The sequence below is a fragment of the Streptomyces sp. NPDC041124 genome, assembly GCF_055592385.1.
Window position 1 is genome coordinate 749,355 of the sequence record NZ_JBVIYR010000001.1, and the last position, 56,601, is coordinate 805,955.

The following is a 56,601-nucleotide window of genomic DNA, read 5'->3' on the forward strand; positions in this document are numbered from 1 at the left end:
CGTCCATGTGCTGGTTGCACTGGTTCAGTAGGGTGCGGCCCCATGACAGACACCTCCGGTCCCCGTCTGCGGCGCACACTCGGCGTCGGTGACGCCGTGGTCATCGGTCTCGGTTCGATGGTGGGGGCCGGGATCTTCGTCGCGCTGGCGCCCGCCGCGCACGCGGCCGGATCCGGTCTGCTCCTCGGGCTGGCGGTCGCCGCGGTGGTCGCCTACTGCAACGCCGCGTCGTCGGCTCGCCTCGCCGCCCGCTACCCGGCGTCGGGCGGCACGTACGTGTACGGCAGGGAGCGGCTCGGGGAGTTCTGGGGTTACCTGGCCGGCTGGGCGTTCGTGGTCGGGAAGACGGCCTCCTGCGCGGCGATGGCGCTGACCGTGGGCGCGTACGTGTGGCCGGACCAGGCGCACGCCGTGGCGGTCGCCTCCGTGGTGCTGCTGACGGCGGTGAACTACGGCGGTGTGCAGAAGTCCGCGTGGCTGACGCGGGCGATCGTGGGTGTGGTGCTGGCGGTCCTCGCTGCCGTGGTGGTCGTGTGTGTGACGTCGGGGGAGGCGGATGCCGGGCGGCTGGACATCGGGGTGTCCGAGGGGGCCGGCGGGGTGCTTCAGGCGGGCGGTCTGCTGTTCTTCGCCTTCGCGGGGTACGCCCGTATCGCGACCCTCGGTGAGGAGGTCCGGGACCCGGCACGCACCATTCCCCGGGCGATTCCACTCGCCCTCGGCATCACGCTGGTCGTGTACGCGGCCGTCGCCGTGGCCGTCCTCTCGGTGCTGGGGCCGAAGGGGCTGGGTGATGCCACCGCGCCGCTCGCCGACGCGGTGCGGGCCGCCGGGGTGCCCGAGCTGGCGCCGGTGGTGCGGGTGGGCGCGGCGGTGGCCGCGCTGGGTTCGCTGCTCGCCCTGATCCTGGGGGTCTCGCGGACGACGCTGGCCATGGCACGGGACCGGCATCTCCCGGGTGCCCTGGCCGCCGTGCACCCGCGGTTCCGGGTGCCGCACCGGGCGGAGCTGGTGGTGGGCGCGGTGGTCGCCGTGCTGGCGGCCACGGTGGACGTGCGGGGTGCGATCGGCTTCTCCTCCTTCGGTGTGCTGACGTACTACGCGGTGGCCAACGCGTCGGCGTGGACGCTCGATGCGCGGCCGGTGGCGCGGGTGGTGCCGGCGGTGGGGCTGGCCGGGTGCCTGGTGCTGGCGTTCTCGCTGCCGTGGGTCTCGGTCGCCGTGGGCGCGGGGGTGCTGGCCGCGGGTGTGGCGGTCTACGGCGCGCGGAGGCCGGCCGGCGGCCGGTGACCGGTCACGGCCGGCTCGGCCGGTGCTCCGGCGTCGGTGCCGGACGTCCGCGGAAGCCGGTCCAGGGCTGCAGGTCCGCTCCCTCGTTCCCCTCCTCGTACCAGCCGGTGCCGCGGATCCAGGAGTGGAGCCACTCCGCGAGGCCGGGGGCGTCGAGGAACCAGGCGTGGTCGGGGTCGCCCGGGTTGGGGTCGAAGAGGAGGACGGTCGCCTCGGGCGAGCGGCAGTCGACACAGGCGTACATGCCGCAGCCCCAGTGGGATATCGGCAGCACTCCCTCGGGCCAGGCCCGATCGGGGTCGTCGCGGCCGCTCTCGCGGTGGGCGTGGTACTGGGTCACGGCGGCCGGCTCGCCGGAGGGTGTGCTGTCCAGGAGGGGCAGCAGACCGTACTCGGGGCCGAAGCCGCCGTCCCCCGTCCGCAGGTACAGCTCCGCGAGCAGCGGGGGCAGGGCGAAGCCCAGGAGGGTTTCGGCGCGTGACAGGGTGGCCGCGTCGATGGGCTCGGGCAGGGACGCCCGGCCCCACGGGCGGGTGGTGCGGGCCTTGTCCGCCACCTGTCGCAGCAACTGCTCGTGCTCGGTCATGGGTTCATCCTGCGGCCTGCCACTGACATTCGTGCGGGCCTGTGGACAACCTCCGGACTGTGGACAACTACGGGACTGTGCGCCCCTGCCGGGCCTGCCTGCCGGGCCGTGCGCACCTCCCGGCTCACGACGGAGCGGCCGGCCTGCCTACCAGCGTGACGTGGACGTGAACGCCTGGTCGCTGCGCACGATCTCGCGGCCCAGCGGGAACAGCGAGACCGGGATCAGCTTGAAGTTGGCGACGCCGAGCGGGATGCCGATGATCGTCACGCACAGGGCGAGGCCGGTGAGGACGTGGCCGAGCGCCAGCCACCAGCCGGCCAGGAGGAGCCACAGCACGTTGACGAGGAAGGACGGGGCTCCCGCGTCCCGGCGTTCGACCGTCGTGTACCCGAAGGGCCACAGGGCGTAGATGCCGATCCGGAACGCGGCGACGCCGAAGGGGATGCCGATGACCGTGATGCAGAGCAGCACGCCCGCGGCCAGGTAGCCGAGGAACAGCCAGAAGCCGCTGAAGACGAGCCATATGACGTTCAGGATGGTCTTCACTGGTGGTGACCTGCCATCTTCTCGAGCCGGGCGATGCGTTCCGCCATCGGCGGGTGGGTGGAGAACATCTTGGTGAGCCCTTGGCCGGGACGGAACGGGTTGGCGATCATCATGTGGCTGGCCGTCTCGATGCGGGGCTCGGGGGGCAGCGGGAGCTGTTTGGTTCCGTGATCCAGTTTGCGCAGGGCGCCGGCCAGGGCAAGGGGGTCGCCGGTGAGCTGGGCGCCGGAGGCGTCGGCCTCGTACTCCCGGGAACGGCTGATGGCCAGCTGGATGACGGACGCGGCGAGCGGGCCCAGGATCATGATCAGCAGCATGCCGAGGAGACCCGGGCCGTCGTCGTCGTTCGAGCGGCCGATCGGGATCAGCCAGGCGAAGTTGACCAGGAACATGATCACGGAGGCGAGGGCGCCGGCGACCGAGGAGATCAGGATGTCGCGGTTGTAGACGTGGCTGAGCTCGTGCCCGATGACGCCGCGCAGCTCACGCTCGTCGAGCAGGCGCAGGATGCCTTCGGTGCAGCACACGGCGGCGTTGCGCGGGTTGCGGCCGGTGGCGAAGGCGTTGGGGGCCTCCGTCGGGGAGATGTACAGGCGGGGCATGGGCTGGCGGGCCTGCGTGGAGAGCTCGCGGACCATGCGGTACAGCCCCGGCGCCTCGAACTCGCTCACCGGGCGGGCCCGCATGGCGCGCAGGGCCAGCTTGTCGCTGTTCCAGTACGCGTAGGCGTTGGTGCCGAGCGCGACCACGACGGCGATGACGAGGCCCGTGCGGCCGAAGAAGCCGCCGATGACGATGATGAGTGCGGACAGTCCCCCGAGGAGGACCGCTGTCCTGAGCCCGTTGTGCCGGCGGTGCACGGTACGCCCTCCAGATCGTGCGACAGGGGGACCCTCGCTTGCTGATCTTCCTTCTGACCTGCACTGTCCACTGCTTCTGTGGTGTCACGTCCAGTGGACCCTCCCGTACCGGTCAACGCGAGGCGAAGGGCACTAGTTCCCTTGTGCGCGCGGTGGCACGTGTGAACCGTCCGGGTGACGGCCGTGCGGGGAGGTCCCGGAGCGGGCTCAGAAGAGTCCGGTGTCGGTGAAGCGGAGGACCAGCTGGGGTGCGCCGGACAGGGCGATGCCGATCACCCCGGTGAGGGCGATGGCCGCGGTGAGGGGGGCGGGGAGGCGGTGCCGGACCGGCTCGCCCTCGGGGGCGCGGAACAGCAGGGCGGTCCACCGGAGGTAGTACACCAGCGCGATGACGACGTTGACGGCCATGACGACGGCGAGCCAGCCGAGTCCGGCGTCGACGGCCGCGGCGAAGACGGTGACCTTGGCGAAGAGGCCGATGATGCCCGGCGGGAGTCCGGCGAGGCAGAGCAGGAAGAAGCCGAGGAGGAGCGCGGTGAGCGGGCTGGAGGCGTACAGGCCACGGTAGTCGGCGACGCGGTTGAGGCGGTGGGTGCGTCCGACGAGGGCGGCGACCGCGAAGGCGCCCAGGTTCACGGCGGCGTACATGAGGGCGTAGGCGAGGGTGGAGCCGATGGACTTCTCGGGGTCGCCGGAGTAGGCGGCGGCGGCGATCGGCACCAGGAGGTACCCGGCCTGGCCGACGGAGGACCAGGCGAGGAGGCGTACGGCGCTGTGCGCGCGTGCGGGCCGCTGCCTGAGTGCGCCGACGTTGCCGACGGTCATGGTGAGCGCGGCCAGGACGGCGAGAGCGGGGCCCCAGACGTCGGCGTACGAGGGCAGCGCGACGACGGTGACGAGGATCAGGCCGGAGAAGCCGACCGCCTTGCCGATGACGGACAGGTAGGCGGCGATCGGCAGGGGGGCGCCCACGTAGGTGTCGGGGACCCAGAAGTGGAACGGCACGGCGGCGGTCTTGAAGGCGAAGCCGACGAGGGTGAGGACGACGCCGGTCTGGGCGAGGGTGTGGAACTGCCCGTCGACGGTCTGGATCCGCTCGGCGACGCGGGTGAGGTGGAGCGTACCGGTGGCGGCGTAGACAAAGCTGATGCCGAGCAGGCTGACCGCGGTGGCGGTGACGGAGGACAGGAAGAACTTCAGGGCCGCCTCGGAGGACTTCCGGTCGCCGTGCCTGAGGCCGACCAGGGCGAAGGCGGGCAGGGAGGCGACCTCCAGGGCGACGACGAGGGTGGCGAGGTCACGGGAGGCGGGCAGGAGGGCGGCGCCGGCCGCGGAGGCGAGGAACAGGAACCAGTACTCGCCCTCGGGGAGCCGTGCGCGTTCGTCCTTGAGGGTGGTGACGGAGAGCAGGGCGGTGAGGAGGGCGCCGCCGAGGACCAGGAACTGGATGACGAGGGTGAAGCGGTCGGCGGTGTAGCTGCACACGCTCGTGTCGCCGACCAGGCAGAAGGTGCTGCGGTCGGCGTCGAGGAGGGGCAGCAGCATGAGCGTGGCGGCGGCCAGTCCGGCGACCGCCAGCCAGCCGAGGAGCGGCTTCCTGCGCTCGTCGACGAACAGGTCGGCGACGAGGACACCGAGTCCGACGACCGCCGCGATGGTGGGCGGCGCGATGGCCAGCCAGTCGACGGACTGGACGAGGGAGCTCATCGGGTGCCTCCTGTGAGGAGCTGCTGCACGGCCGGGTCGGTCAGTCCGAGGAGGGCCCTCGGCCACAGGCCGGCGACGACGGTGAGGACGACGAGCGGGGTCCAGGCCGCGAACTCGTAGGGGCGCACGTCGGGGAGGCGCGGGGCGTCCTGGGGCGCTGCGCCCATGCAGACCCGGCGGACCACGATCAGCAGGTACGCGGCCGTCAGCAGGGTGCCGAACGCGCCGATCGTCATGAAGGTGAGGAAGGCGGGCCGGCTGAGTCCCGCGGCGGGGTCGAAGGCGCCGAACAGGGCGAGCATCTCACCCCAGAATCCGGCGAGGCCGGGCAGGCCGAGGGAGGCGACGGCGGCGAAGGCGAGCAGGCCGCCGAGACGCGGGGCCCTGCCGTAGAGGGCGGCGCCGGTCTCGGAATGTTCCGGCGCGGCGGAGCCGCTCGTTGCGGGGTGGTGGTCGGGTGACGGGCGGGCCAGGGTGTCGAGGTCGGTGCTGCCGGTGCGCTCCTTGAGGGCGCCGACCAGGAAGAACAGCAGGCCGGTGATGAGGCCGTGGGCGACGTTGGCGAACAGGGCGCCGTTGACGCCGGTCGGGGTCATGGTGGCGATGCCGAGGAGGACGAAGCCCATGTGGCCGACGGAGGAGTAGGCGATGAGGCGTTTGAGGTCGCCGTTCGCGCCCCTCCTGGCGAGGGCCAGGCAGGCGAGGGAACCGTAGACGATGCCGACGACGGCGAACGCGGCGAGGTAGGGCGCGAAGGTGCGGAAGCCGTCCGGCGCGGCGGGCAGCAGGATCCGTACGAACCCGTAGGTGCCCATCTTCAGCAGGACGCCGGCCAGCAGGACCGAGCCGATGGTCGGGGCGGCGGTGTGGGCGTCGGGCAGCCAGCTGTGCAGCGGCCACATCGGGGTCTTGACGGCGAGGCCGAGACCGACCGCCAGAACGGCGATGACCTGCACGGATGTGGTCAGGGACCGGCCGTTGTCAGTGGCGAGTGCCACCATGTCGAATGTGCCCGCCTCGATTCCGATCAGGAGCAGGCCGAGCAGCATGACCACGGAGCCGAGCAGCGTGTAGAGGATGAACTTCCAGGCGGCCTCGGCCCTGCCCTCGCCGCCCCAGCGGGCGATGAGGAAGTACATGGGGATGAGGACCGTCTCGAAGGCGAGGAAGAACAGGACCAGGTCGAGGACGGCGAAGGTCGCCAGGGTGCCGGACTCGAGGACCAGCAGCAGGGCGACGAAGGCCTTCGGGGACGGGCCCGCGGGCGGTTTGACGTAGGCGTGGAGGGCGCTGAGGAAGGTCAGCAGCGCGGTCAGGACCAGAAGGGGGAGGGAGATGCCGTCGGTGCCGAGGTGGATGCGCACGTCGAGTGCGGGGATCCAGCTGATGTCGGTCGTGGCCTGCATCGTCGCCGGCCGGCTGTGGTCGAAGCCGAGCGCGAGGACGATCGCCGCGAGGAGGACCGCGCCGGTGACGGTGACGCCGTGGCGGAGCACGGCCTGCTCGGGTGACTTCCCCTTCAGTCCGGGCGGGGCGGGCAGGAGGGCGGAGGCGGCGCCGAGGAGCGGGCCGACCACGAGGAACGCCAGGAGGAACTGCATCACGGACTCGCTGATATCGATCACGCCTGCTCACGCTCCCGTGGCGGCGAGGACGACGGCGACCGTGAGGACCACGGTGCCGGCGAGCAGCGCGCTCACATAGGTCTGCAGATTGCCGGTCTGGGCCCGTCGTACGGCTGTGCCGAGCCAGCGGGGCAGCGTGCCCGCGCCGCGTACGTAGGTCTCGACGACTTCGCGGTCGAGGAACCTGACGAGGCTCGCGCCGGCCCGGACGGGGCGGACGAAGAGGGCCGTGTAGAGGGCGTCCAGGTGGAAGCCCGCGGCCGCGGGGCGGTGCAGCGGGCCGAGGAGCAGCCGTCCGGGGTCCGACGGGTCGGGTGCGTACGCGATGTCGCCGTAGGCCGGTGCGTGGCTGGCGATGGCCTCCGCCTCGACCCGTCCGGGGTCGCCCTCGGGGTGGGCGGCGACGGCTCCGAGGGGGATCCGGGCGGCGTGCGCGGTGGTGTGCCGCCAGGTGGCGTAGGTGACGATGCCGCCGACCAGCGCCACACCCGTGCCGAGCACGGAGGTGGTGAGGGTCGGCGTCAGGTCGCGGCCGTCGAACCAGTCGGGCAGGACGCGGAAGGCCAGTCCGCCGAGCGCGAGGGAGGGGACGGCGAGCACCCACAGCACCGCGGTCATCGTCAGCGGCTGCCTGCCGTGGTCGGGGGCCTCGGGGCCGCTGCCGCGGAACGCCAGGAGCCACAGACGGGTGGCGTACGCGGCGGTGAGCAGGGCTGTGACGAGGCCGGCGAGGAGGACGATCCAGCCGGCGGCGGCGGGGGCGTGTCCGGTGTGGCCGGTGACGACGTGTTCGGCGGTCCCGAGGACGGCCTCCTTGGAGAAGAAACCGCTGAACGGCGGGATCGCGGCGAGCGCGAGGAGCGCCACGGTCGTCGTCCAGTAGGCGTCCGGGACACGGTCGCGCAGGTGGCCCATGCGGGACATGGCGGCCAGCGAGTTGGTGCCGGCGGCGTGGATGATCACACCGGCGGCGAGGAACAGCAGCGCCTTGAAGGCGCCGTGGGACAGGAGGTGGAAGACGGCGGCGCCGCGGTCGGCGACGGCGAGGGCGCCGGTCATGTAACCGAGCTGACCGATCGTTGAGTACGCGAGGACGCGTTTGATGTCGTCCTGGGCGAGGGCGGCGAGCGCCGAGCCGGTCATGGTCACGGCGGCCATGACGGCGAGGACGGTCATCGCGGCCCGGGAGGCCTCGAAGAGCGGGAGGAGGCGGGCGACGAAGTACACGCCGGCGGCGACCATGGTCGCGGCGTGGATCAGCGCCGAGACGGGGGTCGGGCCCGCCATGGCGTCGGGGAGCCAGGTGTGCAGCGGGAACTGCGCCGACTTGCCGGCCACGCCCGCCAGGAGCAGCAGGGCGATCAGTGTGGGCTGTTCGATGCCGCCGTTCGCGACGGCGCCGAGGATCCGGGTGATGCGGAACGACCCGGCGTCGGTGGCGAGGGCGAACAGGCCGATGAGGAAGGGGACGTCGCCGAGTTTGGTGACCAGGAAGGCCTTGAGGGAGGCGGCGCGGGCCTCGGGTGTCTCCCAGTAGTGGCCGACGAGGAAGTACGAGCAGATGCCCATGACTTCCCAGCCGACCAGCAGGACCATCAGGTCGCCGGAGTAGACGACCAGGAGCATCGCGGAGGTGAACAGGGAGACGAGGGCGGCGTAGGACGGGTAGCGCTGGTCGTCGCGCAGGTAGCCGGTCGAGTAGATCTGCACGCAGGTGGCGACGACGGTGACCAGGACGGCGGTCAGCGCGGCGAAGCCGTCGACGTACAGGGCGAGTTCGATGGGGACCGAACCGGTCGGGGTGAGCTCGGTGGCGGCGTCCACCGCACCGTCGCCGCTCTGGCGTGCGGCGACCAGGGCGGCCAGCCCGAGCGAGGCGAGGGTCGGCAGGACGGCGAGCGGGCGGACGAAGCCGGGGGCGGTGCGGCCCAGGAGCAGTCCCGCGATCGCGCCGAGGAAGGGCAGGAGGGGGACGAGGACGGCGAGGGTGGTCGTGGTCACGCGGTGGCCTCGGCCTTCTCGGTGGCCGCCCGGGGAGCGGAGGCGCCGCTGTCGGGCATGTCGCCGTCGGGGCCGTCGGGATCGTGGCCCTCGGCGGTGTCGCGGAGCCTGTCGATGTCCGAGGTGCCGCGGTTGCGGTACACGGCGAGGACGATCGCCAGGCCGATGCCGATCTCGGCGGCGGCGATGGCGATGGTGAACAGGGCCAGGGCCTGGCCGGAGTGCAGGGTCTCCTCGGCGGCCCGGCTGAGCCAGACGTCGAAGGCGATGAGGTTCAGGTTGACGGCGTTGAGCATCAGCTCGACCGACATCAGGACGAGGATCGCGTTGCGGCGGGCGAGGACGCCGTACAGGCCGGTGCAGAAGAGGAGGGCGGACAGCACGGCGGGATAGGCGAGGTGCATCAGCGGGTCCCCTCCGTCTCGCGCCGGGTGGCCCCGGACCTCGGGGTGCTGGTGGGGGCGGTGGCCGCCGCCCGTTCGGTCGTGGCCTTGCGGGAGAGGACGATCGCGCCGACGAGGGCGGCGAGAAGGAGGACGGAGAGGGCCTCGAAGGGGAGGACCCAGTGCTGGAAGAGGCTGGCGCCGGTCACCTCGGTCGAGCCGGCGGGGGCGCCGTCCAGGTCGATCCAGGTGGTCCGGAAGGCGTCGACGACCACCCACACCAGGGCGGTCGCGGCGGTGACTGCCACGCCGAGGGCGACCCAGCGGTTGCCGGAGTCGGCGTCGGGTGAGCGGCCGATGGGGGCCCTGGTGAGCATGAGCCCGAACAGGAGGAGGACGACGACGGAACCGACGTAGATGAGGACCTGCACCCAGGCGATGAACTCGGCGGTGAGCAGGAGGTATTCGACGGCGAGGCCACCGAGGGCCACCACCAGCCACAGGGCGGCGTGCACCAGCTGCCGGGTGGTGACGGTGACGACGGCGGCCCCCAGGGTGACCAGGCCGACGAGGAGGAAGGCGATCTCCACCCCGGTCGGGGAGAGGAAGCCGTGCGTCTTCGCGGCGGTGGTGGTCGTGGCGTGCGCGGCCGTCGCTGCGGCTGCGGCGAGGATCACGACTCCTCCTGCGGTTCGGCCTGGGCGGCGGCGAGTTTGTCGGCGGTCTTGCGGGCGGCGGCGACTTCCTTGGGTTCTTCGGCGCCGGGGTCGAGCGCGGGCGGGGCGGGAACGGTCCACATCCACTCGCGGAGCTTGTCGCGTTCGTGGGTGAGGTCGCGGATGTCGGTCTCGGCGTACTCGAACTCCGGGGACCAGAACAGGGCGTCGAAGGGACAGACCTCGATGCAGATGCCGCAGTACATGCACAGGGAGAAGTCGATGGCGAAGCGGTCCAGGACGTTGCGGCTGCGCTCGCGTCCGCCGGGGGTCGCCGCCGGCACCGTCTCCTTGTGGGAGTCGATGTAGATGCACCAGTCCGGGCACTCACGGGCGCACAGCATGCAGACCGTGCAGTTCTCCTCGAACAGGCCGATCACCCCGCGGGTGCGGGGCGGGAGGTCGGGCTGGGTGTCCGGGTACTGGGCGGTGACGGACTTCTTCGTCATCGTCCGCAGGGTGACGGCCAGGCCCTTGGCCAGGCCTGAGCCGGGGATCGGGGCCATCAGAGGAACACCACCTTGACGACGCCGGTGAGGGCGATCTGGGCGAGGGACAGGGGGACGAGGAGGGTCCAGGAGAACTTCTGGAGCTGGTCCTCGCGCAGGCGGGGATAGGTGACGCGGAGCCAGATGACGACGAAGGCGAGGACCGCGGTTTTCAGCAGGGTCCAGACCCAGCCGAGTCCGTCGGCGCCCCAGGGGCCGTGCCAGCCGCCCAGGAAGAGGACGGTGGTCAGGCCGCACAGCACGACGATCCCGGCGTACTCGGCGAGGAGGAAGAGGGCGAAGCGCAGACCGGTGTACTCGGTGTACGCGCCGAAGATGATCTCCGAGTCGGCGACCGGCATGTCGAAGGGAGGGCGCTGGAGTTCGGCGAGACCGGCGATGAAGAACACGAGCGCGCCGGTGATCTGCCAGGGCACCCACCACCACTCGAAGGCGTCGAGGATGCCGACGAGGGAGACGGTGCCGGCCGCCATCGCCACCGAGGCGGCGGTGAGCAGCATCGGCAGTTCGTACGCGAGGAGCTGGGCAGCGGTGCGCAGGCCGCCGAGGAGGGAGAACTTGTTGGCGGAGGCCCAGCCGGCCATGAGCGAGCCGAGGACACCGACGCCCATGACGGCGAGGACGAAGAACACGCCCGCGTCGATCACCTGGCCGACCGCGCCCTCCCCCGGGCCGATCGGGATGGCGAGCAGCACGAGAAGGTACGGCAGGAGGGCCACGGCGGGGGCGAGCTGGAAGATACGGCGGTCCGCGCCGGCCGGGACCACGTCCTCCTTCTGCGCGAACTTCACGCCGTCGGCGACGAGCTGGGCCCAGCCGTGGAATCCGCCCGCGTACATCGGGCCGAGACGGCCCTGCATGTGGGCCATCACCTTGTGCTCGGCCTGACCCACGATCAGGGGGAAGGTGAGGAAGACGACGAACACGACCAGGAGTCGCAGGGCGACGTCGAGCACGTCGTTCACCGCGGGCCTCCAGCGGGGTCTTCGGAAGTCGTGGTTCCGGCTTCGGTCTCGGCTCCGGCTTCGGACCCGGCTGCGGGCCCGGCTTCGGACTCGGTTCCGGTTTCGGACCCGGTGGTCTCCTCGGCCGTCCGGGACCGTCCTGGGGGACGGGTCGCGTCGTCGCCCTCGGGCTCGCCGGCGCCGGTTCCCGGGGCCTGTTCGGCCTCCGGCTCGGGGGCGGACTGCGCTGCCGGTTCCGTGTAGGCCGGGCGGGCGTGGTGCCAGGGGGCGTCCGGGCTGCGGGGGGCGGCGGGGGGAGGTCCGTCCGGACGGCCGGCCCCGGTGGGCGCGGGGGTGGGCTCGTCACCCGCCGGCGGGGTCTCTTCGGACGCGGCACGTTGGCTCGCGGACCCCTCGGACGCGCTGCGCGCCCGGCGGGGGCCGCCTCCCGCGGCGGCCGCACCGGAGCGCTGCGACGGCGACCCCTCGCTCGCGCTCGGCGCGCGTCGGGCGGAAGGAGCGGCCTGCTCGGTGCTCGCCCCCGCCGCCTGGCTCGCGGACCCCTCTGCCGCCGTACGGTCACGGCGCGGCGGGGTCGAGGGCCGGTCGGCGGCCTCGGCGGGAGACGCCTGGCTCGCGGAGCCCTCGGCCGCCGAACGATTCCGGCGCGGCCCGGCAGGCGACTCCGGCACGGCAGGCGACTCCGGCCCGGAAGGCGACTCCGGCGCGGAGGCCTGGCTCGCGGAGCCCTGGGACGCGGAGCGCGTGCGGCGGGGCGGGCGCTCGGTGGCTGCGGTGCGGGGCGTGCCCGCCGCCGGCCTGGCCGTGCCTCGGGCGGGGCGGGACGGGGCCGGGGGGAGCTGGCCCTTCAAAGGGCCCCATTCGTTGGGGTCGGGGACGCCGGGCGGCAGCATCTGGCGGCGCTTGGGACCGCCGTGCTCGGACTCGCCGGGTTCCTTCGCGCCGGGCCACGCCTTGGCGACCCGGGCGGCGAGGACGAAGTCCTTGCGCAGCGGGTGGCCCTCGAAGGTGTCCGGCAGGAGGAGGTGGTCCAGGCCCGGGTGGCCGGTGAAGGCGACGCCGAACATCTCGTGCGTCTCCCGCTCGTGCCAGGCGGCGCCCGCGTAGACGTCGACGGCGGAGGGCAGCGCCGGGGCGTCATGCGCCACCGTGGTGCGCAGCAGCAGGCGCCGTACGGGGCGCAGGGCGGCGACGTGGGCGGTGACGCGGAAGCCCGTGCCGGGTTCGTCGACCGCGCTCAGCCAGTCGAAGAAGGTGCAGCCGAGACGGTCGCGGGCGGTTTCCAGGGCGGTGATCCAGGAGGCGGGCGGGACGTCGACGGTGAGGACGCCGTACGACTCCTCCGCCGTCGCGTCGGCGCCGAAGAGTTCCCCGGTGTCGGCGGGGAGCCAGCCGGCCGCGGTCATCGGCCCTCCCCCTCACCGGCCGCCGGCGGGCGGACCAGCCCGCTCTGCAGCGCCGCCGCGGACGGCCGTGTCCCACCGCCGGAGCCGTACCGCTCCCCCAGCGACTCCCGGGCGATCTTCTCCTGGAGTTTCAGGATGCCCTGGAGCAGCGCCTCCGGGCGGGGCGGGCAGCCGGGGACGTACACGTCGACCGGGATGATCTGGTCGACGCCCTTGGTGACGGAGTAGGAGTCCCAGTACGGCCCGCCGCAGTTGCTGCACGCGCCGAAGGAGATGACGTACTTCGGCTCGGGCATCTGCTCGTACAGGCGCTTCACCGCGGGCGCCATCTTGTCGGTGACCGTGCCGGAGACGACCATCAGGTCGGCCTGGCGGGGTCCCGGTGCGAAGGGGATGACGCCGAGGCGGATGAAGTCGTGCCGGGCCATGGACGCGGCGATGAACTCGATCGCGCAGCAGGCCAGGCCGAAGTTGAAGACCCAGAGCGAGTAGCGGCGGCCCCAGTTGAGGACGACCTTCATCGGCTCGGGCGCCAGCCGGGCGAGGGCGCCCAGCCGCTTGGGCTCCGGGAGCAGCACCGGCTCGGGCGCCGCGGGCTTCCCGGTGGCGGCGGCCGCACCCTCGGGGGCGGCGGGATGCACGGCGGCGGCGGGGTTCACGTCCATGTCAGGACGCCCTTCTTGTATGCGTACAGCAGACCCACGGCGAGGAAGCCGAGGAAGATGAACATCTCCACCAGGGTCGTCCCGCCGTAGCCCTCGGCGGCGAAGACGGTGGCCCAGGGGAAGAGGAAGATCGAGTCGACGGCGAAGATCACGTAGAGGAAGGCGTACACGTAGTAACGGACCTGGGTGTGGGCCCAGCCCTCACCGACGGGGTCGACCCCGCACTCGTACGTCATGAGCTTCTCGGGGGTGGGGACCACCGGCCGCAGCAGGCGGCCCGCCCCGAAGGCCACGGCGACGAACAGCAGGCCGACGACGGCGAGCAGGCCGACGACCGAGTAGGACTGGAAGTAGTCCGCCGCGACGACGGTCGTTTCCCGCACGTCCGCGCCCCTCACTGCCTCGGAGATCTGTACGCACGGGAGTCTAGGCCCTGATAAAGCCACGGTAAGCGGCCCGTCACGACTCGGGACACCTGGGGTGGGGTTTTCCTCAGGGCGCCCCGGCGGTCCGCCTGATGGCGCGGGCCCCCCTCCTCCCGGCAGGCTGGGCCCATGACCGAACCCTTCCCGTCCCCGGGTGTGCCCGCGGCGGCGGTTTCCGCGCAGCGCGGCCCCGACGACCGTCCTCCGCCCGCCCGTTTCGCCTACGACGCGCACACCTGGAAGGAGATCGTCCATCTGCTGGCGAACCTTCCGGTGTCGCTGGTCGGCTTCACCTACACGGTGACGATGCTGTGCACCGGTGCCGGGCTGACCGTGACGGTGATCGGACTGCCGCTGCTGGCCGCCGGGCTGACGGGCGCGCGGCTGCTGGGCCGGCTGGAGCGGGCCCGGGCCAGGAAGCTGCTCGGGGTGCGGGTGGAGGAGCCGAGCCGGATGCCGCGCGGGGCCGGCGGCTTCTGGCCGGGGCTGTGGATGGCGCTGAAGGACCCGGTGAGCTGGCGCACGGTGCTGTACGGGCTGATACGGCTGCCGTGGGGGGTGCTCACCTTCGCCGTGACGCTGACCGGGCTGTTCGTGCTGTGGCCGGTGCTGCCGTTCGTCGTGCGGGCGCTGGCCGACGGGGACCGGGCGATGGTGCGCGGACTGCTGTCGCCCTCCGACGAGCTGGAGCGGCGCATCGCGGAGCTGGAGTCCGACCGGGGCGTGGTGGTGGACACGGCCGCGGCGGACCTGCGGCGCATCGAGCGCGATCTGCACGACGGGGCGCAGGCCCGGCTGGTCAACCTGGCGATGGGGCTGGGCCTGGCCAAGGAGAAGCTGCTGGAGGACCCCGACGCGGCGGCGTCCATGGTCGACGAGGCGCACGGCGAGGTGAAGCTGGCCCTGCAGGAGCTGCGGGACCTGGCGCGCGGCATCCACCCCGCGGTGCTGACCGACCGCGGTCTGGACGCCGCCCTGTCCTCGGTCGCCTCCCGCTGCACGGTGCCGGTGAAAGTGACGGCCGACCTGGACGAGCGTCCGGCGGCCGCCATCGAGGGCATCGCCTACTTCACCGTCTCGGAGCTGCTGCAGAACGTCAGCAAGCACAGCCGGGCCCGGTCGGCCGCGGTCGACGCGTGGCGGTCGGAGGGGCGGCTGTTCCTGCAGGTGTGGGACGACGGGCGCGGAGGCGCCCGGCTGGAGGGCGGGTCGGGCATGCGGGGCCTGGCCGACCGGCTGGGCGCGGTGGACGGCCTGCTCGTCGTGGACTCGCCGGAGGGCGGTCCGACGACGGTGACGGCGGAGCTGCCGTGGCGGGACCGTTCCGGTGCGCTGGACGGGACGGCGCGCGGGGCGGAGCGGGCGTCCGCCCGCGGCCGACGGTAGGGAAAACCCCCCGTCCAAGACTGCGACGGTCTCCATGGTCCGCCGACCTGCCTCGGAGCAGTCTGGGGATACGACGGCACAACCCCCGGACTAGACGAAGGACGACGCCGATGGCCACGGAGTACGGACAGGGCTACGGGCTCGCCGCGGAGCCCGGACACCCCGGGAAGCACCGGCTGCCGGCCGCCCTGCGGGCGCCGGTCGAGGGACGCGCCTGGCGCGAGCTGGGGTACGTCCTGCTGAGCCTGCCGATCAGCATCCTGCTGTTCACCTACGCGGTCACGATGGTGTCGCTGGGCGCGGGCCTGCTGGTGACGTTCCTCGGCGTCCCGGTGCTTGCGGCGGCGCTCGCCGGCTGTCGCGGGTTCGGGTCGGTGGAGCGGGCCCGGGCGCGCGGGCTGCTGGGCCTGGCGGTGGGCGAGCCGGAGCCGCTGCGGACGAAGGGGCAGGGGCTGATGGCCTGGGTCGGTGCCGTGCTCAAGAGCGGCTCCTCCTGGCGCGCCCTGCTGTACGCGGTGCTCCAGCTGCCGTGGGCGGTCCTGTCCTTCGCCGTCACCGTGACGCTCTGGTCGGTGAGCTGGACGCTGCTGACGTACCCGCTGTGGTTCTGGGTCCTCCCGGCGTACGCCGGGCAGTCCGGCATACAGCTGTACGGCGACGAGCAGCGCCGGATCTACCTGGACAACCCGTTCGAGATCGCGGTGACCGCGGGGGTGGGTCTGCTGTTCACGCTCGCCACGCCGTGGATCGTGCGGGCGCTGACGACGGTGGACCGGGTGATGGTGCACGGGCTGCTCGGGCCGTCCCGGCTGGCCACACGGGTGGTGGAGCTGGAGTCGGACCGCGGGGTCGTGGTGGACGCGGCGGCGGCGGACCTGCGGCGCATCGAGCGCGATCTGCACGACGGGGCGCAGGCCCGGCTGGTGGCGCTGGCGATGGACCTGGGGCTGGCGAAGGAGAAGCTGCGGGAGGACCCGCGGGCGGCGGCGCGGATGGTGGACGAGGCGCACGGCGAGGTGAAGACGGCGCTGCAGGAGCTGCGGGACCTGGCCCGCGGCATCCACCCGGCGGTGCTGACCGACCGCGGTCTGGACGCGGCCCTGTCCTCCGTGGCCTCCCGCTGCACGGTCCCGGTGCAGGTGGAGGTGGACCTCACGGAGCGGCCCGCGCCGGCCATCGAGGGCATCGCCTACTTCACGGCCTCGGAGCTGCTGCAGAACATCAGCAAGCACGCGCGGGCGACCCGGGCCGTGCTGGAGGTGTGGCGCGCGGAGAACCGGCTGATGCTCCAGGTGGTGGACAACGGGGTGGGCGGCGCCGACACCTCCCGGGGTTCCGGGCTGTCGGGTCTGGCGGAGCGGCTGGACGCGGTGGACGGGATCCTGGTGGTGGACTCCCCGGCCGGGGGTCCGACCCGGGTGACCGCCGAACTGCCGTGGCGCGCGGAGCGGGCCCGGTGACCGGATCCCGTTGACACGCGGGCCGAGGCCGGCGGGTGCGACCCATGGGGGTCGCACCCGCCCGCCCCTGTGTCGCCGTCGGCGGGCCCCAGGACGACGACGGCCCCGGTCGACACCCCCGATCGGGATGCTCCGGCCCGTTCCCCGCCGGATGCTGGAATGCTGGACCTGTCGACCGGGCCTGCCAGGAGGGCGGGCCCGGAGCAGGGGTGTGGGGGTCCGAGGAACGTGGAGAACAGGGTGCGGGTGGTCATCGCCGAGGATTCGGTGCTGCTGCGGGAGGGTCTGACGCGGCTGCTGACCGACCGGGGGCACGAGGTCGTGGCCGGTGTCGGCGACGGGGAGGCGCTGATCGGGACCGTCGCCGAGCTGGACGGGCAGAACCTGCTGCCGGACGTCGTGGTGGCGGACGTGCGGATGCCGCCGACGCACACCGACGAGGGCGTGCGGGCCGCGGTGCGGCTGCGCAGGTCGCATCCGGACATCGGAGTGCTGGTGCTGTCGCAGTACGTGGAGGAGCGCTACGCCACGGAGCTGCTCGCCAGTTCCAGCCGGGGCGTCGGCTATCTGCTCAAGGACCGGGTGGCCGACGTGCGCGATTTCGTGGACGCGGTGGTGCGGGTGGCCGGGGGCGGTACGGCACTGGACCCGGAGGTCGTCGCGCAGCTGCTGGGGCGCAGCCGCAAGCAGGACGTGCTGGCCCGGCTGACCCCGCGCGAGCGGGAGGTGCTGGGCCTGATGGCGGAGGGACGGACGAACTCGGCGATCGCCCGGCAGCTGGTGGTCAGCGACGGAGCGGTGGAGAAGCACGTCAGCAACATCTTCCTGAAGCTGGGGCTGTCCCCGAGCGACGGTGACCACCGGCGGGTCCTGGCGGTCCTCACCTACCTCAACTCGTAGGGCGAGATCCCGGAGTCGCGGCGGGGACGCCGCGAAGTCGTGTCCAAGATGCGAATGACCCGAGGAAGGCGACCCTTACGGACGTAGGGTTTATCCGGGGAAGGCCTGCGGGAAGGCCGTCCCGGACAGCCGCCTCGAGGAGGTCCAGTTCAGTGACCAGCCAGGTCAGCAGCACTGCGGAGCAGGCCGACGGAGCAGTCGTGGGAGAGCAGCGCAAGGCGGCGGGCGGGAAGGACGTCCGCCGGCTCGACCGAGTGATCATCAGGTTCGCGGGGGACTCGGGTGACGGGATGCAGCTCACCGGTGACCGCTTCACCTCGGAGACCGCGTCCTTCGGCAACGACCTCTCCACCCTTCCGAACTTCCCGGCCGAGATCCGCGCCCCCGCGGGAACCCTGCCGGGCGTCTCGTCCTTCCAGCTCCATTTCGCCGACCACGACATCCTCACGCCCGGTGACGCCCCCAACGTGCTGGTGGCGATGAACCCCGCCGCGCTCAAGGCCAACATCGGCGACCTGCCGCGCGGCGCGGAGATCATCGTCAACACGGACGAGTTCACCAAGCGGGCGATGCAGAAGGTCGGCTACGACAGCAGTCCCCTGGAGGACGGCTCGCTGGACGGGTACCACCTGCACCCGGTGCCGCTGACCACGCTGACCGTGGAGGCGCTGAAGGAGTTCGACCTCACGCGGAAGGAGGCCGAGCGCAGCAAGAACATGTTCGCGCTCGGCCTGCTGAGCTGGATGTACCACCGGCCCACGGAGGGCACGGAGAAGTTCCTGAGGACGAAGTTCGCGAAGAAGCCCGACATCGCGGCCGCCAACATCGCGGCCTACCGGGCCGGCTGGAACTTCGGCGAGACCACCGAGGACTTCGCCGTCTCCTACGAGGTGGCGCCGGCGGCGAAGGCGTTCCCGCCCGGTGTCTACCGCAACATCTCGGGGAACCTGGCCCTGTCCTACGGGCTGGTCGCCGCGTCCCGGCAGGCGGACCTGCCGCTGTTCCTGGGCTCGTACCCGATCACCCCGGCCTCGGACATCCTGCACGAGCTGAGCCGGCACAAGAACTTCGGGGTGCGGACCTTCCAGGCGGAGGACGAGATCGCCGGTATCGGGGCGGCGCTGGGAGCGGCCTTCGGGGGTTCGCTCGCGGTGACGACCACGTCCGGTCCGGGTGTGGCGCTGAAGTCGGAGACGATCGGACTGGCGGTGTCGCTGGAACTGCCGCTGCTGATCGTGGACATCCAGCGCGGCGGCCCCTCGACGGGTCTGCCGACCAAGACGGAGCAGGCGGACCTGCTGCAGGCGATGTACGGGCGCAACGGTGAGGCACCGGTTCCGGTCGTCGCCCCGCGCACCCCGGCCGACTGCTTCGACGCCGCCCTGGAGGCGGCCCGGATCGCGCTAGCCTACCGCACCCCGGTGTTCCTCCTCTCCGACGGCTATCTGGCGAACGGTTCGGAGCCGTGGCGGATCCCGGACCCGGAGGAGCTGCCCGATCTGAGGGTGCGGTTCGCGCAGGGTCCCAACCACGTCCTGGACGACGGCACCGAGGTGTTCTGGCCGTACAAGCGGGACCCGGAGAACCTGGCCCGCCCGTGGGCGATCCCGGGCACGCCGGGTCTCGAGCACCGCATCGGCGGCATCGAGAAGCAGGACGGCACGGGCAACATCTCCTACGACCCGGCCAACCACGACTTCATGGTCCGCACCCGGCAGGCCAAGATCGACGGCATCGACGTACCGGATCTGGAGGTCGACGACCCGGACGGGACCGCGCGGGTCCTGGTGCTCGGCTGGGGTTCGACGTACGGGCCGATCACGGCGGCGGTGCGGCGGCTGCGGGGCGCCGGGGAGTCCGTCGCGCAGGCGCACCTGCGGCACCTGAACCCCTTCCCGCGCAACCTCGGCGCGGTCCTCGAGGGGTACGACAAGGTGGTGGTCCCGGAGATGAACCTCGGGCAGCTCGCCACGCTCGTCCGGGCGAAGTACCTGGTCGACGCCCGTTCGTACAACCAGGTCAACGGCATGCCGTTCAAGGCGGAGCAGCTCGCCGCGGCGCTCAAGGAGGCCATCGATGACTGACGCCGACACGCTGCTCCAGCTCGTCCCCAAGGCCGAGGCCAAGCAGTCCATGAAGGACTTCAAGTCCGACCAGGAGGTGCGCTGGTGCCCCGGTTGCGGTGACTACGCGGTGCTGGCCGCCGTGCAGGGTTTCATGCCGCAGCTGGGCCTGGCGAAGGAGAACATCGTCTTCGTCTCGGGCATCGGCTGCTCCTCCCGCTTCCCGTACTACATGAACACCTACGGGATGCACTCCATCCACGGCCGCGCGCCGGCCATCGCGACGGGGCTCGCGGCCTCCCGCCGCGATCTGAGCGTGTGGGTGGTGACGGGTGACGGCGACGCGCTGTCCATCGGCGGCAACCACCTCATCCACGCGCTGCGCCGCAACGTCAACCTGAAGATCCTGCTGTTCAACAACCGGATCTACGGTCTGACCAAGGGCCAGTACTCCCCCACCTCGGAGGTCGGCAAGATCACCAAGTCGACGCCGATGGGCTCGCTCGACGCGCCCTTCAACCCGGTGTCGCTGGCGATCGGCGCGGAGGCGTCGTTCGTGGCCCGCACGGTGGACTCGGACCGCAAGCACCTCACCGAAGTGCTCCGTCAAGCGGCCGACCACCCGGGCACGGCGCTGGTGGAGATCTACCAGAACTGCAACATCTTCAACGACGGTGCCTTCGAGGTCCTCAAGGACCGTCAGCGGGCGGAGGAGGCCGTGATCCGTCTGGAGCACGGGAAGCCGATCCGCTTCGGCGCCGACGACGCCAAGGGTGTCGTGCGCGATCAGCGGACCGGTGATCTGCGGGTGGTCACGGTGACGCCGGGGAACGAGGCCGAGATCCTGGTCCACGACGCCCGTTCCGCGTCGCCGACCACCGCGTTCGCCCTGTCCCGGCTCGCGGACCCGAACACCCTGCACAACACTCCGATCGGTGTCTTCCGCTCCGTCGAGCGGCCGGTCTACGACACCCTCATGGCCGACCAGCTCGACGCCGCCGTCGAACAGAACGGCAAGGGCGACCTGGCCGCACTGCTGGCCGGCGGCGACACCTGGACCGTGGTGGGCTGACCCCCGCCGCAGGCCGCGGACGAGGCCCGGGTGCCGCTACGGCGCCCGGGCCTCGTCGTACGCCTGCCGGGCGGCGAGCACCTCCTCCATGCGCTTGTCCGTCCACAGGGCGAGGTCGCGCGGCTGCCCGGTGGCTTCGCAAACCAGGGGGCACTTTCTTTTAGATAGCGCACCCCTTACGGTTAGTGGTGTACCCACCCCACAAGGAGTTTCGAACCATGAGCATCGTCGTCACCGGAGCCACCGGGCACCTCGGCCGCCACGTCGTGGAGCAGCTGCTGGAGAAGGTCCCCGCCGAGCAGGTCACGGCCGTCGTCCGCAGCGCCGGGAAGGCGGCGGACCTCGCCGGACGCGGGGTGCGGATCGCGGTCGCCGACTACGACGCCCCCGAGACCTTCGACGGCCTGTTCGCGGCCGGCGACAAGGTGCTGCTGATCTCCGGCAACGAGGTCGGCCGGGACAGGGTGGGGCAGCACCGGGTGGTGATCGACGCCGCGAAGGCCGCCGGTGTCGCCCTGCTCGCCTACACCAGCGCCCCCGGCTCCCTGACCGCCGCCCTGGCCGACGACCACCGTGCCACCGAGAAGGTCCTGCTGGCCTCGGGCGTGCCGTACGTGCTGCTGCGCAACGGCTGGTACCACGAGAACTACACCGAGAACCTCGCTCCGGTGCTGGAGCACCACGCGGTCCTGGCCGCCGCCGGCGAGGGCCGGGTCTCCTCCGCCTCCCGCGCCGACTACGCGGCCGCCGCCGTCGCCGTGCTCACCGGTGAGGGGCACGAGAACACGACGTACGAGCTGGGCGGCGACGAGGCGTGGAGCCTCGCCGAGTACGCGGCCGAGCTGAGCCGGCAGACCGGCGAGGAGATCGTCTACACCCAGGTCACGCCCGAGGCGCTCACCGGCATCCTGGCCGGCGCGGGTGTGCCCGCGCCGATGGCGGCCGTCCTCGCGGGCGTGGACGTCTCGATCGAGAAGGGCGAGCTCGTCGTCGACAGCGGCGACCTGTCCCGGCTGGCCGGCCGCCCGGCCACCCCGCTCGCCGAGGCCGTCGCCGCCGCCCTGAAGGGCTGACCCGGGCCCCGCCGTCCCCTCCACCCCCGTCGGTCATGACCGTATTCCGGTACGGACATGACACGCGGGGGTGTCCGGCGTTACCGTCGTCCGGGCGGGCATCGCGCGCGCGTTCGGCGAGCGTCGCGGAGACAGGGCACGCGTCAGGCACGAAGGAGGGCCCGTGACCGAAAAGTCGGCCGCAGAGGGACGCATAGGACTGCTGAACGGCGTCGCCGCCTACGCCATGTGGGGGCTCGTACCGCTGTACTGGCCCCTGCTGGAGCCCGCGGGCGCGGTGGAGATCCTGGCCCACCGGATGGTCTGGTCGCTGCTCTTCGTCCTCGCCGCGCTGCTCGTCGTCCGCCGCTGGGCCTGGCTCGGCGAGCTGGTGCGGCAGCCCCGCAAACTGGCGCTGATCACGGTCGCCGCGTCGGTCATCACCGTGAACTGGGGCCTGTACATCTGGTCCGTGAACTCGGGTCACGTGGTCGAGGCCTCCCTCGGTTACTTCATCAACCCGCTGGTCACCATCGCGATGGGCGTGCTGCTGCTGAAGGAGCGCCTGCGGCCCGCGCAGTGGGCGGCGGTCGGGATCGCCGTCGCCGCGGTGATCGTCCTCACCGTCGGATACGGCCGGCCGCCGTGGATCTCCCTCTGCCTCGCCTTCTCCTTCGCCATCTACGGTCTGGTGAAGAAGAAGGTCAACCTCGGCGGTGTCGAGTCGCTGGCCGCCGAGACCGCGATCCAGTTCCTGCCCGCGATCGGCTTCCTGGCGTGGCTGAGCACCCGGGGGGAGTCCACCTTCACCGGGCAGGGGACGGGACACGCGCTGCTGCTCGCCGCGACCGGGCTGGTCACCGCGATCCCGCTGATCTGCTTCGGCGCCGCCGCGATCCGCGTGCCGCTGTCCACGCTGGGGCTGCTGCAGTACCTGGCGCCGGTCTTCCAGTTCCTCCTCGGCGTCCTCTACTTCAAGGAGGCCATGCCGCCGGAGCGCTGGGCCGGATTCGCCCTGGTGTGGCTGGCGCTCTCCCTGCTCACCTGGGACGCGCTGCGCACCGCCCGCCGGACCGCCCGCACGCTGGCCGCCGGGCGGGCCGCCGCCGCGAGCGCCACGACCACCGACGCGGTGGTCGGTGACCGCGGTCCCGAGGGCGTGCCCGCCGCCCCGGAGCCGGAGGCGCCGGTGGCCAGGCCGTAGGTCCGGGCCCGGCGTCGGTCGGGACGGGCGGTCCGGCGGGCGGGGCGGACGGGCGGGGTGGAACCCGCCGGCTCCGGAACGGCCACCGGGAGCGGTCTCCCGCGTCGACGGCGACACGGCTCAGCCGCTCCCGGTCTCCCGGTCTCGGTCTCCCGGTCTCGGTCTCCCGGCTTCCGGTGGGCGGGTGCCGTCCTGGATCCGTCGGTGATCTCCGCGGTGATCCGTCGCCTCAGCGGGCGAATGCGGTCGGGTCCCGCGGCCTCAGCCCGAAGAGCCAGGTGGCCGCCCCCTGCGTCCGCAGCCGCCGCCCGGTCGTCCCCGCGGGTGGTGGTCCGGCGGAGCAGGACCACCAGCCGTGGTGACGAGCGCCGTTCAGGTCTGCCGCGAGCGGGCCCGTTCGGTCAGGCGGCCCATGCGGGCGCGGGCGGACTCCAGCTCCTCGATCTCGTCGGCGGCGGCACCGCCCTCGGCGGCGAGCTCGGTCCACAGGGCGATCAGCTCGTGCCCGAGTTCGAGGCCGAGCAGCGGATCGCGCACCCCGCGCCACGCCGTGGCAGCGCTGCGGACGTTGCCGTAGGCGGCCTCCGCGTCGGAGGCCCGGCGGCAGATCAGGGCCAGGTCGAGGGAGATCCGGAAGGCACGCAGCGGCTCACCGGCCAGGTAGGCGATGTAGGCGGTGAGTTCGCGCAGCCGCAGCACCTCCGGGTGCTCCGGGCCCAGGGTGGCCGACGCCTGCGCCACGGTCTCCTCGGCCAGGCGGGCGGCCGTGTCGATCCGGCCGGACCGGACGGCCTCGTTGACCCGGGCCATGGGCTCCGCGAGGTGGTACTCGCCGGAGGAGCCGGGGGGTTCGTCACCGAGCACCGCTTCCGCCACGGCGTCGAACCCGCGGGGCGGGGTGGGCTTGGGGTCGGGGTCGGTGTCCAGCAGGGCTTCGGGCGCGAGGTCCGGCTCGCGCCGCGCGGTCGGCACCGGCTGCGGGACCGGGACGGGTCGCGGGGTCGGCACCGGCTGCGGGACCGGGGCGGGTTCGGGGTCCGGCTGGGCGGGGTGCGGCCCGGTGTCCATGGGCGGGGGCGGGCCGAACGCGCCCGTCGGGGGCGCGACCGTGCCGGGCGGCGTGCCCTCCGCGGGCTCGGGCACGGACCGGAGCTGGAAGGTCGGTACGGCGTCCCGCGTCTCGGCGACCGGGCGCAGCCTGAACGTGGGGGCGGCGTCCCGCGCGGGGGCCGGCTCCCGGGTCGCCCCCGCTTTCGGCGCGGGGCGCAGCAGGTGGGTCGGCCGGTCCGTGTCGGGCTCCCGCGCGGGCTCGGCCGCGTGCCCCGGCTCCCGGTCCCGTACCGTGCGCAGCCGGTCCGGCTGTGCCGTGAACCGGCTGGAGCCGTCCGGTTCGACCTGGAGCGGGACGACGTAGCCGATGCGCTCGTCGTGCACGGTGGCGAGAACGGCGTGCCCGGAGGCGATGGCGATGCGGTGCAGGCGGTTGAGCACCGCGTGCTGGATCTCCTCCCCGGGCCCCGCGATCACCGCCACCCCGCCGACCGACGCCGCTGCCGCGCCGACGGGTACATGGACGTCGATCGGTGCTGCCGCAAGGTTCGCCGCATCGGCGGCCTGCTGCTGTTCTGGCTGCTTCTCGCGGCTGAGTCGAGACATCGTTCCCTCATTCGGGTCGTACACCTGCCGTCGAGTGTGTCCGTTCGCCCGCGATTCTCACGTCACCGCGTTGTCACAGGCTCGTCCCAACGGCCGCAGGCCCCGGTTCGCGTCCCGCCCGCCGGCATGAGGATCGAGGTGGCGAGCAGGAGAGGGGGCATGCGGACAGGCATGCGACAGGGACCGGAGATCTGGATCCGAGGGCCGGTGGCGGCCCCGGAGGCGCAGGCGGCGGCCCCGCCGGAGCCCGCCCACCCCCACGCGACGGCCCGGCGCTTCTCCTGGGTCGGCCTGCACGGCGGTGCCGGCGTCTCCACGCTCGCCGCCGTCTACGGCGGCCACGACAGCGGACGCGCGTGGCCCGGACCCGCCGGTCCGAGGTCGGTGCTGTTCGTCGCCCGGACCCACGCGGCCGGGCTCGATGCGGTGGTCCCGGCCGTGGAGGCGTTCCGGCGCGGCGAAGCGCCCCGGGGGCTCGACCTGGAGGCCGTCGTCCTGGTGGCGGACGCGCCGGGACGGCTGCCCCGCCCCCTCGCCCAGCGGATCCGGCTGGTCGAGTCGGTGATCGACGTGTACCGGGTGCCGTGGGTGCCCGAGTGGCGCCTGGGCGACGTGAGGGGCCGGCCACCGCACGGGACGGACTCGCCGGCCCGTCTGACGGGGGCGAGGCGCTGAGCGGAGACGGCGGCGCGCGGGAGATCGCCTGCGCCGTGCGCGGGCGCGCGCTCCGTGCGGTGGACGTGGTCGCTCAGGCGCTGGAGCGGATCGGGCGGGCCGATCCGGTGCTCTGCGCCTTCCTCGAGGTGTGGGCCGAGGAGGCGCTGCGGCGGGCGGGTGAGGTGGACGCGCGCGTCGCCGCCGGTGAGCGCCTGCCGCTGGCCGGGGTGCCGCTCGCGGTGAAGGGACGGTACGGGTTGCGGGCGGCGGGCCCGCTGCTCGCGGCCGGCTGTGTCGCCGTGGGCGCCACCTCAGTGCCCGGCCCGGGGACGCCGTGGCGGACGTGGGGGCTCGGCGCGCACGGCCGTACGGTCAACCCGTGGCGGGCGGACCGCACGCCGGGCGGCTCGTCGGCCGGGGCCGCGGTGGCGGTGGCGGCCGGGCTGGTGCCGCTGGCGACGGGCAGTGACGGGGCGGGCTCGGTCCGGATCCCCGCGGCGTGGTGCGGGGTGGTCGGACTGAAGGTCACCGGCGGCCGCCTCGCGTCGCCGGACCGTACGGGGCTGGCCGCACCCGGTGTCCTGGCCCGGACGGCCGCGGACGCGGCGGCCTGGTGGGGGGTGGTCCGGCCGGCCGGACCGGACCGGGCGCCCGCGGACTTCCCGGTCCCCGCCGTCTGGTCCCCCGATCTCGGCTTCGCCCGGCCCGACCCGGAGCAGGCCGCCCTGGCCCGGTCGGCGGCCGGCCGGCTCGTCGAGGCGGGAACCGTACGGCTGGTGCGGCGCCCGGAGCCTCCCGTGCTCCTGGACCCGGCCCGGGCCTGGTCGGGCCTGCGCACCCCCGGTGCCGACCGGGCCGGCGCCCATCGTGTCCGCGCCGGTAACGACCGCCGCCTGGACGTCCTCTTCTCCGGCGCCGACCTGCTGCTCACCCCGACGACACCCACCGCGCCGCATGGCCACGAGGGCCCGGGTGACCGCTACTCGACCGCGCTCACCTGGGCGTTCAACGTCAGCGGGCACCCCGCGCTCAGCGTGCCGGCCGGATTCGGCGCCGACGGCTGCCCGGCGGGGCTCCAGCTGGTGGCGGCGCACGGCCGGGAGGATCTGCTGCTCGCCGTGGCACGGGAGGCGGAACGGCGCGGGGCCACCGCCTGAATCCCCTTGCGGCGAAAGCCCCTTGGACATCTGCTTGCATGTACATAAGATGCAGGAGCCTGCAATTGGCGTACGCCGAGCATTTAGGGGATGATCATGACGCGCCGTTTCCTCTTCGTCCTGGGCAGTGCCCGCCCCCACGGCAACACCGAGCTGCTGGCCCGCCGGGCCGCCGAACAGCTGCCCCCGGACGTGGAGCAGCAGTGGATCGACCTCACCGACCACCCCCTGCCGGACTTCGAGGACCTGCGCCACGACAGCGACCACGTCCGCCCGACCGAGGGCCCCGTGGCGCGGCTCCTGGACGCCACCCTCGCCGCGACCGACGTGGTGATCGCCTCGCCGCTGTACTGGTACTCGGTGTCCGCGCAGACCAAGCGCTACCTGGACCACTGGGCGGGCTGGCTGCGCACTCCCGGCCTGGACTTCCACGCGGCGATGGCGGAGCGCACCCTGTGGGGCGTGACCGCCCTCGCCCACGAGGAGCCGGCCGTCGCGGACCCGCTGATCGGCACGCTGAACCACTCGGCCGCGTACATGGGCATGCGGTTCGGCGGGGTGCTGCTCGGCAACGGCAGCAAGCCGGGTGACGTCCTGAACGACACCGGCGCCCTGACCCGGGCGAAGACGTTCTTCGCCGGGGAGGCACCCCTCGCCCGCTACCCGTACGAGGCGGCCTGACCCCCACGGTCCACCGGGCCGGGCCGCACCTCGCCCGGCGCCTCGCCGCGAACGGAGTACGCGGGGGAGTCGCCCATGGGCGGACCGTCGCATCCGACGGCTCGCCCGGGCCCTCGCGTCTCCTACGCGGTGATGTCCTTCGTCGTGAACCGCGCCCAGGCCGCCGAGCCGAACACGGCCGCGTAGAGGGCCTGGAGGCCGAGGTTCCTGGTCAGGTCGTCCCAGTGCACCGGCTCGCGCATCAGGTCGGCGAAGGACAGCCAGTGGTGGGAGAAGAGGTAGGGGTGCAGGGCGTGCAACTGGGGGATCTGGTCGAGGATCTGCACCGTGATCAGCAGGCCCACCGTGGTCGCCATCGCCGCGACGCCGCTGTTGGTCAGCGTGGAGACGAACAGGCCGAGGGCCGCCACTCCGGTCAGTGACGCGGCGACGACCAGGGCGGTCAGCAGGGCTCTGCCCAGGCCCTCGGCGAAGCCGATCCGGGTGCCGGAGAGGGTCGTGAGGTCGCCGAGCGGGAAGAGCAGCGCGCCGGTGATCAGGGCAGAGACCGCCACGACGAGGGTGGCGACCAGACAGAACGCCATGACCGTCGCGTACTTGGTGAGCAGCAGGCGGGTCCGGCCGGCGGGGGCGACGAGGAGGTAGCGCAGGGTGCCGGCGTTCGCCTCGCCGGCCAGGGCGTCGCCCGCGACGACCCCGATCGCCATCGGCAGGAAGAACGGCAGCGTGGCGGCGAGGGCCGTGAACACCAGGAACAGCCCGTTGTTGGTGATCTGGGAGATGAACGCCGGCCCGCCCCCGCCGCCCCCGGCCGACGAACCGTCACCGGTCTCCATCCGCACGGCGATGCCGACCAGGACCGGTACGGCCGCCAGCACACCGAGCAGGGCGAGGGTGCGCCAGCGCCGGAAGGTGGTGAGCAGTTCGCTGCGGAACAGGCCGGCGGACCACAGCGGGTTCGGCCTGCGGAGCGCCGCGTCAGCCCGCGACATCGAATCCCTCCCCGGTCAGCGCCACGAACGCGTCCTCCAGCGAGGCCCGTTCGACTCCGAAGCCGCGCACTCGGACGCCGGCGTTCACCAGCGCCGCGCTGACCTCGGCGAGGTCGCGCTCGGGTGCCTCGCCGGTCACCCGTTCCTCTTCCACGACGACATCGGCGACCCCCTGCTCCTTGAGCACCCGGGCCGCCTCCGCCGGGTCCGGTGTGGTCACCACCAGCCGCCCCCGGGCGCCCGCGGCCAGGTCGGCGACCGGGCCCTGGGTGATCAGCCTGCCCCGGGCCATCACGGCGGCGTGCGTGCACACCTGCTCGATCTCGTCGAGCAGGTGGGAGGAGAGGAAGACGGTGGTGCCGTCGGAGGCCAGTTCGCGCACGAGGGTGCGGATCTCCCGCATGCCCTGCGGGTCGAGGCCGTTGGTCGGCTCGTCCAGGACGAGCAGATGGCGCGGCTGGAGCAGGGCCGCCGCGAGGCCCAGGCGCTGCTTCATGCCGAGGGAGTACGCCTTCGCCTTCTTGCCGGCGGCGGCCGTCAGGCCCACCCGGTCCAGTGCGGCGGCGACACGGGCGCGCCGGGTGCGCGGATCGGCGGTCGGGTCGGCGGCGTCGTAGCGGAGCAGGTTGTCGCGGCCGGAGAGGAAGCCGTAGAGGGCCGGGCCCTCGATGAGGGCGCCGACGTGGGGCAGCACGGCGCGCGCGGAGCGGGGCATGGGGCGCCCCAGGACGCGCGCCGTGCCGGAGGTCGGCTCGATCAGGCCCATCAGCATGCGGATGGTGGTGGTCTTGCCGGAGCCGTTGGGGCCGAGGAAGCCGAAGACGCTGCCCTCCGGGACGGTCAGGTGCAGACCGTCGACGGCGAGCTGTCCGCCGCGGTAGCGCTTGGTGAGCGCCCGGGTGACGATGACTCCGTCACCCGGGTGCGCGCCGTCCGGCTCCCTGGCGGGCGCCTCGTCCATCGGCTCCCTCGTCCCTGTCACGTCGTAAGGTCCCGGGGCCTTACTTCCCCGCGTCGGCCGCCTTCACGAGCGCGTCCTTGGTGACGGCGCCGACATAGACCGTGCCGTCCTCGGTGACCAGGGCGTTGATCAGGCGGGTGCTGAACACCGTGCCGGTGCCGAAGTCGCCCTTGACGCGGTCGCCGAGCGAGTCCATGAAGCCGCCGAGGTCACCGCCGGCGTCACCGGTGGGCAGGCCGCCCGGGGCGCCGCCGTCGAAGGTGGCGATGGTGTTCCAGCCCTTGCCGAGCGTCTTCATCCCGTCGAGACCCTTGGCCAGGTCCTCCTCGGACTTCGGGGCCCGCTCCGGCTTCCCGGAGTGCTCCCGGCCGTCTCCGAGCGCGCCTTCCTCGGTCACCTTCGCGCCCTTGGGCGGGGTGAACTCGAACGTCGAGGCGGCCGGCTTGCCGAAGTCGACCTTGGTGAAGCCGACGTCCACGACGGCCGCGCCGCCGCTCGACGGGGTGAGGGTGAACTTCAGCGGCATGCCGGTCTCGTAATCGACGGCGATGCTGATCGCGCCCACCGTGGAGCCGGACTGCTTCGGCTCGACGACCAGCTTGTAGGCGTCCCGGCCGGCCACCTGGGCGGTGCCGTCGACGGTCACGGACGTGGTGTCGTCGACCGCCTTCAGCGCCTCCTCGGCGAAGTCCTCCGGGGTGGCGGGGGGCTGCCGCTCACGGTCCTCGCCGGAGGCGTCGACCGTGCCGTGGTAGACCTCGTTGGACCCGCTGTCGTAGCCCCAGACGTCCTCGCCGTCGTGGATCAGGCTGTACTCGGCGGCGTCCTCCAGGATCGACACCTTCTGCCGGTCCGGGCCGTCGGCCGCGATCCTCAGCGTGTGCGTGCCGGACGCCAGTTCGGTGAGCTTGGCGGACGGGTCGGCAGAGGAGCCGCCGTCACCGCCCTGCTCCGCCGCGCCGGACATCAGGCCGCTCTCCAGGCCGCCGAGGTCCGGCAGCCCGAGGTCCGTGGTGATCTTCACGGTGCCGGACAGCTGCTCCACGTCCGACTTCGCGATCTTCTCGATGAGCTGCGCGGCGGTGATCTCCGGCAGGTCGGGGTCGCCGGAGCTGGCGATCGCGGGGACGAGCCCGATGGTCGCGGCCGCCACCCCCATCACCGTGACCGGGACGACGTACCGCGCGGCCCTGCGCCGCCTCGTGCGCGGTTCGCCGGCCTCTCCCGCGGTGGTCGTGTGGTCGGATTCGTACGGTGCCATGTGTGCCCTCCGTCGTCGGCGGCGGCTTCCGTCTCGTGTCCACGCACCAGTCTCGCCCTGAGCCGCCATTCTCACCCGAACCGGTGAGAAGTGGTGTTGTCCGTCGTGGTCCATCCGACCAAATCCGGCGGGCGGACGCGTCAGACCCCGGGCTCAACTCCGTGTACTGCTGGGGTATGACACGGAGGGTGGTTCCCTCCCCCGCCCCGTAGGGGTCGAGGGGGGACGGCGGACTCAGCCCGCGCGGTGCACCACCGCGTCGCACAGCTCCACCAGGGCCGCCTTGGCCTCGCACTCGCGCAGCGGGGCCAGCGCCGCGCGCGCCTCCTCGGCGTAGCGGACGGTGTCCCGGCGGGCCTGCTCCAGCGCGGGGTGGGCGCGCAGCAGGCGCAGCGCCTCGGCGTGCCGGGTGTCGTCGGTGAGGTCGGAGTCGAGCAACTCGCACAGGGCGACGTCCTCGGGCAGCCCCAGCCGGGCCGCCCGCTCGCGCAGGCGCAGCACGGGCAGGGTGGCGATGCCCTCGCGCAGGTCGGTGCCGGGGGTCTTGCCGGACTCGTGGGTGTCGGAGGCGATGTCGAGGACGTCGTCGGCGAGCTGGAAGGCGACGCCGAGGCGCTCGCCGTACTGGGTGAGCACGTCCACCACCGTCTCGTCGGCGCCGGACATCATCGCGCCGAACCGGCAGGAGACGGCGACCAGCGAGCCGGTCTTGCCCCCGAGCACGTCCAGGTAGTGGTCGACCGGGTCACGGCCGTCCTGCGGTCCCGCGGTCTCCAGGATCTGCCCGGTGACCAGCCGCTCGAACGCCTCGGCCTGCACCCGCACCGCCTCCGGGCCGAGGTCGGCCAGGATGTGCGAGGCCCGGGCGAAGAGGAAGTCGCCGGTGAGGACCGCGACGGAGTTGCCCCAGCGGGTGTTGGCGCTGTCCACGCCGCGCCGCACGTCGGCCTCGTCCATCACGTCGTCGTGGTACAGCGTGGCCAGGTGGGTCAGCTCCACCACCACGGCGGAGGGCACCACGCCGGGCGCGTAGGGGTCGCCGAACTGGGCGGCGAGCATCACGAGCAGCGGGCGGAACCGCTTGCCGCCGGCCCGCACCAGGTGCTGGGCGGCGCCCGTGATGAAGGGGACCTCACTCTTGGTGGCCTCGATCAGCCCTTCCTCGACAGCCGTCATTCCGGCCTGGACATCGGCTTCCAGAGCCTGGTCCCGCACGCTCAGCCCGAACGGCCCGACGACGGTCACGAGGGGTCTCCTGTCTGCTGGTGTCCACTGGCGATCACACGGAATGTCGATAGGTCGCTGCCCTCACTCAAGTCAGCGTATCCGGTCACGTTTCGATCACCACCGGCACCCGGGGTTACAGGCAGGGCGGTACGGGGCCGGGGGCGGGGTGTTCGCGACCGGGTCGACGGCAGTGGACATTCCCTCCCTTTGGCGGACGTACCGGCACCCACATCACCCCGTCCGGACGTGCGTCCGATTTACCTCTCTTGGTCACCGAATTCCCGTTGGCGGCAAATGCTCTCGCATTCCCCGGCCAGTGAAGTGAGTCACGCGCCGCCCGTGGAGCCCGCCACGCCCGCAGTCCGGCGTGCTCCCTTCCCCTGAACGGGAGTTGACCCTCCGTGAGCACAAAGGATCAAGCACCCCAAATCACCCGTTCGAAGATCAAACGGCTGCTTGTGTGACGCCCTCACTTGTTCCCCCCATCCGCTCTCGCATACGTTCCGGGCCTGCCGGGCGGACGCCGAATCCTGCCACCGCCCGCACCACACCCATCGACGAACTCACGCACGGCAGGAGCGGGGGACCCAGGTAAGTCGCCGCACCGGGCATCGCACCGGGACGGCTCGGGGTGAAGCCATGCCCGCAGGGGCACGGCCGGGCACTCTCCCGCCCGAACCCGACAGCTCACCTCGCAGGCGTAGGAGAGGAACCCAGACATGCCCGCTTCCGGTCAGCCCCGCTTCGGCCGTCGCCGCCTCGCCCGCTCCCTCGCCGTCGCCGGTGCCGGCGTCGCCGTGGTCGCCCTCCCGCTGTTCGGCGCCACCGGTGCCGCCGCGGCCACCACGACGTCCACCACCACTGCCTCGGCCACGGCGTACCCGGACACCCTCGACGGCTGGATCCGCGAGTCGCTGGACGTGATGGCGCAGCACGGCATCCCGGGCTCCTACGAGAGCATCCACCGCAACATCATGCGCGAGTCCTCCGGCAACCCCGCCGCCATCAACCTGTGGGACTCCAACGCCGCCAAGGGCACCCCGTCCAAGGGCCTGCTCCAGGTCATCGACCCGACCTTCCAGGCCTACCACGTGCCCGGCACCGCCTTCGACCCGTTCGACCCGGTCGCGAACATCACGGCGGCCTGCAACTACGCCGCCGACCGCTACGGCTCCATCGACAACGTCTTCGGCGCGTACTGAGCCGACCGCTGACGGCCCAGCACGGCCGCACCACCGAACAGTCGCTCGAGGACGACGGCCACGCCGTCGTCCTCGTTCGACGTGGTGATCTCGTCGGCCACCGCCTTCAGCTCGGGGTGCGCGCCCGCCATGGCGACACCGTGCGCCGCCCAGTCGAACATGGGGATGTCGTTCGGCATGTCGCCGAAGGCGACCGTCCGCTGCGGGCTCAGCCCCAGGTGCTCGGCGGCCAGCGCGAGGCCGGTCGCCTTCGTCACCCCGCACGGCTGGAGCTCCACGGTCCCCGGCCCCGACATGGTGACCGTGGCCAGGGAACCGACCACCGACCGCGCCGCCGCCGCCAACGCGTCGTCGGACAGCAGCGGGTGGCGCAGCAGCACCTTGCTGATCGGCCGCTCCCACAGCTCGCCGCGCCGCTCTACCCGCACGGCGGGCAGCGTCGGGTGCGGCATCAGATAGCCCGGCTCGATCAGCGTCAGCCCGTCGACACCGTCCTGGTCGACCGCGGCGTACACCTCCCCCACCTCGGCCTCGATCTTGCCGACCGCGGTCTCCGCCAGTTCCCGGTCCAGCCGGACGGACCACAGCATCCGGTGCGCGCCGGCGTCGTACACCTGCGCGCCCTGCCCGCACACCGCGAGCCCCGTGCACCCGAGCTGGTCGAGGAGCGGCCGCACCCTGGGGACCGGGCGGCCCGTCACCACGAGGTGCTGGGCACCGGTCTGCGCCACCCGCGCGAGCGCGGCGAGTGACCGGTCGGACACGGTGTCGTCGCCGCGCAGCAGCGTCCCGTCCAGGTCGGTGGCGATGAGCGAACAATCGGTGGGTGCGGCCATGATCAGAGAATACGGACCACGCGCCCCTCCGATTCACCGTGCCCGGTTCCGCTCGCTTCGGTGCGATTCCCCTTCCGTAGTCGCCGGGTAGAGACCGGTTCCGGCCTCTTTCACCGTTTGGCGAGAACATCGGGCATCTTTCACCGTTGGGCGAGAGCATCGGCCGCTGTCTACCGTCCGCCCGGGATGGGGCGGTACCTTCCCAACAGTCCAGGGGGACTTGACCGGGCGGCCAGGTGAGCAGTGGACGCGTGCGCGCGCTGAGCCCGAGGAGCGCGGCGAGGGGGAACGGGAGCGCCGGCGGGAACCGCGCGCCCCGGCGGACGCGCCGCGCAGCCCCTTCATGGAACCGGAGTTCACCACCGCCGTGGGCCGGGTGCGGCCACGGGCCCGGGTGGCGGTGCTGTACGAGGGGGCCGAGCCGACGGCTTTCCTGCCCCACGAGCGGGAAGCCCTGCATGTCCGCCTCGCGCCCGCGCACTCGCCGCCCGCGAGCCACCTCCGGCACCGGCTCCCACACCGGCTCCGGAACTCCGCTCTGCACAAGACCGCCGTCCGGCCCGTAACGTGTGGCACGGCCACGGACACGTGGAGCACCCGCGCACACGAAAGCGAGGCAGCACCCGATGCCCCCCTTCGATGTCCCCGAGGGCGACCCCTTCGGCCCGCACAACCTGCCGTACGGCGTCTTCTCGCCCCCCGGCTCGTCGGAGCGGACCGTCGGCGTCCGGCTCGGCGACCACGTCCTCGACGCCGGCGCCGCGGCGCACGCCCTGGGCTCCCCCTACGCCTCCCTGCTCGCCCGCCCGACCCTCAACCCGCTGCTGGCGGCGGGCCGTACGGCCTGGTCGGACGTGCGGCGGGCGCTCACCGCCTGGGTGACCGTCCCCGCGCACCGGGAGACCGTCGAGCCGCTGTTCCACCCGCTGTCCGAGGTGACCCTGCACCTGCCCTTCGAGGTCGCCGACTACGTCGACTTCTACGCCTCCGAGAACCACGCCCGGAACGTCGGCCGCATGTTCCGCCCCGACGCCGCCGACTCCCTGACGCCCAACTGGAAGCACCTGCCGATCGGTTACCACGGCCGGTCCGGCACGGTCGTGGTGTCCGGCACCGATGTCGTCCGTCCCTCCGGCCAGCGCAAGGCGCCCGCCGACGCCGCCCCGGTGTTCGGGCCGTCCGTCCGGCTGGACATCGAGGCGGAGGTCGGCTTCGTGGTCGGGACCCCGTCCGAGCGGGGCCGGCCGGTGGCGCTCGGCGACTGGCGCGACCACGTCTTCGGCCTCTGCCTCCTCAACGACTGGTCCGCCCGCGACGTCCAGGCCTGGGAGTACGTGCCCCTCGGCCCGTTCCTCGGCAAGTCCTTCGCCACCTCGGTGTCGGCCTGGATCACCCCGCTGGACGCGCTGGACGAGGCCCGCGTGGCCCCGCCGGAGCGCACCCACGAGCTGCTGCCGTACCTGGACGACAGCGGCGAGGAACCCGGCGGCTACGACCTGCGCATCACCGTGACCATCAACGGCCACGACGTCTCCGAGTGCCCCTTCTCCACCATGTACTGGACGGCCGCCCAGCAGCTCGCCCACATGACCGTCAACGGCGCGTCCCTGCGCACCGGCGACCTCTACGGCTCCGGCACGGTCAGCGGCCCCACCGAGCGGGAGCGCGGCTCGCTGCTGGAGCTGACGTGGAACGGCCGTGACCCGCTCGAACTCCCCGACGGCAAGCGGACCTTCCTGGAGGACGGCGACGTGGTGACGCTGTCCGCCTGGGCGCCCGGCCCGGACGGCGTGCGCGTGGGCCTCGGCGAGGTCACGGGACGGGTGGTCCCCGCGCCCTGACCCGTCCGGCCCTGTCCGATCTCCGACGACCCCTGACCCGCACCGCCCTTCGCCGCCATAATGGGCGTCGGGCGGTGCGCGCTTACCCCCGCCGCGCCCCCTCCGCACGACCCGCACGCCCCCGAGCCGCCCCTTCCGACAGGAACCGGAGCCCGTGGCATGACCGTCTGCCTGCTCCTGCTGAGCGTTGTCGCCGTGACGGCCGCCGTGCCCGTCCCCCGGGCGCTGACCCGGGCGAAGTGGCCGGAACGGGAGCCGGTGGTCGCCCTGTGGGTGTGGCAGTGCCTGGTCGCCACCGTCCTGCTGTGCTGTCTTACGGCGCTCGCGCTGGGCGCCGCGGCCGTCTTCGGCACCGTCCGCGCCCAGCTCTTCGCCCCGGCGCCGCCCGCGGTGACCGCGGCCTACGACCTGTCCGCCGCCTCGCCCTGGACCGTCGTCCTCACCGTGCTGCTGGCCTGCGGTGCGGCCTGGACGACGGCGATGCTCGGACGCGAGTTGGTCGAGGCGCGCCGCCGCCGCGCCCAGGCCCGGGCGCACCTGCGGGAGCGCGCCCCCGACCTGCCCGCCGGTCTCCCCGCCGCCCGCGGCCCCCTGCTGGTGCTGGAGGACGAGTACCCGGACGCCTGGTGGATGCCCGGCAGCCCGCCCCAGCTGATCGTCACCACCGGTGCGCTGCGGCGCCTCACCGACCACCAGGTCGACGCCGTCCTCACCCACGAGCGGGGCCACGCCCGCGCCCGCCACGACTGGCTCCTGCACCTCTCCACGGCCCTGGCCACCGGCTTCCCCCGCATCCCGCTGTTCGCCCACTTCTGCGACCAGACCCACCGCCTGGTGGAGCTGTCCGCCGACGACACGGCCTCTCGCCGCTGCGGCCACCTGACCACGGCCCTGGCGCTGATCGAGCTGAACCAGCACCGGGGCGTGCTGTCCTGCTCCTCCAGCCACCGTCTGCTCGGCGAGCGCGTCGACCGCCTGCTGGAGCCGCCGCCCCGCCTCGGCCGCCGTGACCGTGCCCTGACGACCGCCGCCGCGGCGCTGGTCCCGTTCGTCCCGCTGCTGATCACCTTCGCGCCGGGGCTGAACGCCCTGCCCCGGTGATCACCTGGCCGCGCGGCGCCCCGGCCTCCGCCCGAGGCGCGCTCGCCTACATCCAGTCGTCGGGCTCCGGCTCCTCGTCCGGCCAGTCGTCCGGGCCGTCCTGACGGGTGGGCCCGGCGTCCCCCGGCGCCGTCGTCCCGACGTCCGGGCCGTCCTGACGGATGGACCCGGCGTCCCCCGGCGCCGCCATCCCGGCCAGCACCGCCACCACGCCCTCCCCGTACGTCGCCAGCTTCTTCTCCCCCACCCCGCTGATCCCGCCGAGCTCGGCCACCGACGTGGGCCACGCCGTGGCGATCTCCCGGAGGGTGGCGTCGTGGAAGATGACGTACGCCGGGACGCCCTGCTCGCGGGCCTGCTCGCCGCGCCAGGCGCGCAGCGCCTCGAACGCGGGCTGGAGCTCTTCCGGCAGCTCGGCCGCCACGGCCTTGGCCCTGCGTTCGCCCCGGCCGCCCGTACTCCGCGCCGCGGCGGGCTTCTTCGGCTCCTTGCGCAGCGGCACCTCACGCTCCCTGCGCAGCACCGCCCCGCTCGCCTCGGTGAGCACCAGCGTGCCGTACTCCCCCTCGACGGCGAGCAGTCCCTGGGCGAGCAGCTGACGCACCACGCCCCGCCACTCGGCCTCGCTCAGCTCCTCACCGATGCCGAACACCGAGAGCTGGTCGTGGTCGAACTGGATGACCTTGGCCGTGCGCCGCCCCAGCAGGATGTCCACGATCTGCACCGCGCCGAACTTCTGCCCGCGCTCGCGCTGCAGCCGCACCACCGTCGACAGCACCTTCTGCGCCGCGACGGTCCCGTCCCAGGTCTCCGGCGGGATCAGGCAGGTGTCGCAGTTGCCGCAGCCCTCCGCGCCGGGTTCCTGGCCGAAGTAGGCGAGGAGCTGCCCGCGCCGGCACCGCACGGTCTCGCACAGCGCCAGCATCGCGTCCAGGTGCCCGGCCGCCCGCCGCCGGAAGGTCTCGTCGCCCTCCCCGGACTGGATGAGCTTGCGCTGCTGCACGACGTCGCCCAGCCCGTAGGCCATCCAGGCCGTGGACGGCAGTCCGTCCCGCCCCGCTCGGCCGGTCTCCTGGTAGTAGCCCTCCACCGACTTGGGCAGGTCGAGGTGGGCGACGAAGCGGACGTCCGGCTTGTCGATGCCCATGCCGAAGGCGATGGTCGCCACCACGACCAGCCCTTCCTCCCGGAGGAACCGCGACTGGTGCGCGGCGCGTGTCCCCGCGTCGAGGCCCGCGTGGTACGGCACCGCCTCGACGCCGTTGCGCGAGAGGAACTCGGCGGTCTTGTCCACGGAGTTGCGCGAGAGGCAGTACACGATGCCCGCGTCCCCGGCGTGCTCCTCGCGCAGGAAGGTCAGCAGCTGCTTCTTCGGGTCGGCCTTGGGCACGATCCGGTACTGGATGTTGGGCCGGTCGAAGCTGGCCACGAAGTGCCGGGCCTCCGGCATCCTCAGGCGGTCGGTGATCTCCCGGTGCGTGGCGTGCGTGGCGGTGGCCGTGAGCGCGATGCGGGGCACCTCGGGCCACCGCTCGCCCAGCACGGACAGGGTGAGGTAGTCCGGCCGGAAGTCGTGCCCCCACTGGGACACGCAGTGCGCCTCGTCGATCGCGAAGACGGAGATCTTGCCGCGCGAGAGCAGGTCGAGGCTGCTGTCCAGCCGCAGCCGCTCCGGCGCGAGGTAGAGCAGGTCCAGCTCGCCGGCGAGGAACTCCGCCTCGACGGTCCGCCGCTCGTCGAAGTCCTGCGTGGAGTTCATGAACCCGGCGCGCACGCCCAGCGCGCGCAGCGCGTCCACCTGGTCCTGCATCAGGGCGATCAGCGGGGAGACGACCACTCCCGTTCCCGGTCTGACCAGGGCCGGGATCTGGTAGCACAGCGACTTGCCGCCGCCGGTCGGCATGAGCACGACGGCGTCGCCGCCCGCGATCACATGGTCGACGACCGCTTCCTGCTCGCCCCGGAAGGCCTCGAATCCGAAGACCCGGTGCAGCACCGCGAGCGCCTCACCGTCCGTCACTGCCATCCCGGCGACACCGTCCGTCCCTGCATCGTCCCATCCCCCGTGCGTCGTACCTCGACCACTGCGTCCACGATAGGCGCCCGCACCGACAGCCCCGGAGTTATCCACAGGCTCGTGGGAAACGACGGCGGCCCGGCCCCCTGCATGGGGTGCCGGGCCGCCCGCTCGGTCCGCGGCGCGCGGTGTCAGCGCACGAACACCCCCGCGTCGCCGGCCAGCTCCAGGAAGTACTGCGGCGCCACACCGAGCACCACCGTGACCGCCACGCCGACCGCGATCGCCGTCATCGTCAGCGGTGACGGCACCGCGACGGTCGGGCCCTCGGGACGCGGCTCGCTGAAGAACATCAGGACGATGACGCGGATGTAGAAGAACGCCGCGATGGCCGACGAGATCACGCCGATGACGACCAGCGGGGCGGCGCCGCCCTCCGCCGCCGCCTTGAACACGGCGAACTTCCCGGAGAAGCCGGAGGTCAGCGGGATGCCCGCGAAGGCCAGCAGGAACACCGCGAACACCGCCGCCACCAGCGGGGAGCGCCGGCCGAGCCCCGCCCACTTCGACAGGTGGGTCGCCTCGCCGCCGGCGTCCCGCACCAGCGTGACCACCGCGAACGCGCCGATCGTCACGAACGAGTAGGCCGCCAGGTAGAACAGCACGGACGAGATGCCCGACGGCGTGGCCGCGATGACACCCGCGAGGATGAAGCCGGCGTGCGCGATCGACGAGTACGCCAGCAGCCGCTTGATGTCGGTCTGGGTGATCGCGACGATCGCACCGGCCAGCATGGTGACGATGGCGACGCCCCACATGACCGGACGCCAGTCCCAGCGCAGGCCGGGCAGCACCACGTACAGGATGCGCAGCAGCGCGCCGAACGCCGCCACCTTGGTCGCCGCCGCCATGAAGCCCGTCACCGGCGTCGGGGCTCCCTGGTACACGTCGGGCGTCCACATGTGGAAGGGCACGGCGCCGACCTTGAACAGCAGGCCCATGACCACCAGCGCGGCGCCGGTCAGCAGCAGCGCGTCGTTGCCCGTGGTGGCGGCGAGCGCCGGGGTGATCTCGGGGACGGTGCCCTCGACGACCTGCGCGATCGTCGCGTACGACATCGAGCCCGCGTAGCCGTACAGCAGGGCGATGCCGAACAGCATGAACGCGGAGGCGAACGCGCCGAGCAGGAAGTACTTGACCGCCGCCTCCTGCGACATCAGCCGCTTGCGGCGGGCCAGCGCGCACATCAGGTACAGCGGCAGCGAGAGGACCTCGAGCGCCACGAACAGCGTCAGCAGGTCGTTGGCGGCCGGGAAGACCAGCATGCCGGCGACCGCGAAGAGCAGCAGCGGGAACACCTCGGTGGTGGTGAACCCGGCCTTGACGGCCTTCTTCTCGCTGTCGCTGCCCGGTACGGCCGCGGCCTGCGCGGCGAAGGAGTCGACGCGGTTGCCGTGCACCTCCGGATCGAGCCGGCGCTCGGCGAAGGTGAACAGGCCGACCAGGGCGGTCAGCAGGATGGTGCCCTGGAGGAACAGGGCCGGTCCGTCGACGGCGATGGCGCCCATCGCCGCGATGCCCGCCTTGGTCGTGGCGTACCCGTTCGCGGCGAGCGCCACGACCGCGGCGAACGCGGCGGCGAGCGCGACCACCGATACGAACATTTGTACGTAATAGCGGAATTTCCGTGGTACGAACGCCTCGACCGCGATCCCGACGATCGCCGCGCCCACGACGATCAGCGTGGGGGCGAGCTGCCCGTACTCGATCTTCGGCGCGTCGATCTTCGTGATCGGGTCGGCCGCGGCCACCGTTGTCCACAGGCTGTGGACGGCTGCTGTTGCGCTCACTTGGCCGCCTCCACCTCGGGCCGGGGGTCCTTCTTCTGTACGTCGGACATGGTGTGCTCCACCGCCGGGTTCACGACGTCCGTGAGGGGCTTGGGGTAGACGCCCAGGAAGACCAGCAGCACGACCAGCGGCGCCACCACGGCGATCTCCCGCACCCGCAGATCGGGCATGGCCGAGACCTCGGGCTTCACCGGGCCGGTCATCGTCCGCTGGTAGAGGACGAGGACGTACAGCGCGGCGAGGACGATGCCGAAGGTCGCGACGATCCCGATCACCGGGTACCGCGTGAACGTGCCGACCAGCACCAGGAACTCACTGACGAAGGGCGCGAGCCCCGGCAGCGAGAGGGTCGCCAGGCCGCCGATCAGGAACGTCCCGGCGAGCACCGGGGCGACCTTCTGCACCCCGCCGTAGTCGGCGATGAGCCGCGAACCGCGCCGCGAGATGAGGAATCCGGCGATCAGCATCAGCACGGCCGTCGAGATGCCGTGGTTGACCATGTAGAGCGTCGCGCCGGACTGGCCCTGGCTGGTCATGGCGAAGATGCCCATGATGATGAAGCCGAAGTGCGAGATCGACGCGTACGCGATCAGCCGCTTGATGTCGCGCTGGCCGACCGCGAGCAGCGCCCCGTAGATGATGCTGACGACCGCGAGGACGAGGACGACCGGCGTCGCCCACGTGCTGGCCTCCGGGAACAGCCCGAGGCAGAAGCGGAGCATCGCGAAGGTGCCCACCTTGTCGACGACCGCCGTGATCAGCACGGCCACCGGCGCGGTGGACTCCTGCATGGCGTTGGGCAGCCAGGTGTGCAGCGGCCACAGCGGCGCCTTCACCGCGAAGGCGAAGAAGAAGCCGAGGAACAGCCAGCGTTCGGTGTTCGTCGACATCTCCAGCTCGCCGCTGGCCCGCGCCGCGGCGATCTCCGGCAGCGAGAAGTTCCCGGCGGCCACGTACAGCCCGATCACCGCGGCCAGCATGATCAGACCGCCGGCGAGGTTGTAGAGGAGGAACTTCACCGCCGCGTACGACCGCTGGGTCGCCGCCTTCTCCTCACCGTGCTCGTGGGCCCGGTCCCCGAAGCCGCCGATGAGGAAGTACATCGGGATCAGCATGGCTTCGAAGAAGATGTAGAAGAGGAAGACGTCGGTGGCCTCGAAGGAGAGGATCACCATCGCCTCGACGGCCAGGATCAGGGCGAAGAAGCCCTGCGTCGGCCGCCACCGCCTGCTCCCCGTCTCCAGGGGGTCGGCGTCGTGCCAGCCCGCCAGGACGATGAACGGGATCAGCAGGGCGGTCAGCGCGATCAGCGCCACCGCGATGCCGTCCACGCCCAGCTCGTACCGGACGCCGAAGTCCGCGATCCAGGCGTGGGACTCGGTGAGCTGGTAGCGGTCGCCGCCCGGGTCGAACCGCACCAGGACGGTGATCGCCAGGGCGAGCGTGGCGAGCGAGAACAGCAGGGCCAGCCACTTGGCGGCCGTGCGTTTCGCGGCCGGTACGGCGGCCGTGGCGATCGCCCCGATGGCCGGGAGCGCCGCCGTCGCTGTCAGCAGAGGAAAGGACATCGGTATCAGACCGCCCTCATCAGCAGGGTCGCGGCGACGAGGACCGCGGCGCCGCCGAACATCGAGACCGCGTAGGAGCGCGCGAAGCCGTTCTGCAGCCTGCGCATCCGCCCGGACAGGCCGCCCATGGAGGCCGCCGTGCCGTTGACGACCCCGTCGACCAGGGTGTGGTCCACGTACACCAGCGAGCGGGTGAGGTGCTCACCGCCGCGGACCAGGACCACGTGGTTGAAGTCGTCCTGGAGCAGGTCGCGCCGGGCGGCCCGGGTGAGCAGCGACCCGCGCGGGGCGACGGCCGGCACCGGACGGCGCCCGTACTGGGCCCAGGCGACCGCCACGCCGATGACCATCACGGCGACCGTGGACAGCGTCACCGTCAGGGCGCTGACCGGCGGGTGGCCGTGGGCGTACCCGGTGACGGGCTCCAGCCAGTGCGCGAAGCGGTCGCCGATGCTGAAGAAGGCACCGCCCGCGACCGATCCGACGGCCAGCACGATCATCGGGATCGTCATGGACCTCGGCGACTCGTGCGGGTGCGGCGGCTCGTACGTGCCGCGCGTCTCGGCGGCCGGCTCCACGCCGGGGGCGGCCGGGGACGGCGTCGGCGCGTTGCGCCAGCGCTCCTCGCCGAAGAACGTCATCAGCATCACGCGCGTCATGTAGTACGCGGTGATGGCCGCGCCCAGCAGGGCGCAGGCGCCGAGGATCCAGCCCTCGGTGCCGCCCTTGGCGAACGCCGCCTCGATGATCTTGTCCTTGGAGAAGAAGCCGGACAGCCCCGGGAAGCCGATGATCGCGAGGTAGCCGAGGCCGAAGGTGACGAAGGTGACCGGCATGTACTTCCTGAGGCCGCCGTAACGGCGCATGTCCACCTCGTCGTTCATGCCGTGCATCACCGAGCCGGCGCCGAGGAAGAGACCGGCCTTGAAGAAGCCGTGCGTCACCAGGTGCATGATCGCAAAGACGTAGCCGATCGGGCCGAGGCCCGCGGCCAGCACCATGTAGCCGATCTGCGACATGGTCGAGCCGGCCAGGGCCTTCTTGATGTCGTCCTTCGCGCAACCGACGATCGCACCGAACAGCAGCGTGACCGCGCCGACGATGGTGACCACCAGCTGCGCGTCCGGGGCGCCGTTGAAGACGGCCGCCGAGCGGACGATCAGGTACACGCCCGCCGTCACCATGGTCGCGGCGTGGATCAGGGCCGAGACCGGGGTCGGGCCCTCCATCGCGTCCCCGAGCCAGGACTGCAGCGGCACCTGGGCGGACTTGCCGCACGCGGCGAGCAGCAGCATCAGGGCGATGGCGGTGAGCTTGCCCTCGCCCGCCTCACCGGCGAGAGAGGCCTCCCCCGCGCCGCCGAGCACCGGCCCGAAGGCGAAGGTGCCGAACCAGAGGAACATCAGCATGATCGCGATGGACAGGCCCATGTCGCCGACGCGGTTGACCAGGAAGGCCTTCTTCGCGGCCGTGGCGGCGCTGGGCTTGTGCTGCCAGAAGCCGATCAGCAGGTAGGAGGCGAGACCGACGCCCTCCCAGCCGACGTACAGCAGCAGGTAGTTGTCGGCGAGGACGAGGATCAGCATCGCCGCGAGGAACAGGTTCAGATAGCCGAAGAAGCGGCGGCGCCGCTCGTCGTGCTCCATGTACCCGACGGAGTACAGGTGGATCAGCGAGCCGACGCCGGTGATCAGCAGGACGAAGGTCATCGACAGCTGGTCGAGCCGGAAGGCGACGTCGGCCTGGAAGCCCTCCACCGGGATCCAGCTGAACAGGTGCTGCGTGACGGTGCGTTCACCGGCGTCCTTGCCCAGCAGGTCGGTGAAGAGCACCAGGCCGAGCGCGAAGGAGACGGCCGCGAGCAGCGTGCCGATCCAGTGGCCGACGGCGTCAAGACGGCGTCCGCCGCACAGCAGGACCACCGCTCCGAGCAGGGGCGCCGCCACCAGCAGCGCAATCAGGTTCTCCACGATTCAGCAGCCCCTCACAGCTTCATCAGGCTGGCGTCGTCGACCGAGGCCGAGTGGCGGGAACGGAACAGGGACACGATGATCGCCAGCCCGACCACGACCTCCGCGGCGGCCACGACCATCGTGAAGAACGCGATGACCTGCCCGTCGAGGTTGCCGTGCATCCGGGAGAAGGCGACGAAGGCGAGGTTGCAGGCGTTGAGCATGAGCTCGACGCACATGAACACGACGATCGCGTTGCGCCTGATCAGCACACCCGTGGCGCCGATCGTGAACAGCAGCGCGGCCAGGTACAGGTAGTTGACGGGATTCACTTCGACGCCTCCTCGGCCCGCTTGAACGTCGGCGGATCGATCGCCTTGCGCTCCAGGCGTTCCTCCGCGCGCTGCTCCATCGCCCGCAGGTCGTTGATGGCCTCCTGCGACACGTCGCGGACCTGGCCGCGGTCGCGCAGCGTCTTGCTGACGGTGAGGTCCGAGGGGGTGCCGTCGGGCAGCAGGCCCGCGATGTCCACGGCGTTGTGCCGGGCGTAGACGCCGGGCGCCGGCAGCGGCGGCAGGTACTTGCCGTCGCGCACCCGCTGCTCGGCCAGCTCCCGCTGGGTCCTGGCCCGCTCGGTGCGCTCCCGGTGGGTGAGCACCATGGCGCCGACGGCGGCCGTGATGAGCAGGGCGCCGGTGATCTCGAAGGCGAAGACGTACTTGGTGAACAACAGGGCCGCGAGGCCCTCCACGTTGCCGCCCGCGTTCGCCTCGCCGATGCCGCTGAACTCGTTCAGCGAGGCGTTGCCGATCCCGCCGACCAGCAGGACGCCGAAGCCGAGACCGCACAGCAGGGCCAGCCAGCGCTGGCCCTTGATGGTCTCCTTCAGGGAGTCGGCCGCGGTGACACCGACCAGCATCACGACGAACAGGAACAGCATCATGATCGCGCCGGTGTAGACGACGATCTGGACGACGCCCAGGAAATAGGCGCCGTTGGCCAGGTAGAACACCGCGAGGATGATCATGGTTCCGGCGAGGCAGAGCGCGCTGTGCACGGCCCGCCGCATGAACACGGTGCACAGGGCGCCGATCACGGCGACCGTGCCCAGGATCCAGAACTGGACGGCCTCTCCGGTGGAGGTGCCGGCGGAGAGAGTCACCGCGGCGGCGAGCTGACCGGTCATCGCCCGACCACCTTCCCCGACGCCGGTTCCTCCGGCCCGAAGGTCGAGTCGGCCTCCTGGACCACCTCGCCCTCCGAGTGGGCGGCCTGCTGCTCCGTGCCGGGCGCGGCCTCGGTCACCAGGCCCCGGTAGTAGTCCTGTTCGTCGGTGCCCGGGTACATGGCGTGCGGGGAATCGACCATCCCCTCCTCCAGACCGGCGAGCAACTGCTCCTTGGTGTAGATGAGGTTGGCGCGGCTGGAGTCGGCCAGCTCGAACTCGTTGGTCATCGTCAGCGCGCGCGTGGGGCACGCCTCGATGCACAGGCCGCACAGGATGCAGCGGGCGTAGTTGATCTGGTAGACGCGCCCGTAGCGCTCACCGGGCGAGTAGCGCTCCTCGTCGGTGTTGTCCGCGCCCTCGACGTAGATCGCGTCGGCGGGGCAGGCCCAGGCGCACAGTTCACAGCCGACGCACTTCTCCAGTCCGTCCGGATGGCGGTTGAGCTGGTGCCGTCCGTGGAAGCGGGGAGCGGTGGTCTTCTGCTGCTCCGGGTACTGCTCGGTCAGCCGCTTCTTGAACATGGCCTTGAAGGTCACGCCGAAGCCGGCCACGGGGTTCAGGAAACCGGGCTTGGTGTCCTTGGGTTCCTCAGCCATCGGACGCCTCCTTTCCATCCGTAGATCCGCCCGGAGATTCGTCACTCCGGGTCTCGGGACCGCCGCTGGCGATCAGCTCCCGCTCCCGGCTCGGACGCCGGCGCGGTACGGGCGGCAGCTCCTGGCCCGGCAGCGGCGGCACGGGGAACCCGCCCGCCATGGGGTCGAAGGCCGGTTCCTCGCCGGGCCGTTCGGCCTCCTTGCCCTTGCCCTTGCCGCGGAACATGTCGGCGACGAAGGAGAGCAGCAGCAGGGTGAGGACGCCCCCGGCGATGTAGAGGGCGATGTCGGCGAAGTCGTACTTCTCGTTGCGCAGCGCCCGCACGGTGGCGACCGCCATCAGCCACACCAGGGCGACCGGGATGAGGACCTTCCAGCCGAGCTTCATCAGCTGGTCGTAGCGCACCCGCGGGAGCGTGCCGCGCAGCCAGACGAAGCAGAACAGCAGCGTCAGGAGCTTGCCGGTGAACCAGAGCATCGGCCACCAGCCGTGGTTCGCGCCCTCCCAGAAGGTGCTGACCGGCCACGGGGCCCGCCAGCCGCCCAGGAAGAGGGTCACGGCGACGGCCGAGACGGTCACCATGTTGATGTACTCGGCGAGCATGAACATCGCGAACTTGATCGACGAGTACTCGGTGTTGAAGCCGCCGACCAGGTCGCCCTCGGACTCCGGCATGTCGAAGGGGGCGCGGTTGACCTCGCCGACCATCGTCACGATGTAGATGAGGAAGGAGACCGGCAGCAGCAGGATGTACCAGCGGTCGGCCTGCTGCTCGACGATCGTCGACGTCGACATCGACCCCGAGTAGAGGAACACGGAGGCGAACGCGGCGCCCATGGCGATCTCGTAGGAGATCATCTGGGCGCAGGAGCGCAGACCGCCGAGGAGCGGGTAGGTGGAGCCGGAGCTCCAGCCCGCCAGGACGATGCCGTAGATGCCGACCGAGGCGACCGCGAGGATGTACAGCATCGCGATCGGCAGGTCGGTGAGCTGCATCGTGGTGCGCTGGCCGAAGATCGAGATCTCGTTGCCGGCCGGCCCGAAGGGGATCACGGCGAACGCCATGAAGGCCGGGATGGCCGCGACGACCGGCGCGAGGACGTAGACGACCTTGTCCGCGCGCTTGACGACGACGTCTTCCTTCAGCATCAGCTTCACGCCGTCGGCGAGCGACTGGAGCATGCCCCAGGGGCCGTGCCGGTTGGGGCCGATGCGCAGCTGCATCCAGGCGACGACCTTGCGCTCCATGACGATGGAGAGCAGCACGGTCACCATCAGGAAGGCGAAGCAGAACACCGCCTTGACGACGATCAGCCACCAGGGGTCGCGGCCGAACATCGAGAGGTCTTCAGCGGCGAGGTACGGGCTCATGCCTCCACCTCCTGGGGGGCCTCACCGGCGAGCGTCGCCGGGCCGATACGGACGAGGGAGCCGGGCAGGGCCCCGGTGCCGGAGGCCACGCCGCCGCCCACGGAGTTCAGGGGCAGCCAGACCACCCGGTCGGGCATCTCGGTGACGGCCAGCGGCAGTTCGACGGTCCCGGCGGTGCCGGTCACAGCCAGCAGTTCGCCTTCCTCGACGCCGACCTCGGCGGCCGTGGCGGCCGACAGGCGGGCGCGGGCCGCGTGCCGGGTGCCGGCCAGCGCCTCGTCGCCCCGTTGCAGCAGGCCCTGGTCGAGCAGCAGCCGGTGTCCGGCGAGCACGGCCTCCCCGGCGGCGGGCCGGGGCAGTCCGCCCGCGGTCTCCAGCGGGTCGGTGGCCCGGGGTCCGTCCCAGGCGCCGAGCCGGTCGAGCTCCGTGCGGATGGTGCGCAGGTCCGGCAGGCCCAGGTGGACGTCCATGGCGTCGGCGAGCATCTGCAGCACGCGCGCGTCGGTGGGCGCGACCGGGCGGGTCATCTGGTCGGGCTTGAGCGCCGCCTCGAAGAGACGGACCCTGCCTTCCCAGTTGAGGAAGGTGCCGGCCTTCTCGGCGACCGCGGCGACGGGCAGCACCACGTCGGCGAGTGCGGTGACCTCGCTGGGGCGCAGCTCCAGCGAGACGACGAACCCGGCCTCGGCGAGCGCGGCCCGTGCGCGGTGGGGGTCGGGCAGGTCGGCGACCTCCACGCCCGCGACCAGCAGCGCCTGGAGCTCGCCGCGGGCCGCGGCCTCGACGATCTCCGAGGTGTCGCGGCCGTAGCGGTGCGGCAGTTCGGCGACGCCCCAGGCGGCGGCGACCTCCTGCCGTGCGCGCGGGTCGGTCGCCGGGCGGCCGCCCGGCAGCAGCGCGGGCAGCGCGCCCGCCTCCAGCGCGCCGCGCTCCCCGGCCCGGCGCGGGATCCACACCAGGCGGGCGCCGGTGGCGGTGGCGAACCGGACGGCCGCGGTGAGCCCGCCCCGTACGGCCGCCAGCCGCTCGCCCACGACGACGACCGCGCCCTCGGTGCGCAGCGCCTCGGCGGCCGCGGCCCCGTCGCCCTCCAGGCCGACGCCGCCGGCCAGCGCGTCCAGCCATTCGGTCTCGGTGCCGGGGGCGGCCGGCAACAGGGTGCCGCCGGCCTTCTCCAGCCCGCGCGTGGCGTGCGTGGCCAGGGCGAAGGTCCGCTGCCCGTGTCCCCGCCAGGCCTTGCGCAGCCGTAGGAAGACCCCGGGCGCCTCCTCCTCGGACTCGAACCCGACCAGCAGCACGGCGGGCGCCTTCTCCAGGAAGGTGTAGGTGACGCCCGTGCGGTCGAGGTCACGGCCGCGACCCGCGACCCGGGCGGCGAGGAAGTCGGCCTCCTCGGCGCTGTGCACGCGCGCCCGGAAGTCGATGTCGTTGGTGTCGAGCGCCACCCGCGCGAACTTGCTGTACGCGTAGGCGTCCTCGACGGTGAGCCGGCCGCCGGTCAGCACACCGGTGCGGCCCCGCGAGGCGAGCAGCCCCTGGGCCGCGATCTGCAGCGCGTCGGGCCAGGACGCGGGCTCCAGGTCACCCTCGGCGTTGCGCACCAGGGGCTTGTCGAGGCGGTCCCGCTGCTGCGCGTACCGGAAGCCGAAGCGGCCCTTGTCGCAGATCCACTCCTCGTTGACCTCGGGGTCGTCGGCGGCGAGCCGCCGCATGACCTTGCCGCGCCGGTGGTCGGTGCGGGTGGCGCAGCCGCCGGAGCAGTGCTCGCACACCGACGGCGAGGAGATCAGGTCGAAGGGGCGGGAGCGGAACCGGTAGGCGGCCGAGGTGAGCGCGCCGACCGGGCAGATCTGGATGGTGTTGCCGGAGAAGTACGACTCGAAGGGGTCGCCCTCGCCGGTGCCGATCTGCTGGAGCGCGCCCCGCTCGACCATCTCGATCATCGGGTCGCCGGCGATCTGGTTGGAGAACCGGGTGCAGCGGGCGCAGAGGACGCACCGCTCGCGGTCGAGCAGCACCTGCGTGGAGATCGGTACGGGCTTGTCGTAGGTGCGCTTCTTGCCGTCGAAGCGGGACTCGGCGTGGCCGTGCGACATGGCCTGGTTCTGCAGCGGGCACTCGCCGCCCTTGTCGCAGACCGGGCAGTCCAGCGGGTGGTTGATGAGCAGGAGCTCCATCACACCCTTCTGGGCCTTCTCGGCGACCGGCGAGGTGAGGTGGGTCTTCACCACCATCCCGTCGGTGCAGGTGATGGTGCACGAGGCCATGGGCTTGCGCTGGCCCTCGACCTCGACGATGCACTGGCGGCAGGCGCCAGCCGGGTCGAGGAGCGGGTGGTCGCAGAACCGGGGGATCTCGATGCCGAGTGTCTCGGCGGCCCGGATGACCAGGGTGCCCTTGGGCACGCTGATCTCGGCGCCGTCGATGGTCAGGGTGACGAGGTCCTCGGGCGGGAGGGCCGCCTCTCCCCCTCCGGAGGGGGCGTTGGTGGTCACCGTCATGCGTGCACCTCCGTACGGTCGGCCCAGGCCGTCGACTTGGCCGGGTCGAAGGGGCAGCCACGGCCCGTGATGTGCTGCTCGTACTCCTCGCGGAAGTACTTGAGCGAGGAGAAGATCGGTGAGGCTGCGCCGTCGCCGAGGGCGCAGAAGGCCTTGCCGTTGATGTTGTCGGCGATGTCGTTCAGCTTGTCGAGGTCGGCCATCTGTCCCTTGCCGGCCTCGATGTCCCGCATCAGCTGGACGAGCCAGTACGTGCCCTCGCGGCAGGGCGTGCACTTGCCGCAGGACTCGTGGGCGTAGAACTCGGTCCAGCGGGTGACGGCGCGCACGACGCAGGTCGTCTCGTCGAAGCACTGCAGCGCCTTCGTGCCGAGCATGGAACCCGCGGCGCCGACCCCTTCGTAGTCGAGGGGGACATCGAGGTGCTCGTCGGTGAACATCGGGGTGGAGGAACCGCCCGGCGTCCAGAACTTCAGCCGGTGGCCCGGACGCATCCCGCCGCTCATCTCCAGCAGCTGGCGCAGGGTGATGCCGAGGGGCGCCTCGTACTGGCCGGGGCTCGCGACGTGGCCGCTGAGGGAGTAGAGCGTGAAGCCGGGCGACTTCTCGCTCCCCATGGAGCGGAACCACTCCTTGCCCCGGTTCATGATGGCGGGGACCGACGCGATCGACTCGACGTTGTTCACCACGGTGGGGCACGCGTAGAGGCCCGCGACTGCGGGGAAGGGGGGACGGAGCCGTGGTTGGCCCCGGCGGCCTTCGAGCGAGTCGAGCAGCGCGGTCTCCTCACCGCAGATGTACGCGCCGGCGCCCGCGTGCACGGTGAGTTCGAGGTCGAGTCCGCTGCCCAGGATGTTCTCGCCGAGCAGGCCCGCCGCGTAGGCCTCGCGGACGGCCTCGTGCAGCCGCCGCAGCACGGGCACGACCTCACCGCGCAGATAGATGAAGGCGTGCGACGACCTGATGGCGTAGCAGGCGATGACGATGCCCTCGATGAGGCTGTGCGGGTTCGCGAAGAGCAGCGGGATGTCCTTGCACGTCCCGGGTTCCGACTCGTCGGCGTTGACCACCAGGTAGTGGGGCTTGCCGTCCCCCTGGGGGATGAACTGCCACTTCATCCCGGTCGGGAATCCGGCGCCGCCGCGGCCGCGCAGACCGGACTCCTTGACGTACGCGATGACGTCGTCCGGCGACATGGCGAGCGCCTTGCGGAGCCCCTCGTAACCGTCGTGCCTCTGGTAGACGTCCAGCGTCCAGGACCTGTCCTCGTCCCAGAAGGCCGACAGCACGGGTGCGAGCAGCTTCTCCGGGCTCATGTCCTTGAGTTCGGGTGCCAAGGTCATCACTCCCCCTCCTCGGCGACGGGACCCGACGGGTGCTGCGGGTCGGAGGCCGACGTTTCCTCCGGCGCGTCGTGCGAGCTGAGGTGCTCGGTGGGCGACGGCTCGTGCGGCGGGGTGTCCCGGGGTGCCTCACCGCGCGGGTGGACGACGCGCGCGGGCGCGGTCTCCCCCTTGGCCAGCTTCAGGCCGATCAGGGAGGCGGGTCCGGCGCTGCCGGTGGCCTCGACGGCTCCCTCGCGCTTGTCGGGGAAGCCGGCCAGGATGCGGGCGGTCTCCTTGAAGGTGCACAGGGGCGCCCCGCGGGTGGGCGCGACCGGGCGGCCGGCGCGCAGGTCGTCGACCATGCGCTTGGCGCTCTCGGGGGTCTGGTTGTCGAAGAACTCCCAGTTCACCATCACCACGGGGGCGAAGTCGCAGGCCGCGTTGCACTCGATGTGCTCCAGGGTGACCTTGCCGTCGTCGGTGGTCCCGCCGTTGCCGACGCCCAGGTGTTCCTGGAGCTCCTCGAAGATCGCGTCCCCGCCCATGACGGCGCACAGGGTGTTGGTGCACACCCCGACCTGGTAGTCGCCGCTCGGCCGGCGCCGGTACATGGTGTAGAAGGTGGCGACCGCGGTCACCTCGGCCGTGGTCAGCCCCAGCATGTCCGCGCAGAACCGCATCCCGGTGCGCGTGACGTGCCCCTCCTCCGCCTGCACGAGGTGCAGCAGCGGCAGGAGGGCGGACCGGGAGTCCGGGTAGCGGGCGATGACCTCGCGCGCGTCGGTCTCCAGGCGGGCCCGGACGTCGTCCGGGTAGGCGGGTGCGGGCAGTTCGGGCATGCCCAGGCTGACGCCCCGCTCGGACCGCTCGGAAGATGAGGTGGTCACCGGTCGACGCCTCCCATCACGGGGTCGATGGACGCGACGGCGACGATGACGTCGGCGACCTGGCCGCCCTCGCACATCGCCGCCATGGCCTGCAGGTTGGTGAAGGACGGGTCGCGGAAGTGGACCCGGTGGGGGCGGGTGCCGCCGTCGGAGACGACGTGCACGCCGAGCTCGCCCTTGGGCGACTCGACCGCCGCGTACGCCTGGCCCGGCGGGACCCGGAATCCCTCGGTGACCAGTTTGAAGTGGTGGATCAGGGCTTCCATGGAGGTGCCCATGATCTGCTTGATGTGGTCGAGGGAGTTGCCCAGTCCGTCCGGTCCCAGGGCGAGCTGGGCGGGCCAGGCGATCTTCTTGTCGGCGACCATCACCGGTCCGGGCTGGAGCCGGTCCAGGCACTGCTCGACGATGTGCAGCGACTGGCGCATCTCCTCCAGCCGGATCAGGAAGCGGCCGTAGGAGTCGCAGGTGTCGGCGGTCGGGACCTCGAAGTCGTAGGTCTCGTACCCGCAGTACGGCTGCGTCTTGCGCAGGTCGTGGGGCAGGCCGGTGGAGCGCAGCACGGGTCCGGTGGCGCCGAGGGCCATGCAGCCGGCCAGGTCCAGGTGGCCGACGTCCTGCATGCGGGCCTTGAAGATGGGGTTGCCGGTGGCGAGCTTGTCGTACTCCGGCAGGTTCTTGCGCATCTTCTTCACGAACTCGCGGATCCGGTCCACCGCGCCGGGCGGCAGGTCCTGGGCGAGTCCGCCGGGGCGGATGAACGCGTGGTTCATCCGCAGGCCCGTGATCAGCTCGAAGATGTCGAGGACGAGTTCACGGTCGCGGAAGCCGTAGATCATGATCGTGGTGGCGCCGAGCTCCATGCCTCCGGTGGCGATGCACACCAGGTGGGAGGAGAGCCGGTTCAGCTCCATCAGGAGCACCCGGATGACCGAGGCGCGGTCGGGCACCTGGTCCTCGATGCCGAGGAGCTTCTCCACCGCGAGGCAGTACGCCGTCTCGTTGAAGAACGGCGTCAGGTAGTCCATGCGCGTCACGAACGTGGTGCCCTGGGTCCACGTGCGGTACTCGAGGTTCTTCTCGATGCCGGTGTGGAGGTAGCCGATGCCGCAGCGGGCCTCGGTGACCGTCTCGCCGTCGATCTCCAGGATCAGGCGGAGCACTCCGTGGGTGGACGGGTGCTGGGGGCCCATGTTGACGACGATGCGCTCGTCGTCGGCGCGGGCCGCGCTCTCGACGACCTCGTCCCAGTCGCCGCCGGTGACGGTGTAGACGGTGCCCTCGGTGGTCTCGCGAGGGGATGCGTTGGTCATCGCTGCCTCCCGAAGGGAGTCGTTGAGGGGTGGTGGCCGGGAGACGGGTGGGCACTCACGAGTACGACCTCCGCTGGTCCGGAGCCGGGATCTGGGCGCCCTTGTACTCGACGGGGATGCCGCCGAGGGGGTAGTCCTTGCGCTGCGGGAAGCCCTGCCAGTCGTCCGGCATCATGATCCTGGTCAGGGCCGGGTGGCCGTCGAAGACGATGCCGAAGAAGTCGTACGTCTCGCGCTCGTGCCAGTCGTTCGTCGGGTAGACGGAGAACAGCGACGGGATGTGCGGGTCGCTGTCGGGGGCGCTGACCTCGAGCCGGATCAGCCGGTTGTGGGTGATCGAGCGCAGGTGGTAGACGGCGTGCAGCTCGCGGCCCTTGTCGTTCGGGTAGTGCACGCCGCTGACGCCGGTGCACAGCTCGAAGCGCAGGGCGGGGTCGTCGCGCAGCGTCTTCGCGACCCGGACGAGGTGCTCGCGCTCGATGTGGAAGGTGAGTTCGCCGCGGTCGACGACCGTCTTCTCGATGGCGTTCGCGGGGAGCAGGTCCTGCTCCTCCAGCGCGCCCTCGAGCTCGTCGGCGACCTCGTCGAACCAGCCGCCGTAGGGGCGGGTCGCCGGTCCTGGCAGCCGGACCGAGCGGACCAGCCCGCCGTAACCGGAGGTGTCGCCGCCGTTGTCGGCGCCGAACATGCCGCGCTGGACGCGGATCTCCTCGCCGCCCTGGCCGCGCTGGCCGGGGAGGTTCTCCGCGGAGAGGTCCTTCTCCGGGTTGACGCCGTCACCCGCGGTGCCGTTCGCGTCGCTCATCGCAGCAGCCCCTTCATCTCGATCGTGGGCAGGGCCTTGAGCGCCGCTTCCTCCGCCTCGCGGGCCGCCTCCTCGGCGTTCACGCCGAGCTTGGAGCTCTGGATCTTCTGGTGGAGCTTGAGGATCGCGTCCAGCAGCATCTCGGGGCGGGGCGGGCAGCCGGGGAGGTAGATGTCGACCGGTACGACGTGGTCGACGCCCTGGACGATCGCGTAGTTGTTGAACATGCCGCCCGAGGAGGCGCAGACCCCCATGGAGATCACCCACTTGGGGTTCGGCATCTGGTCGTAGACCTGCCGCAGCACCGGCGCCATCTTCTGGCTGACCCGCCCGGCGACGATCATGAGGTCCGCCTGCCGCGGCGAGCCGCGGAAGACCTCCATGCCGAAGCGCGCCAGGTCGTAGCGGCCGGCGCCGGTGGTCATCATCTCGATGGCACAGCAGGCGAGGCCGAACGTGGCGGGGAAGACGGACGACTTGCGCACCCAGCCCGCGGCCTGCTCGACGGTGGTCAGCAGGAATCCGCTCGGCAGCTTTTCTTCGAGTCCCATGACTAGTGGCCCCTCAGTCCCATTCCAGGCCGCCGCGCCGCCATACGTACGCGTACGCGACGAAGACGGTGAGCACGAAGAGCAGCATCTCCACGAGCCCGAAGATCCCCAGGGCGTCGAAGCTGACGGCCCAGGGGTAGAGGAAGACGATCTCGATATCGAAGATGATGAAGAGCATCGCCGTCAGGTAGTACTTGATGGGGAAGCGCCCGCCGCCGGCCGGCGTGGGGGTCGGCTCGATTCCGCACTCGTAGGCTTCGAGCTTGGCGCGGTTGTACCGCTTCGGACCGATCAGCGTGGCCATGACCACGGAGAAGATCGCAAAGCCTGCCCCGAGGGCTCCCAGTACGAGGATGGGCGCATACGCGTTCACCGCTCCTCGCTCCTCTCAGTCGGCATTGACTGCTGGCGTTTGTGCGGCGGGCTCCGTCAGCCCCAACTGCCCCACGAACCACGCCCGCCCCGGCGAAGATCGAGAACATGTGAAGCAGGTCACAAGCCCAACCGCTCCGCATCCTATGCCCGAGCGTCTGTGATCTGCGACACGGGGTATTCCACAACCTTTGTGATCTCCACCACCTGACGAACGATCATGAAGTCGGATGAGCGGTGATCTTCATACGTCAAGCGTTCGCGCGATCACCAAAGGTGACATTTTGACTGGTCAGCGCAGCTCAGAGGGCCCGTCTCCCTATCAAGAGGCTTCCCGTGCATGCAAATTGGCGCTGGACTTGATGTCTTGATAGAGGACCGTTCACACGTCGGAGGGGCGCCGGGGCGGGATGTGGACGTGTGCACGCGTTCACGAAGTCGCGGCGTCACGAACCGGCCACACACGGTCAACACCGGGGCGGGAGTCCGCCGGGTCCGCCGGACGCGACGGACGCGGCAATCGTTCCGTGACGTGCGTCACGTTCATGAGAGGCCGATGAGAGGAGGGGTTGGCCAACCATCCCGACCGGTGGTAGGCGCGGAGCAATTCGGACGTAACGATGAAAGTACGTGATCACGGGCCGATCACGGGCGCCCGCAATGTCCGTTGTGGCGTCAATAAAGAGCCAGACGCCAGGTTTTCCGGGCCCGGATTGAACAACTGTGGCGGAGCACACGTTTCTTGAAGATATGAAGCAGCCCCTGGTACCGGTTGTTCCCATGTCCCACACCGCTCACATACGCAGCCACCGGAAACCCCGCCGTACCGCGTCGTCCACGATGGCGATGCGGGCCGGAGTTGCCGGTGGCGTCCTCAGCACCCTGGCAGTGGCCGGCGCGTCGGGTTCGGCGAACGCCGCCGAGCCGGTGGCGCAGACCCTCGAACTGCCCACCCTGACGGCCGACCTGGCCGCGCAGGTCGCCCAGTCCGCGGACGCCACCCAGCAGGCCGCCGCGAACTACCAGCTGCGGGCCGAGCGTGACGCGGCCGCCGCCCAGGCCGCCCAGCAGGCCAAGGCGGACCTGGTCGAGGCCAAGGAGAAGGCCGAGGCGAAGAAGAAGGCCGCGGAGGAGGCCCGCAAGGCCGCCGCCGAGCGTGCGTCGCGCGACGCCGGGCGCACCGCCCTGGCCACCGCCACGACCGCCACGACCGCGTCCGCGCCGGCCAGCGGCAGCGTCGGAGCCGTCATCGCCTTCCTCAAGGCGCAGGTGGGCGACGCCTACGTCATGGGCGCCACCGGCCCCAACGCGTGGGACTGCTCGAGCCTGGTGCAGGCCGCGTTCAAGCAGGTCGGCGTGGACCTGCCGCGCGTCTCGCAGGACCAGTCGACGGTCGGCACCGACATCCCGCTGTCGCAGATCCAGGTCGGCGACATCCTGTACTGGGGCGGCAAGGGCTCCGCGTACCACACGGGTGTCTACATCGGTAACGGCCAGTACCTGGACGCGGCCAACCCGTCCAAGGGCGTCGTCATCCAGGACCTCTCCGGCTACCCGGCCTCGGGCGCCGTGCGCGTGCTCTGAGCCGCGCCCGTACGGACTGAAGGGCCGCTGCCACCCGGCGGCGGCCCTCCCGCGTCGACCGCACCCCCGCGGTCCGCGTCCACGTCCCGGCACACCAGGGCGAGATCACCCGATTGCCCGAATCGTCGCCTCCGTGCGACGCGTCGACGGCACTCCCCTGCCCCGACGGTGCCCCCTGAAGCCCCGTGACGGCCCCTCACGGGTCCCCGCGCGCACGCAGACGGCCGGAGTCCGCACTCGGGACCCCGGCCGCCCACAGCGCCGTTCACGGCGTCGGCGTCAGG

50 protein-coding genes and 1 riboswitch (1 of these 51 cut by a window edge) are annotated in these 56,601 nt (G+C 72.0%); of the genes, 15 read left to right on the top strand and 35 right to left on the bottom strand.

Annotated features, from left to right (window positions below; genetic code table 11):
• Positions 1 to 42: 42 nt before the first annotated feature.
• On the top strand, positions 43 to 1,290 hold the full coding sequence (locus ACZ6A9_RS03560; protein ID WP_468977319.1) for an APC family permease: 1,248 nt from the start codon (positions 43 to 45) through the stop codon (positions 1,288 to 1,290).
• 4 nt (positions 1,291 to 1,294) lie between these two features.
• On the opposite strand, the gene ACZ6A9_RS03565 is transcribed toward ACZ6A9_RS03560, so the two are convergent.
• The 13 genes from ACZ6A9_RS03565 to ACZ6A9_RS03625 form a co-directional block, all read right to left on the bottom strand.
• Positions 1,295 to 1,876 (bottom strand): SMI1/KNR4 family protein, encoded by a 582-nt coding sequence (locus ACZ6A9_RS03565; protein ID WP_468977322.1) that lies wholly within the window; start codon positions 1,874 to 1,876, stop codon positions 1,295 to 1,297.
• A 147-nt stretch (positions 1,877 to 2,023) separates the two neighbouring features.
• Positions 2,024 to 2,425 carry a YccF domain-containing protein gene (locus ACZ6A9_RS03570; protein WP_468977328.1) on the bottom strand — a complete coding sequence of 134 codons (402 nt, stop codon included), beginning with the start codon at positions 2,423 to 2,425 and terminating at the stop codon, positions 2,024 to 2,026.
• A complete protein-coding gene (htpX, locus tag ACZ6A9_RS03575) occupies positions 2,422 to 3,285 on the bottom strand; it encodes a zinc metalloprotease HtpX (protein WP_468977334.1) in 864 nt (287 codons plus the stop codon). The genes ACZ6A9_RS03570 and htpX overlap by 4 nt, the downstream gene beginning before the upstream one ends.
• A 207-nt stretch (positions 3,286 to 3,492) precedes the next feature.
• Positions 3,493 to 4,992, bottom strand: a complete 1,500-nt coding sequence (locus tag ACZ6A9_RS03580; protein ID WP_468977340.1) for an NADH-quinone oxidoreductase subunit N — start codon at positions 4,990 to 4,992, stop codon at positions 3,493 to 3,495.
• Entirely contained in the window at positions 4,989 to 6,617 is a 1,629-nt protein-coding gene (locus tag ACZ6A9_RS03585; protein ID WP_468977346.1) for a complex I subunit 4 family protein, read from the bottom strand. Before ACZ6A9_RS03585 ends, ACZ6A9_RS03580 begins: the two co-directional genes overlap by 4 nt.
• Before the next feature lie 6 nt (positions 6,618 to 6,623).
• Complete coding sequence (locus ACZ6A9_RS03590; protein WP_468977352.1) at positions 6,624 to 8,618, bottom strand: NADH-quinone oxidoreductase subunit 5 family protein; 1,995 nt, start codon at positions 8,616 to 8,618, stop codon at positions 6,624 to 6,626.
• Positions 8,615 to 9,022 carry an NADH-quinone oxidoreductase subunit NuoK gene (gene nuoK, locus ACZ6A9_RS03595; protein WP_468977357.1) on the bottom strand — a complete coding sequence of 136 codons (408 nt, stop codon included), beginning with the start codon at positions 9,020 to 9,022 and terminating at the stop codon, positions 8,615 to 8,617. The genes ACZ6A9_RS03590 and nuoK (ACZ6A9_RS03595) overlap by 4 nt, the downstream gene beginning before the upstream one ends.
• The gene (locus ACZ6A9_RS03600) at positions 9,022 to 9,678 is read right to left on the bottom strand and encodes an NADH-quinone oxidoreductase subunit J family protein (RefSeq protein WP_468977362.1); all 657 of its coding nucleotides are present in this window, start codon (positions 9,676 to 9,678) and stop codon (positions 9,022 to 9,024) included. The genes nuoK (ACZ6A9_RS03595) and ACZ6A9_RS03600 overlap by 1 nt, the downstream gene beginning before the upstream one ends.
• Positions 9,675 to 10,223, bottom strand: coding sequence for a NuoI/complex I 23 kDa subunit family protein (locus ACZ6A9_RS03605; protein ID WP_468977366.1), 549 nt, complete (start codon positions 10,221 to 10,223; stop codon positions 9,675 to 9,677). Before ACZ6A9_RS03605 ends, ACZ6A9_RS03600 begins: the two co-directional genes overlap by 4 nt.
• On the bottom strand, positions 10,223 to 11,191 hold the full coding sequence (locus ACZ6A9_RS03610) for a complex I subunit 1/NuoH family protein (RefSeq protein WP_468977372.1): 969 nt from the start codon (positions 11,189 to 11,191) through the stop codon (positions 10,223 to 10,225). The genes ACZ6A9_RS03605 and ACZ6A9_RS03610 overlap by 1 nt, the downstream gene beginning before the upstream one ends.
• On the bottom strand, positions 11,188 to 12,597 hold the full coding sequence (locus ACZ6A9_RS03615) for an NADH-quinone oxidoreductase subunit C (RefSeq protein ID WP_468977377.1): 1,410 nt from the start codon (positions 12,595 to 12,597) through the stop codon (positions 11,188 to 11,190). The genes ACZ6A9_RS03610 and ACZ6A9_RS03615 overlap by 4 nt, the downstream gene beginning before the upstream one ends.
• Positions 12,594 to 13,262, bottom strand: coding sequence for an NADH-quinone oxidoreductase subunit B (locus ACZ6A9_RS03620; RefSeq protein WP_468977382.1), 669 nt, complete (start codon positions 13,260 to 13,262; stop codon positions 12,594 to 12,596). The genes ACZ6A9_RS03615 and ACZ6A9_RS03620 overlap by 4 nt, the downstream gene beginning before the upstream one ends.
• A complete protein-coding gene (locus ACZ6A9_RS03625; RefSeq protein ID WP_468977384.1) occupies positions 13,253 to 13,645 on the bottom strand; it encodes an NADH-quinone oxidoreductase subunit A in 393 nt (130 codons plus the stop codon). The genes ACZ6A9_RS03620 and ACZ6A9_RS03625 overlap by 10 nt, the downstream gene beginning before the upstream one ends.
• Positions 13,646 to 13,816: 171 nt before the next feature.
• On the opposite strand from ACZ6A9_RS03625, the gene ACZ6A9_RS03630 reads away from it, so the two are divergent.
• The 7 genes from ACZ6A9_RS03630 (at position 13,817) to rarD (ending at position 22,824) form a co-directional block, all read left to right on the top strand.
• Positions 13,817 to 15,073 (top strand): sensor histidine kinase, encoded by a 1,257-nt coding sequence (locus ACZ6A9_RS03630; RefSeq protein ID WP_468977388.1) that lies wholly within the window; start codon positions 13,817 to 13,819, stop codon positions 15,071 to 15,073.
• A gap of 110 nt (positions 15,074 to 15,183) precedes the next feature.
• Positions 15,184 to 16,533 carry a sensor histidine kinase gene (locus tag ACZ6A9_RS03635; protein WP_468977394.1) on the top strand — a complete coding sequence of 450 codons (1,350 nt, stop codon included), beginning with the start codon at positions 15,184 to 15,186 and terminating at the stop codon, positions 16,531 to 16,533.
• Between the two features lie 240 nt (positions 16,534 to 16,773).
• Positions 16,774 to 17,433 carry a LuxR C-terminal-related transcriptional regulator gene (locus ACZ6A9_RS03640; RefSeq protein WP_468977958.1) on the top strand — a complete coding sequence of 220 codons (660 nt, stop codon included), beginning with the start codon at positions 16,774 to 16,776 and terminating at the stop codon, positions 17,431 to 17,433.
• A gap of 152 nt (positions 17,434 to 17,585) precedes the next feature.
• A complete protein-coding gene (locus ACZ6A9_RS03645; RefSeq protein WP_468977397.1) occupies positions 17,586 to 19,517 on the top strand; it encodes a 2-oxoacid:acceptor oxidoreductase subunit alpha in 1,932 nt (643 codons plus the stop codon).
• Positions 19,510 to 20,568: a 2-oxoacid:ferredoxin oxidoreductase subunit beta gene (locus tag ACZ6A9_RS03650; RefSeq protein WP_468977401.1), complete on the top strand. Its 1,059-nt coding sequence runs from the start codon at positions 19,510 to 19,512 to the stop codon at positions 20,566 to 20,568. The genes ACZ6A9_RS03645 and ACZ6A9_RS03650 overlap by 8 nt, the downstream gene beginning before the upstream one ends.
• Before the next feature lie 218 nt (positions 20,569 to 20,786).
• Complete coding sequence (locus ACZ6A9_RS03655) at positions 20,787 to 21,641, top strand: SDR family oxidoreductase (protein WP_468977403.1); 855 nt, start codon at positions 20,787 to 20,789, stop codon at positions 21,639 to 21,641.
• A 163-nt stretch (positions 21,642 to 21,804) separates the two neighbouring features.
• Complete coding sequence (rarD, locus tag ACZ6A9_RS03660) at positions 21,805 to 22,824, top strand: EamA family transporter RarD (protein ID WP_468977405.1); 1,020 nt, start codon at positions 21,805 to 21,807, stop codon at positions 22,822 to 22,824.
• A 372-nt stretch (positions 22,825 to 23,196) separates the two neighbouring features.
• Here rarD and ACZ6A9_RS03665 read toward each other — a convergent pair whose 3' ends face one another.
• Entirely contained in the window at positions 23,197 to 24,480 is a 1,284-nt protein-coding gene (locus tag ACZ6A9_RS03665) for a tetratricopeptide repeat protein (RefSeq protein ID WP_468977410.1), read from the bottom strand.
• Positions 24,481 to 24,639: 159 nt separating this feature from the next.
• Between ACZ6A9_RS03665 and ACZ6A9_RS03670 the strand changes: the two genes are divergently transcribed.
• The 3 genes from ACZ6A9_RS03670 (at position 24,640) to ACZ6A9_RS03680 (ending at position 26,975) form a co-directional block, all read left to right on the top strand.
• Positions 24,640 to 25,155, top strand: coding sequence for a DUF6668 family protein (locus ACZ6A9_RS03670; RefSeq protein WP_468977413.1), 516 nt, complete (start codon positions 24,640 to 24,642; stop codon positions 25,153 to 25,155).
• A gap of 59 nt (positions 25,156 to 25,214) precedes the next feature.
• Positions 25,215 to 26,294 (top strand): amidase family protein, encoded by a 1,080-nt coding sequence (locus tag ACZ6A9_RS03675; RefSeq protein WP_468977416.1) that lies wholly within the window; start codon positions 25,215 to 25,217, stop codon positions 26,292 to 26,294.
• A 96-nt stretch (positions 26,295 to 26,390) separates the two neighbouring features.
• Positions 26,391 to 26,975: a flavodoxin family protein gene (locus ACZ6A9_RS03680; RefSeq protein WP_468977960.1), complete on the top strand. Its 585-nt coding sequence runs from the start codon at positions 26,391 to 26,393 to the stop codon at positions 26,973 to 26,975.
• Positions 26,976 to 27,097: 122 nt separating this feature from the next.
• On the opposite strand, the gene ACZ6A9_RS03685 is transcribed toward ACZ6A9_RS03680, so the two are convergent.
• From ACZ6A9_RS03685 to ACZ6A9_RS03700, 4 genes are all read right to left on the bottom strand, one after another.
• Positions 27,098 to 27,967 carry an ABC transporter permease gene (locus tag ACZ6A9_RS03685; RefSeq protein WP_468977419.1) on the bottom strand — a complete coding sequence of 290 codons (870 nt, stop codon included), beginning with the start codon at positions 27,965 to 27,967 and terminating at the stop codon, positions 27,098 to 27,100.
• Complete coding sequence (locus ACZ6A9_RS03690) at positions 27,954 to 28,928, bottom strand: ATP-binding cassette domain-containing protein (RefSeq protein ID WP_468977423.1); 975 nt, start codon at positions 28,926 to 28,928, stop codon at positions 27,954 to 27,956. Before ACZ6A9_RS03690 ends, ACZ6A9_RS03685 begins: the two co-directional genes overlap by 14 nt.
• A 40-nt stretch (positions 28,929 to 28,968) precedes the next feature.
• Positions 28,969 to 30,189, bottom strand: coding sequence for a LolA family protein (locus ACZ6A9_RS03695; RefSeq protein ID WP_468977426.1), 1,221 nt, complete (start codon positions 30,187 to 30,189; stop codon positions 28,969 to 28,971).
• A 234-nt stretch (positions 30,190 to 30,423) separates the two neighbouring features.
• Entirely contained in the window at positions 30,424 to 31,434 is a 1,011-nt protein-coding gene (locus ACZ6A9_RS03700) for a polyprenyl synthetase family protein (RefSeq protein WP_468977429.1), read from the bottom strand.
• 527 nt (positions 31,435 to 31,961) lie between these two features.
• Positions 31,962 to 32,132: riboswitch (cyclic di-AMP (ydaO/yuaA leader) on the top strand.
• A gap of 3 nt (positions 32,133 to 32,135) precedes the next feature.
• Here ACZ6A9_RS03700 and ACZ6A9_RS03705 point away from each other — a divergent pair.
• On the top strand, positions 32,136 to 32,618 hold the full coding sequence (locus ACZ6A9_RS03705; protein ID WP_468977434.1) for a transglycosylase SLT domain-containing protein: 483 nt from the start codon (positions 32,136 to 32,138) through the stop codon (positions 32,616 to 32,618).
• Here the strand turns inward: ACZ6A9_RS03705 and ACZ6A9_RS03710 are convergent.
• Positions 32,582 to 33,454, bottom strand: coding sequence for an HAD family hydrolase (locus tag ACZ6A9_RS03710; RefSeq protein ID WP_468977437.1), 873 nt, complete (start codon positions 33,452 to 33,454; stop codon positions 32,582 to 32,584). The two genes, ACZ6A9_RS03705 and ACZ6A9_RS03710, sit on opposite strands and share 37 nt — an antisense overlap.
• Positions 33,455 to 34,080: 626 nt before the next feature.
• On the opposite strand from ACZ6A9_RS03710, the gene fahA reads away from it, so the two are divergent.
• Both fahA and ACZ6A9_RS03720 read left to right on the top strand, forming a co-directional pair.
• Positions 34,081 to 35,295, top strand: coding sequence for a fumarylacetoacetase (gene fahA / locus ACZ6A9_RS03715; RefSeq protein WP_468977440.1), 1,215 nt, complete (start codon positions 34,081 to 34,083; stop codon positions 35,293 to 35,295).
• Between the two features lie 159 nt (positions 35,296 to 35,454).
• Complete coding sequence (locus ACZ6A9_RS03720; protein ID WP_468977445.1) at positions 35,455 to 36,396, top strand: M56 family metallopeptidase; 942 nt, start codon at positions 35,455 to 35,457, stop codon at positions 36,394 to 36,396.
• A gap of 46 nt (positions 36,397 to 36,442) precedes the next feature.
• On the opposite strand, the gene recQ is transcribed toward ACZ6A9_RS03720, so the two are convergent.
• The 15 genes from recQ to ACZ6A9_RS03795 all read right to left on the bottom strand — a co-directional run bounded on the left by recQ (position 36,443) and on the right by ACZ6A9_RS03795 (position 54,734).
• Complete coding sequence (gene recQ, locus ACZ6A9_RS03725; protein ID WP_468977447.1) at positions 36,443 to 38,422, bottom strand: DNA helicase RecQ; 1,980 nt, start codon at positions 38,420 to 38,422, stop codon at positions 36,443 to 36,445.
• A 182-nt stretch (positions 38,423 to 38,604) separates the two neighbouring features.
• Positions 38,605 to 40,263 carry an NADH-quinone oxidoreductase subunit NuoN gene (gene nuoN, locus ACZ6A9_RS03730; protein WP_468977449.1) on the bottom strand — a complete coding sequence of 553 codons (1,659 nt, stop codon included), beginning with the start codon at positions 40,261 to 40,263 and terminating at the stop codon, positions 38,605 to 38,607.
• Complete coding sequence (locus ACZ6A9_RS03735) at positions 40,260 to 41,831, bottom strand: NADH-quinone oxidoreductase subunit M (protein ID WP_468977451.1); 1,572 nt, start codon at positions 41,829 to 41,831, stop codon at positions 40,260 to 40,262. The genes nuoN and ACZ6A9_RS03735 overlap by 4 nt, the downstream gene beginning before the upstream one ends.
• 5 nt (positions 41,832 to 41,836) lie before the next feature.
• Positions 41,837 to 43,801, bottom strand: coding sequence for an NADH-quinone oxidoreductase subunit L (nuoL, locus tag ACZ6A9_RS03740; protein WP_468977453.1), 1,965 nt, complete (start codon positions 43,799 to 43,801; stop codon positions 41,837 to 41,839).
• A 14-nt stretch (positions 43,802 to 43,815) separates the two neighbouring features.
• Positions 43,816 to 44,115, bottom strand: a complete 300-nt coding sequence (gene nuoK / locus ACZ6A9_RS03745; protein ID WP_037929353.1) for an NADH-quinone oxidoreductase subunit NuoK — start codon at positions 44,113 to 44,115, stop codon at positions 43,816 to 43,818.
• Positions 44,112 to 44,969 (bottom strand): NADH-quinone oxidoreductase subunit J, encoded by an 858-nt coding sequence (locus ACZ6A9_RS03750; RefSeq protein ID WP_468977457.1) that lies wholly within the window; start codon positions 44,967 to 44,969, stop codon positions 44,112 to 44,114. Before ACZ6A9_RS03750 ends, nuoK (ACZ6A9_RS03745) begins: the two co-directional genes overlap by 4 nt.
• Positions 44,966 to 45,607, bottom strand: a complete 642-nt coding sequence (gene nuoI, locus ACZ6A9_RS03755) for an NADH-quinone oxidoreductase subunit NuoI (RefSeq protein WP_468977463.1) — start codon at positions 45,605 to 45,607, stop codon at positions 44,966 to 44,968. The genes ACZ6A9_RS03750 and nuoI overlap by 4 nt, the downstream gene beginning before the upstream one ends.
• Positions 45,600 to 46,979 carry an NADH-quinone oxidoreductase subunit NuoH gene (nuoH, locus tag ACZ6A9_RS03760; RefSeq protein WP_468977465.1) on the bottom strand — a complete coding sequence of 460 codons (1,380 nt, stop codon included), beginning with the start codon at positions 46,977 to 46,979 and terminating at the stop codon, positions 45,600 to 45,602. Before nuoH ends, nuoI begins: the two co-directional genes overlap by 8 nt.
• Positions 46,976 to 49,480 (bottom strand): NADH-quinone oxidoreductase subunit G, encoded by a 2,505-nt coding sequence (locus ACZ6A9_RS03765; protein ID WP_468977468.1) that lies wholly within the window; start codon positions 49,478 to 49,480, stop codon positions 46,976 to 46,978. Before ACZ6A9_RS03765 ends, nuoH begins: the two co-directional genes overlap by 4 nt.
• Positions 49,477 to 50,823: an NADH-quinone oxidoreductase subunit NuoF gene (gene nuoF / locus ACZ6A9_RS03770; protein WP_468977470.1), complete on the bottom strand. Its 1,347-nt coding sequence runs from the start codon at positions 50,821 to 50,823 to the stop codon at positions 49,477 to 49,479. The genes ACZ6A9_RS03765 and nuoF overlap by 4 nt, the downstream gene beginning before the upstream one ends.
• On the bottom strand, positions 50,823 to 51,692 hold the full coding sequence (nuoE, locus tag ACZ6A9_RS03775) for an NADH-quinone oxidoreductase subunit NuoE (protein ID WP_468977472.1): 870 nt from the start codon (positions 51,690 to 51,692) through the stop codon (positions 50,823 to 50,825). Before nuoE ends, nuoF begins: the two co-directional genes overlap by 1 nt.
• The gene (locus ACZ6A9_RS03780; protein WP_468977474.1) at positions 51,689 to 53,005 is read right to left on the bottom strand and encodes an NADH-quinone oxidoreductase subunit D; all 1,317 of its coding nucleotides are present in this window, start codon (positions 53,003 to 53,005) and stop codon (positions 51,689 to 51,691) included. The genes nuoE and ACZ6A9_RS03780 overlap by 4 nt, the downstream gene beginning before the upstream one ends.
• Before the next feature lie 55 nt (positions 53,006 to 53,060).
• Positions 53,061 to 53,810: an NADH-quinone oxidoreductase subunit C gene (locus tag ACZ6A9_RS03785; protein WP_468977477.1), complete on the bottom strand. Its 750-nt coding sequence runs from the start codon at positions 53,808 to 53,810 to the stop codon at positions 53,061 to 53,063.
• The gene (locus ACZ6A9_RS03790) at positions 53,807 to 54,361 is read right to left on the bottom strand and encodes a NuoB/complex I 20 kDa subunit family protein (RefSeq protein ID WP_030565381.1); all 555 of its coding nucleotides are present in this window, start codon (positions 54,359 to 54,361) and stop codon (positions 53,807 to 53,809) included. Before ACZ6A9_RS03790 ends, ACZ6A9_RS03785 begins: the two co-directional genes overlap by 4 nt.
• 13 nt (positions 54,362 to 54,374) lie before the next feature.
• Positions 54,375 to 54,734 carry an NADH-quinone oxidoreductase subunit A gene (locus tag ACZ6A9_RS03795; RefSeq protein WP_019755222.1) on the bottom strand — a complete coding sequence of 120 codons (360 nt, stop codon included), beginning with the start codon at positions 54,732 to 54,734 and terminating at the stop codon, positions 54,375 to 54,377.
• Between the two features lie 749 nt (positions 54,735 to 55,483).
• On the opposite strand from ACZ6A9_RS03795, the gene ACZ6A9_RS03800 reads away from it, so the two are divergent.
• Positions 55,484 to 56,317, top strand: coding sequence for a C40 family peptidase (locus ACZ6A9_RS03800; protein ID WP_468977486.1), 834 nt, complete (start codon positions 55,484 to 55,486; stop codon positions 56,315 to 56,317).
• Positions 56,318 to 56,596: 279 nt separating this feature from the next.
• Here the strand turns inward: ACZ6A9_RS03800 and ACZ6A9_RS03805 are convergent, their stop codons facing one another.
• On the bottom strand, positions 56,597 to 56,601 hold the 3' portion of the coding sequence (locus ACZ6A9_RS03805; protein ID WP_468977491.1) for a hypothetical protein. It continues 1,696 nt past the right edge of the window; the window shows 5 of its 1,701 coding nt (coding positions 1,697–1,701); its start codon lies off the right edge, out of view; the stop codon is at positions 56,597 to 56,599.

Coding starts and splice junctions, on each gene's coding strand:
- ACZ6A9_RS03560 (WP_468977319.1), top strand. CDS start 43: ATGACAGACACCTCCGGTCCCCGTCTGCGGCGCACACTCGGCGTCGGT.
- ACZ6A9_RS03565 (WP_468977322.1), bottom strand. CDS start 1,876: ATGACCGAGCACGAGCAGTTGCTGCGACAGGTGGCGGACAAGGCCCGC.
- ACZ6A9_RS03580 (WP_468977340.1), bottom strand. CDS start 4,992: ATGAGCTCCCTCGTCCAGTCCGTCGACTGGCTGGCCATCGCGCCGCCC.
- nuoK (WP_468977357.1), bottom strand. CDS start 9,022: ATGCACCTCGCCTATCCCGCCGTGCTGTCCGCCCTCCTCTTCTGCACC.
- ACZ6A9_RS03605 (WP_468977366.1), bottom strand. CDS start 10,223: ATGGCCCCGATCCCCGGCTCAGGCCTGGCCAAGGGCCTGGCCGTCACC.
- ACZ6A9_RS03615 (WP_468977377.1), bottom strand. CDS start 12,597: ATGACCGCGGCCGGCTGGCTCCCCGCCGACACCGGGGAACTCTTCGGC.
- ACZ6A9_RS03620 (WP_468977382.1), bottom strand. CDS start 13,262: ATGGACGTGAACCCCGCCGCCGCCGTGCATCCCGCCGCCCCCGAGGGT.
- ACZ6A9_RS03630 (WP_468977388.1), top strand. CDS start 13,817: ATGACCGAACCCTTCCCGTCCCCGGGTGTGCCCGCGGCGGCGGTTTCC.
- ACZ6A9_RS03635 (WP_468977394.1), top strand. CDS start 15,184: ATGGCCACGGAGTACGGACAGGGCTACGGGCTCGCCGCGGAGCCCGGA.
- ACZ6A9_RS03650 (WP_468977401.1), top strand. CDS start 19,510: ATGACTGACGCCGACACGCTGCTCCAGCTCGTCCCCAAGGCCGAGGCC.
- ACZ6A9_RS03655 (WP_468977403.1), top strand. CDS start 20,787: ATGAGCATCGTCGTCACCGGAGCCACCGGGCACCTCGGCCGCCACGTC.
- ACZ6A9_RS03665 (WP_468977410.1), bottom strand. CDS start 24,480: ATGTCTCGACTCAGCCGCGAGAAGCAGCCAGAACAGCAGCAGGCCGCC.
- ACZ6A9_RS03670 (WP_468977413.1), top strand. CDS start 24,640: ATGCGGACAGGCATGCGACAGGGACCGGAGATCTGGATCCGAGGGCCG.
- ACZ6A9_RS03680 (WP_468977960.1), top strand. CDS start 26,391: ATGACGCGCCGTTTCCTCTTCGTCCTGGGCAGTGCCCGCCCCCACGGC.
- ACZ6A9_RS03685 (WP_468977419.1), bottom strand. CDS start 27,967: ATGTCGCGGGCTGACGCGGCGCTCCGCAGGCCGAACCCGCTGTGGTCC.
- ACZ6A9_RS03690 (WP_468977423.1), bottom strand. CDS start 28,928: ATGGACGAGGCGCCCGCCAGGGAGCCGGACGGCGCGCACCCGGGTGAC.
- ACZ6A9_RS03695 (WP_468977426.1), bottom strand. CDS start 30,189: ATGGCACCGTACGAATCCGACCACACGACCACCGCGGGAGAGGCCGGC.
- ACZ6A9_RS03705 (WP_468977434.1), top strand. CDS start 32,136: ATGCCCGCTTCCGGTCAGCCCCGCTTCGGCCGTCGCCGCCTCGCCCGC.
- ACZ6A9_RS03710 (WP_468977437.1), bottom strand. CDS start 33,454: ATGGCCGCACCCACCGATTGTTCGCTCATCGCCACCGACCTGGACGGG.
- fahA (WP_468977440.1), top strand. CDS start 34,081: ATGCCCCCCTTCGATGTCCCCGAGGGCGACCCCTTCGGCCCGCACAAC.
- ACZ6A9_RS03720 (WP_468977445.1), top strand. CDS start 35,455: ATGACCGTCTGCCTGCTCCTGCTGAGCGTTGTCGCCGTGACGGCCGCC.
- recQ (WP_468977447.1), bottom strand. CDS start 38,422: ATGGCAGTGACGGACGGTGAGGCGCTCGCGGTGCTGCACCGGGTCTTC.
- ACZ6A9_RS03735 (WP_468977451.1), bottom strand. CDS start 41,831: ATGTCCTTTCCTCTGCTGACAGCGACGGCGGCGCTCCCGGCCATCGGG.
- ACZ6A9_RS03750 (WP_468977457.1), bottom strand. CDS start 44,969: ATGACCGGTCAGCTCGCCGCCGCGGTGACTCTCTCCGCCGGCACCTCC.
- nuoI (WP_468977463.1), bottom strand. CDS start 45,607: ATGGCTGAGGAACCCAAGGACACCAAGCCCGGTTTCCTGAACCCCGTG.
- nuoH (WP_468977465.1), bottom strand. CDS start 46,979: ATGAGCCCGTACCTCGCCGCTGAAGACCTCTCGATGTTCGGCCGCGAC.
- ACZ6A9_RS03765 (WP_468977468.1), bottom strand. CDS start 49,480: ATGACGGTGACCACCAACGCCCCCTCCGGAGGGGGAGAGGCGGCCCTC.
- nuoF (WP_468977470.1), bottom strand. CDS start 50,823: ATGACCTTGGCACCCGAACTCAAGGACATGAGCCCGGAGAAGCTGCTC.
- ACZ6A9_RS03780 (WP_468977474.1), bottom strand. CDS start 53,005: ATGACCAACGCATCCCCTCGCGAGACCACCGAGGGCACCGTCTACACC.
- ACZ6A9_RS03785 (WP_468977477.1), bottom strand. CDS start 53,810: ATGAGCGACGCGAACGGCACCGCGGGTGACGGCGTCAACCCGGAGAAG.
- ACZ6A9_RS03790 (WP_030565381.1), bottom strand. CDS start 54,361: ATGGGACTCGAAGAAAAGCTGCCGAGCGGATTCCTGCTGACCACCGTC.
- ACZ6A9_RS03800 (WP_468977486.1), top strand. CDS start 55,484: ATGAAGCAGCCCCTGGTACCGGTTGTTCCCATGTCCCACACCGCTCAC.